The 56231-nt window shown below is 53.7% G+C and carries 58 protein-coding genes, 2 tRNA genes and 2 riboswitches; of the genes, 50 read left to right on the top strand and 10 right to left on the bottom strand.

What is annotated here, in order from left to right:
• The first annotated feature begins 123 nt into the window (after positions 1-123).
• The 11 genes from EJQ19_RS14715 (at position 124) to EJQ19_RS14670 (ending at position 8626) form a co-directional block, all read left to right on the top strand.
• Complete coding sequence (locus EJQ19_RS14715; protein WP_126141989.1) at positions 124-1341, top strand: putative glycoside hydrolase; 1218 nt, start codon at positions 124-126, stop codon at positions 1339-1341.
• A 149-nt stretch (positions 1342-1490) separates the two neighbouring features.
• Positions 1491-2948: an IMP dehydrogenase gene (guaB, locus tag EJQ19_RS14710; RefSeq protein ID WP_126141988.1), complete on the top strand. Its 1458-nt coding sequence runs from the start codon at positions 1491-1493 to the stop codon at positions 2946-2948.
• Between the two features lie 129 nt (positions 2949-3077).
• Positions 3078-4442 carry a D-alanyl-D-alanine carboxypeptidase family protein gene (locus tag EJQ19_RS14705; protein WP_241242911.1) on the top strand — a complete coding sequence of 455 codons (1365 nt, stop codon included), beginning with the start codon at positions 3078-3080 and terminating at the stop codon, positions 4440-4442.
• 119 nt (positions 4443-4561) lie between these two features.
• Entirely contained in the window at positions 4562-5443 is an 882-nt protein-coding gene (gene pdxS / locus EJQ19_RS14700; RefSeq protein ID WP_126141987.1) for a pyridoxal 5'-phosphate synthase lyase subunit PdxS, read from the top strand.
• Positions 5443-6021 (top strand): pyridoxal 5'-phosphate synthase glutaminase subunit PdxT, encoded by a 579-nt coding sequence (pdxT, locus tag EJQ19_RS14695; RefSeq protein ID WP_126141986.1) that lies wholly within the window; start codon positions 5443-5445, stop codon positions 6019-6021. Before pdxS ends, pdxT begins: the two co-directional genes overlap by 1 nt.
• A gap of 93 nt (positions 6022-6114) precedes the next feature.
• Positions 6115-7395 carry a serine--tRNA ligase gene (serS, locus tag EJQ19_RS14690; protein WP_126141985.1) on the top strand — a complete coding sequence of 427 codons (1281 nt, stop codon included), beginning with the start codon at positions 6115-6117 and terminating at the stop codon, positions 7393-7395.
• A gap of 82 nt (positions 7396-7477) precedes the next feature.
• Positions 7478-7564 (top strand) — tRNA-Ser (locus tag EJQ19_RS14685).
• A 66-nt stretch (positions 7565-7630) separates the two neighbouring features.
• A complete protein-coding gene (locus tag EJQ19_RS14680; RefSeq protein WP_126141984.1) occupies positions 7631-7909 on the top strand; it encodes a hypothetical protein in 279 nt (92 codons plus the stop codon).
• Positions 7910-7928: 19 nt separating this feature from the next.
• Positions 7929-8276: a hypothetical protein gene (locus EJQ19_RS14675; RefSeq protein ID WP_126141983.1), complete on the top strand. Its 348-nt coding sequence runs from the start codon at positions 7929-7931 to the stop codon at positions 8274-8276.
• Positions 8277-8294: 18 nt separating this feature from the next.
• Positions 8295-8441 (top strand): hypothetical protein, encoded by a 147-nt coding sequence (locus EJQ19_RS31835; protein WP_164716557.1) that lies wholly within the window; start codon positions 8295-8297, stop codon positions 8439-8441.
• Between the two features lie 17 nt (positions 8442-8458).
• Positions 8459-8626 (top strand): small acid-soluble spore protein P, encoded by a 168-nt coding sequence (locus EJQ19_RS14670; protein WP_126141982.1) that lies wholly within the window; start codon positions 8459-8461, stop codon positions 8624-8626.
• Positions 8627-8926: 300 nt separating this feature from the next.
• On the opposite strand, the gene EJQ19_RS14665 is transcribed toward EJQ19_RS14670, so the two are convergent.
• The 4 genes from EJQ19_RS14665 to EJQ19_RS14650 all read right to left on the bottom strand — a co-directional run bounded on the left by EJQ19_RS14665 (position 8927) and on the right by EJQ19_RS14650 (position 12473).
• Positions 8927-10093 (bottom strand): hypothetical protein, encoded by a 1167-nt coding sequence (locus EJQ19_RS14665; RefSeq protein WP_126141981.1) that lies wholly within the window; start codon positions 10091-10093, stop codon positions 8927-8929.
• Positions 10093-10584: an anti-sigma factor gene (locus tag EJQ19_RS14660; RefSeq protein WP_126141980.1), complete on the bottom strand. Its 492-nt coding sequence runs from the start codon at positions 10582-10584 to the stop codon at positions 10093-10095. Before EJQ19_RS14660 ends, EJQ19_RS14665 begins: the two co-directional genes overlap by 1 nt.
• Entirely contained in the window at positions 10581-11090 is a 510-nt protein-coding gene (locus EJQ19_RS14655) for an RNA polymerase sigma factor (protein ID WP_241242910.1), read from the bottom strand. The genes EJQ19_RS14660 and EJQ19_RS14655 overlap by 4 nt, the downstream gene beginning before the upstream one ends.
• Positions 11091-11267: 177 nt before the next feature.
• Positions 11268-12473 carry an MFS transporter gene (locus tag EJQ19_RS14650; RefSeq protein WP_126141978.1) on the bottom strand — a complete coding sequence of 402 codons (1206 nt, stop codon included), beginning with the start codon at positions 12471-12473 and terminating at the stop codon, positions 11268-11270.
• 251 nt (positions 12474-12724) lie between these two features.
• Between EJQ19_RS14650 and EJQ19_RS14645 the strand changes: the two genes are divergently transcribed.
• Positions 12725-14416: a methyl-accepting chemotaxis protein gene (locus EJQ19_RS14645; RefSeq protein ID WP_164716556.1), complete on the top strand. Its 1692-nt coding sequence runs from the start codon at positions 12725-12727 to the stop codon at positions 14414-14416.
• Positions 14417-14524: 108 nt separating this feature from the next.
• On the opposite strand, the gene EJQ19_RS14640 is transcribed toward EJQ19_RS14645, so the two are convergent.
• The 3 genes from EJQ19_RS14640 to tadA all read right to left on the bottom strand — a co-directional run bounded on the left by EJQ19_RS14640 (position 14525) and on the right by tadA (position 16020).
• Positions 14525-14601 (bottom strand) — tRNA-Arg (locus EJQ19_RS14640).
• A 90-nt stretch (positions 14602-14691) separates the two neighbouring features.
• Positions 14692-15522: a stalk domain-containing protein gene (locus EJQ19_RS14635; RefSeq protein ID WP_126141976.1), complete on the bottom strand. Its 831-nt coding sequence runs from the start codon at positions 15520-15522 to the stop codon at positions 14692-14694.
• 30 nt (positions 15523-15552) lie between these two features.
• The gene (tadA, locus tag EJQ19_RS14630; protein ID WP_277600946.1) at positions 15553-16020 is read right to left on the bottom strand and encodes a tRNA adenosine(34) deaminase TadA; all 468 of its coding nucleotides are present in this window, start codon (positions 16018-16020) and stop codon (positions 15553-15555) included.
• Between the two features lie 252 nt (positions 16021-16272).
• A riboswitch (cyclic di-GMP riboswitch) is annotated at positions 16273-16363 on the top strand.
• A gap of 131 nt (positions 16364-16494) precedes the next feature.
• On the opposite strand from tadA, the gene EJQ19_RS14625 reads away from it, so the two are divergent.
• The 11 genes from EJQ19_RS14625 (at position 16495) to EJQ19_RS14575 (ending at position 27010) form a co-directional block, all read left to right on the top strand.
• Complete coding sequence (locus EJQ19_RS14625; protein WP_126141975.1) at positions 16495-17223, top strand: PilZ domain-containing protein; 729 nt, start codon at positions 16495-16497, stop codon at positions 17221-17223.
• A gap of 162 nt (positions 17224-17385) precedes the next feature.
• Positions 17386-18486, top strand: coding sequence for a redox-regulated ATPase YchF (gene ychF, locus EJQ19_RS14620; RefSeq protein WP_126141974.1), 1101 nt, complete (start codon positions 17386-17388; stop codon positions 18484-18486).
• 30 nt (positions 18487-18516) lie between these two features.
• On the top strand, positions 18517-19593 hold the full coding sequence (prfA, locus tag EJQ19_RS14615; RefSeq protein WP_126141973.1) for a peptide chain release factor 1: 1077 nt from the start codon (positions 18517-18519) through the stop codon (positions 19591-19593).
• The gene (prmC, locus tag EJQ19_RS14610) at positions 19593-20471 is read left to right on the top strand and encodes a peptide chain release factor N(5)-glutamine methyltransferase (RefSeq protein WP_126141992.1); all 879 of its coding nucleotides are present in this window, start codon (positions 19593-19595) and stop codon (positions 20469-20471) included. Before prfA ends, prmC begins: the two co-directional genes overlap by 1 nt.
• 664 nt (positions 20472-21135) lie before the next feature.
• Positions 21136-21924, top strand: coding sequence for a stage II sporulation protein R (gene spoIIR, locus EJQ19_RS14605; RefSeq protein ID WP_126141972.1), 789 nt, complete (start codon positions 21136-21138; stop codon positions 21922-21924).
• A 15-nt stretch (positions 21925-21939) separates the two neighbouring features.
• On the top strand, positions 21940-23019 hold the full coding sequence (locus EJQ19_RS14600; RefSeq protein ID WP_126141971.1) for an L-threonylcarbamoyladenylate synthase: 1080 nt from the start codon (positions 21940-21942) through the stop codon (positions 23017-23019).
• A 167-nt stretch (positions 23020-23186) separates the two neighbouring features.
• Positions 23187-23747: a manganese efflux pump MntP gene (locus EJQ19_RS14595; protein ID WP_126141970.1), complete on the top strand. Its 561-nt coding sequence runs from the start codon at positions 23187-23189 to the stop codon at positions 23745-23747.
• Between the two features lie 53 nt (positions 23748-23800).
• Positions 23801-24379 carry a low molecular weight protein arginine phosphatase gene (locus tag EJQ19_RS14590; protein WP_126141969.1) on the top strand — a complete coding sequence of 193 codons (579 nt, stop codon included), beginning with the start codon at positions 23801-23803 and terminating at the stop codon, positions 24377-24379.
• 83 nt (positions 24380-24462) lie between these two features.
• Positions 24463-24543: riboswitch (ZMP/ZTP riboswitch) on the top strand.
• Between the two features lie 105 nt (positions 24544-24648).
• Positions 24649-25107, top strand: a complete 459-nt coding sequence (gene rpiB, locus EJQ19_RS14585) for a ribose 5-phosphate isomerase B (RefSeq protein ID WP_126141968.1) — start codon at positions 24649-24651, stop codon at positions 25105-25107.
• A gap of 15 nt (positions 25108-25122) precedes the next feature.
• On the top strand, positions 25123-25728 hold the full coding sequence (locus tag EJQ19_RS14580) for a TIGR01440 family protein (protein ID WP_126141967.1): 606 nt from the start codon (positions 25123-25125) through the stop codon (positions 25726-25728).
• Between the two features lie 31 nt (positions 25729-25759).
• Positions 25760-27010, top strand: coding sequence for a serine hydroxymethyltransferase (locus EJQ19_RS14575; protein WP_126141966.1), 1251 nt, complete (start codon positions 25760-25762; stop codon positions 27008-27010).
• Positions 27011-27497: 487 nt separating this feature from the next.
• Here the strand turns inward: EJQ19_RS14575 and EJQ19_RS14570 are convergent, their stop codons facing one another.
• Positions 27498-28802: an MFS transporter gene (locus EJQ19_RS14570; RefSeq protein WP_126141965.1), complete on the bottom strand. Its 1305-nt coding sequence runs from the start codon at positions 28800-28802 to the stop codon at positions 27498-27500.
• 183 nt (positions 28803-28985) lie between these two features.
• Between EJQ19_RS14570 and EJQ19_RS14565 the strand changes: the two genes are divergently transcribed.
• From EJQ19_RS14565 to EJQ19_RS14505, 13 genes are all read left to right on the top strand, one after another.
• Positions 28986-30830 carry an ABC transporter substrate-binding protein gene (locus EJQ19_RS14565; protein ID WP_126141964.1) on the top strand — a complete coding sequence of 615 codons (1845 nt, stop codon included), beginning with the start codon at positions 28986-28988 and terminating at the stop codon, positions 30828-30830.
• 140 nt (positions 30831-30970) lie between these two features.
• Entirely contained in the window at positions 30971-31600 is a 630-nt protein-coding gene (gene upp / locus EJQ19_RS14560; protein ID WP_126141963.1) for a uracil phosphoribosyltransferase, read from the top strand.
• 125 nt (positions 31601-31725) lie between these two features.
• Positions 31726-32868, top strand: a complete 1143-nt coding sequence (wecB, locus tag EJQ19_RS14555; RefSeq protein ID WP_126141962.1) for a non-hydrolyzing UDP-N-acetylglucosamine 2-epimerase — start codon at positions 31726-31728, stop codon at positions 32866-32868.
• A gap of 216 nt (positions 32869-33084) precedes the next feature.
• Positions 33085-33309 carry an AtpZ/AtpI family protein gene (locus tag EJQ19_RS14550; RefSeq protein WP_126141961.1) on the top strand — a complete coding sequence of 75 codons (225 nt, stop codon included), beginning with the start codon at positions 33085-33087 and terminating at the stop codon, positions 33307-33309.
• Entirely contained in the window at positions 33309-33686 is a 378-nt protein-coding gene (locus EJQ19_RS14545) for an ATP synthase subunit I (RefSeq protein WP_126141960.1), read from the top strand. The genes EJQ19_RS14550 and EJQ19_RS14545 overlap by 1 nt, the downstream gene beginning before the upstream one ends.
• 45 nt (positions 33687-33731) lie before the next feature.
• Positions 33732-34430 carry a F0F1 ATP synthase subunit A gene (gene atpB, locus EJQ19_RS14540; RefSeq protein ID WP_126141959.1) on the top strand — a complete coding sequence of 233 codons (699 nt, stop codon included), beginning with the start codon at positions 33732-33734 and terminating at the stop codon, positions 34428-34430.
• A gap of 83 nt (positions 34431-34513) precedes the next feature.
• Positions 34514-34738, top strand: coding sequence for a F0F1 ATP synthase subunit C (gene atpE / locus EJQ19_RS14535; protein WP_028556930.1), 225 nt, complete (start codon positions 34514-34516; stop codon positions 34736-34738).
• A gap of 78 nt (positions 34739-34816) precedes the next feature.
• Entirely contained in the window at positions 34817-35302 is a 486-nt protein-coding gene (gene atpF, locus EJQ19_RS14530) for a F0F1 ATP synthase subunit B (protein ID WP_126141958.1), read from the top strand.
• A complete protein-coding gene (locus EJQ19_RS14525; protein ID WP_126141957.1) occupies positions 35299-35832 on the top strand; it encodes a F0F1 ATP synthase subunit delta in 534 nt (177 codons plus the stop codon). Before atpF ends, EJQ19_RS14525 begins: the two co-directional genes overlap by 4 nt.
• Positions 35833-35865: 33 nt before the next feature.
• Entirely contained in the window at positions 35866-37380 is a 1515-nt protein-coding gene (atpA, locus tag EJQ19_RS14520; RefSeq protein WP_126141956.1) for a F0F1 ATP synthase subunit alpha, read from the top strand.
• 119 nt (positions 37381-37499) lie between these two features.
• Positions 37500-38357: an ATP synthase F1 subunit gamma gene (atpG, locus tag EJQ19_RS14515; protein WP_126141955.1), complete on the top strand. Its 858-nt coding sequence runs from the start codon at positions 37500-37502 to the stop codon at positions 38355-38357.
• Positions 38358-38406: 49 nt separating this feature from the next.
• On the top strand, positions 38407-39804 hold the full coding sequence (gene atpD, locus EJQ19_RS14510) for a F0F1 ATP synthase subunit beta (protein ID WP_126141954.1): 1398 nt from the start codon (positions 38407-38409) through the stop codon (positions 39802-39804).
• Between the two features lie 67 nt (positions 39805-39871).
• Complete coding sequence (locus EJQ19_RS14505; protein WP_126141953.1) at positions 39872-40276, top strand: F0F1 ATP synthase subunit epsilon; 405 nt, start codon at positions 39872-39874, stop codon at positions 40274-40276.
• Positions 40277-40348: 72 nt separating this feature from the next.
• On the opposite strand, the gene EJQ19_RS14500 is transcribed toward EJQ19_RS14505, so the two are convergent.
• Positions 40349-40648, bottom strand: a complete 300-nt coding sequence (locus EJQ19_RS14500) for a hypothetical protein (RefSeq protein WP_126141952.1) — start codon at positions 40646-40648, stop codon at positions 40349-40351.
• A 305-nt stretch (positions 40649-40953) separates the two neighbouring features.
• Between EJQ19_RS14500 and EJQ19_RS14495 the strand changes: the two genes are divergently transcribed.
• From EJQ19_RS14495 to murA, 14 genes are all read left to right on the top strand, one after another.
• A complete protein-coding gene (locus EJQ19_RS14495; RefSeq protein ID WP_206438423.1) occupies positions 40954-41322 on the top strand; it encodes an NADH-quinone oxidoreductase subunit A in 369 nt (122 codons plus the stop codon).
• A complete protein-coding gene (locus EJQ19_RS14490; RefSeq protein WP_126141951.1) occupies positions 41307-41825 on the top strand; it encodes a NuoB/complex I 20 kDa subunit family protein in 519 nt (172 codons plus the stop codon). The genes EJQ19_RS14495 and EJQ19_RS14490 overlap by 16 nt, the downstream gene beginning before the upstream one ends.
• Positions 41822-42820, top strand: a complete 999-nt coding sequence (locus tag EJQ19_RS14485) for an NADH-quinone oxidoreductase subunit C (protein ID WP_126141950.1) — start codon at positions 41822-41824, stop codon at positions 42818-42820. Before EJQ19_RS14490 ends, EJQ19_RS14485 begins: the two co-directional genes overlap by 4 nt.
• 3 nt (positions 42821-42823) lie before the next feature.
• Positions 42824-43924: an NADH-quinone oxidoreductase subunit D gene (locus EJQ19_RS14480; protein ID WP_126141949.1), complete on the top strand. Its 1101-nt coding sequence runs from the start codon at positions 42824-42826 to the stop codon at positions 43922-43924.
• Positions 43924-44928 (top strand): NADH-quinone oxidoreductase subunit NuoH, encoded by a 1005-nt coding sequence (gene nuoH / locus EJQ19_RS14475; protein ID WP_126141948.1) that lies wholly within the window; start codon positions 43924-43926, stop codon positions 44926-44928. Before EJQ19_RS14480 ends, nuoH begins: the two co-directional genes overlap by 1 nt.
• A 14-nt stretch (positions 44929-44942) precedes the next feature.
• Complete coding sequence (nuoI, locus tag EJQ19_RS14470; RefSeq protein ID WP_126141947.1) at positions 44943-45395, top strand: NADH-quinone oxidoreductase subunit NuoI; 453 nt, start codon at positions 44943-44945, stop codon at positions 45393-45395.
• On the top strand, positions 45388-45924 hold the full coding sequence (locus EJQ19_RS14465; protein ID WP_126141946.1) for an NADH-quinone oxidoreductase subunit J: 537 nt from the start codon (positions 45388-45390) through the stop codon (positions 45922-45924). The genes nuoI and EJQ19_RS14465 overlap by 8 nt, the downstream gene beginning before the upstream one ends.
• Before the next feature lie 2 nt (positions 45925-45926).
• Complete coding sequence (gene nuoK, locus EJQ19_RS14460; RefSeq protein WP_126141945.1) at positions 45927-46238, top strand: NADH-quinone oxidoreductase subunit NuoK; 312 nt, start codon at positions 45927-45929, stop codon at positions 46236-46238.
• Positions 46239-46253: 15 nt separating this feature from the next.
• On the top strand, positions 46254-48176 hold the full coding sequence (gene nuoL, locus EJQ19_RS14455) for an NADH-quinone oxidoreductase subunit L (RefSeq protein WP_126141944.1): 1923 nt from the start codon (positions 46254-46256) through the stop codon (positions 48174-48176).
• A complete protein-coding gene (locus EJQ19_RS14450) occupies positions 48166-49788 on the top strand; it encodes a complex I subunit 4 family protein (protein WP_126141943.1) in 1623 nt (540 codons plus the stop codon). The genes nuoL and EJQ19_RS14450 overlap by 11 nt, the downstream gene beginning before the upstream one ends.
• A 4-nt stretch (positions 49789-49792) precedes the next feature.
• Positions 49793-51307 carry an NADH-quinone oxidoreductase subunit N gene (locus EJQ19_RS14445; RefSeq protein WP_126141942.1) on the top strand — a complete coding sequence of 505 codons (1515 nt, stop codon included), beginning with the start codon at positions 49793-49795 and terminating at the stop codon, positions 51305-51307.
• 252 nt (positions 51308-51559) lie between these two features.
• Positions 51560-54088: a S8 family serine peptidase gene (locus tag EJQ19_RS14440; RefSeq protein WP_126141941.1), complete on the top strand. Its 2529-nt coding sequence runs from the start codon at positions 51560-51562 to the stop codon at positions 54086-54088.
• A gap of 24 nt (positions 54089-54112) precedes the next feature.
• Positions 54113-54373, top strand: a complete 261-nt coding sequence (locus EJQ19_RS14435; RefSeq protein WP_241242909.1) for a DUF1146 family protein — start codon at positions 54113-54115, stop codon at positions 54371-54373.
• Positions 54374-54570: 197 nt separating this feature from the next.
• A complete protein-coding gene (gene murA, locus EJQ19_RS14430; RefSeq protein ID WP_126141940.1) occupies positions 54571-55890 on the top strand; it encodes a UDP-N-acetylglucosamine 1-carboxyvinyltransferase in 1320 nt (439 codons plus the stop codon).
• Between the two features lie 77 nt (positions 55891-55967).
• Here the strand turns inward: murA and EJQ19_RS32200 are convergent.
• Positions 55968-56231 (bottom strand): hypothetical protein (locus EJQ19_RS32200; protein ID WP_206438422.1); only part of this gene is annotated, 264 nt, incomplete at its 5' end.

The following is a 56231-nucleotide window of genomic DNA, read 5'->3' as shown; positions in this document are numbered from 1 at the left end:
GAGTAGAACGTTGCCAAGCGATTAAAAAGAGTTTTTTTGGAAGAAATTCCAGAAAGACTCTTTTTTTGTTGTTTGTACAATGTTGTGATATTAACCATACTATCCCTTGAAGGAGGGATTTGCATGGTGAAAAGCAGCAGTTATATACGTAACGGCAAATGGATTTGTCTCTTGAGCGCGCTTCTAGCGGGTGGCTGCGCAACAAGAACGGATACAATGAAAGATGACCTTAATCCGCGCTTGGCGATGCCTCCAACTGAGCACATGGAGACGAAGCCCGGCACACATACGCAAGCAATTACACCAAGCAGCAAGGCTGCCCCGAATGACGTCAAGTTATCAGCTCAACAAACCATACATGAACCGGTTAAAGGGATCTATGTGTCGGCCTGGTCAGCGGTAGGCAGTAAATTTGAGCAGCTGATTGACCTGGTGGATCGAACCGATCTCAATGCTATGGTGATCGATGTGAAGAACGATTCCGGACAGATCACCTACCCCTCCAAAGTTGCAATGGTGAACGAGATTGGCGCGAACAGCCATGTGATTATACACGATTTGCAGGCCAAGCTGCAGCGATTAAAGCAAAAGCAAATTTATGCAATTGCACGCCTGGTTGTTTTTAAAGATCCGTATCTCAGTAAAAAGAAAAGCCAGTATGCCATGAAAACCCACGCGGGTGCAGTTTGGAAGGATAGAAAGGGCGTGGCTTGGGTAGACCCTTTTCAAAAGGAAGTATGGGAGTACAATTTGCAGATTGCGAATGAAGTCGCACAAATGGGCTTTGACGAAATTCAGTTTGATTATGTGCGTTTTCCGGAAAATGTGAAGAGTGTCGATAGTGAGGTCAAGTTCAGCAATCCTGCCGGGCTGTCGAAGGCACAGAATATAGAGGCTTTTCTTCAGCAGGCGAGAGCGGAGTTAGGCAGTAAGGCGAAGCTGTCGGCGGATGTGTTTGGTCTAACGACGTCGTCGGAGCGTGATGTGGGAATTGGTCAGGACTGGAACCTGATTGCCAAGCAGGTTCATGTCATTTCACCGATGCTGTATCCTTCCCATTATTCGAGCGGCATGTATGGCGTAAAATATCCGGATCTGCAGCCATATGCGATCGTGCATCAGGCGATTCACGATGCAAATGGGAAGAATCAGCTTTTGAAGCAGGCGAATGTGCCTGTTGCGGAGATACGGCCGTGGTATCAGGATTTTACTGCAACATGGGTAAAGCCGCACAAAACGTACGGAGTCATCGATGTGAAGGAGCAGATTAAAGCAGCGAGGGAGCAGGGCGTGGAGCAGTTTTTACTGTGGAATCCAAGCAGTAATTACTCCTATCGTTAACGGAATCGTCATATTCAGCAGGATGCCCAGGCGTGTCTCTCTCCTTCCCTTGACACGAAAAATAGGCTTTTGTTAAGATTGCAATCATAACCAAGTGCTGTAATCAAAGCTGTCCGCGGATGGAGAGCTTTTAAGGAGGAAGAAGTGTTGTGAGGGAAGACAAGTTTGGCAAGGAAGGCTTAACGTTTGACGATGTGCTGCTAGTGCCTAGAAAGTCCGAGGTTTTCGGAAAAGAGATCGATGTTTCCACGGTTTTAGCGCCTAATGTGAAATTAAATATTCCTTTCATTAGTTCGGCTATGGATACTGTTACGGAATCCTCGCTCGCCATTGCAATGGCAAGAGAAGGTGGAATCGGCATTATTCATAAAAATATGTCCATTGAGCTTCAAGCGGAGCATGTGGATCGTGTAAAAAGATCGGAAAGCGGCGTCATCACGAACCCATTCTCGCTTACACCGGAGCATCATGTGTATGATGCGGAAGCACTCATGGCGAAATATCGCATCTCCGGAGTACCGATCGTTAATAGCGAGAATCGTCTGGTGGGCATTCTCACGAACCGGGATTTACGTTTTGTTCATGACTACTCGATTAAAATCAAAGAAGTGATGACGAAAGAAAATCTGGTAACAGCCCCAGTAGGCACGACGTTACAGCAAGCGGAAGGCATTCTGCAGCAGCACAAAATCGAGAAGCTGCCGCTCGTGGATGAGAATTTTGGGCTTAAAGGTCTCATCACGATTAAAGATATTGAAAAAGCGATCCAGTTTCCGAACTCCGCGAAGGATGCGCAAGGTCGTCTGCTCGTCGGCGCGGCGGTGGGCGTGTCCAAAGATGTGATGGAAAGAGCCGCGGCATTGGTGAAAGCCGGTATCGACGTTATCGTCGTAGACTCTGCGCACGGGCACCACATCAACATCTCGGAAACGGTGAAAAAGATTCGCGCAACGTACCCAGAGCTGCCGATTATCGCCGGCAACGTCGCGACAGGCGACGGTACGCGGGATCTGATCAAGGCAGGCGCCTCGATGGTGAAGGTCGGGATCGGACCAGGGTCGATTTGTACGACACGCGTTATCGCGGGCATTGGTGTGCCGCAAATTACGGCGATCTATGATTGCGCACAAGCTGCGGCAGAATTCGGTGTACCGATTATTGCCGACGGCGGCATCAAGTACTCCGGCGACGTGGTCAAAGCGATCGCGGCGGGCGCTAGCGCGGTGATGATCGGCAGTCTTTTTGCTGGAACGGATGAGAGTCCGGGTGAGTCGGAGATTTTCCAAGGACGGAAGTTCAAGGTGTACCGCGGGATGGGTTCGCTTGGCGCTATGAAAGAAGGCAGCAAGGATCGCTATTTCCAGGAGAACGAGAGCAAGCTTGTTCCCGAGGGCATTGAAGGCCGCGTTGCCTACAAAGGGCCTTTGGCCGATACGGTTTATCAGCTTGTGGGCGGACTGCGTTCGGGCATGGGCTACTGCGGTGCTCGCAACATCCAGGAGCTGATTCACGATACCCAGTTTATCCGGATTACGGGCGCAGGTTTGAAAGAAAGCCATCCGCACGACATCCAGATTACGAAGGAAGCACCAAACTACTCGTTGTAGCTGTCAAGAAAACGACAAAAATTGGAGATGTGGGGATTGAACCCACGTCTTCTTTTTTTTGTCTAATGGGGTGTGTTACAATATAACGTGTCTTATAGGAATTCATACATTGATTAGGAGAGTGAAGTTGTGAGAGGGTTTCGTTTTACAAGGAAAAAGGTTGCATTGGCATTAGGCATTAGTTTGATCGCTCAATCCTTACTTTTACATATACAACCTACCTACGCAGCAGGGACGCCATCCCCTACGCCGAAAGCGGGGGCAACGGCTACGACGCCTCCAGCGACAGGCGCGACGACGGCTCCTGCGGCGAATGAGCCGCAGCTCAATGCGAAGTCGGGCATCGTGATGGAAGCGAGCACAGGGGCTGTGCTGTATCAGTTTAACGCCGATGAGGCTTATCCGCCTGCGAGTATGGCGAAGATGATGACGGAGTATCTGGCGCTGGAAAGCATTAAGGAAGGCAAATTTACGTGGGATTCCAAAATCACGGCCAGTAAAAATGCAGCCGATGTCATCGGTTCCGGCCAATTGATTGCTGAGAACGAGACGCTGACGTTCAAGCAGATGTTCAGCGCGATGTCGATTTATTCGGCGAATGATGCTTCGGTTGCTTTTGCTGAGACGCTTGGCGGGACGGAAGAGAATTTCGCGAAAATGATGAATGACAAGGCGAAGCAACTTGGCATGTCGGACAAGGCGCATTTTATTAGTGCGACGGGTTTGTCCAGAGCCGATTTGAAGAACCCACCGGCTTCCATCGAAGGCGAGACGAAAATGACGGCGCGCGATGCGGCGATCCTGGCTTATAACATTTTGAAGGATCATAAGGAAATTCTCGATTTCACGAAAATCCCTTCGCAGACGCTGAGACCGACGGATAAAACGCCGATGATCAACTGGAACTGGATGCTGGAGGGCAACGCTTCGAATGTGAACTTCAAGAAGTACTCTTATCCAGGGTTGGATGGCTTGAAAACCGGTTCAACGGATGATGCGGGCTACTGCTTCACGGGTACTGCAGAACGGAACGGCATGCGCTTAATTACGGTCGTCATGGGAACGAAGACGGAGCCGGAGCGTTTTAATGAGACGAGGAAGCTGTTGGACTATGGTTTTAATAATTTTGAGATGAAGCCATTCCTTTCGGCGAACCAAGAAATAGATTCCTTGAAAAAGGTGAACATTAAGAAGGGCGTACAAACGGAAGTCGGACTTGTGGTCAAAGAAGGGCTGACGTTCATCGCGAAAAAAGGTGCGAAAGACAGTGACTTCCAAATTACGGCGGCACCGCTGGATGAGACGAAGCTGGTTGCTCCGATCAAGCAGGGCGACGTGCTCGGCAAGGCGAAGGTGACGTACAATGGCCAGGAAAAAACGGTCGATCTGATCGCGAGCGGCGATGTGGAGAAAGGCAGCTGGATTCGCCTCTTGTTCCGCTCCTTGAAAAACTTCGTCAGCGATATGTTCAGCGGTATCAAAGGCGGCTCCTAGAGCCATAAATGGGTTGTATATTACCCCTCCTTCATGTAAAATTATTGTTTAGAAGTTTATATCGAATCGTGTAGGCAACTGTGCGAATTTTGGGATACAGGTATAGGAGGAAATCAAGAATGGAAACAGGAACATCCCGTGTTAAAACTGGTATGGCCGAAATGCAAAAAGGCGGCGTCATCATGGACGTCATGAATGCCGAACAAGCACAAATCGCAGAAGCTGCAGGGGCATCTGCCGTTATGGCGCTGGAGCGCGTACCTGCTGACATTCGTGCGGCTGGCGGCGTATCCCGTATGGCTGACCCAACAATCGTGGAAGCTGTTATGAAAGTCGTATCCATTCCGGTTATGGCGAAAGCAAGAATTGGTCATTTCGTTGAAGCTAAAGTGCTGGAGTCACTTGGCGTTGACTATATTGATGAGAGCGAAGTTTTGACGCCTGCGGACGAGGTGTTCCACATCAACAAACGTGAGTTCACAGTTCCTTTTGTGTGCGGCGCGCGTGATCTGGGCGAGGCGCTTCGCCGTATTGGTGAAGGGGCATCCATGCTGCGTACCAAAGGCGAGCCGGGAACAGGCAACATTGTGGAAGCAGTTCGCCACATGCGCATGATTCAAGGCCAGATCCGCAAAGTACAAGGTCTGTCTCTGGACGAGCTGATGTTTGAAGCCAAAACGCTTGGCGCTCCATACGAGCTGCTCTTGCACGTGCACAAAACAGGCAAGCTGCCTGTCGTTAACTTTGCAGCTGGCGGCGTAGCAACACCTGCTGACGCAGCATTGATGATGCATTTGGGCGCAGATGGCGTATTCGTTGGTTCCGGTATCTTCAAGTCGGATAACCCTGAGAAGTTCGCGAAAGCGATCGTAGAGGCGACAACGCACTACACGGATTATAAATTGATCGCGGAAATTTCCAAAGACCTCGGCACGCCGATGAAGGGGATCGAAATTTCCCAATTGCAAGCGTCCGAGCGTATGCAGGAGCGCGGCTGGTAATGACAAAGATCGGGGTTCTCGCACTGCAAGGCGCTGTAGCTGAGCATATTCGCGGGATTGAACAAGCCGGCGCGGAAGGCGTCGTGGTTAAACGCACGGAGCAGCTGGCCGAGCTGGATGGCATCATCCTGCCCGGCGGCGAGAGCACGACAATCGGAAAGTTGATGCGCACATACGGCTTTATCGACACGTTGCGCGCGTTCTCCGCGGCGGGCAAGCCGATTTTCGGCACGTGCGCCGGGCTGATTGTCATTGCGAAGGAGATCACCGGACAACCGGAAGCTCACCTGGAGCTGATGGACATTACGGTGGCTCGCAACGCATTCGGTCGCCAGCGCGAAAGCTTCGAGACGGATCTGCCGATCAAAGGCATCGACGAGAACGTTCGCGCTGTGTTTATCCGGGCACCGCTGATCGAGAAGGTCGGGCCGGGGGTTGACGTATTGGCGACATTTAACGGCCAAATCGTGGCGGCTCAGCAAGGGCATCTCCTTGCGGCGTCGTTCCATCCGGAGTTGACGGACGATTTCCGGATGCACAGCTACTTTTTAGATATGGTAAAAAAAAGTCAAGCATAACGAAGGGACAAGCACCTGGAGCTGCCGAATTGCGTTCGGAAGCGGGTGCTTGCTTCCATATCCAAACCATTTTGCGCTAACGGAGGAATCTCCTTGTTTGATGTAAAGTTACTTCGAAGTGATTTAGCAGCTGTGCAAGCTGCCATGCAAAACCGCGGCAAACAGATCGAGGAGCTGAACGGCTTCACGGCACTGGATGTGAAACGCAGAGAGCTTTTGCAAGAGACTGAGCAACTCAAGAATCGGCGCAATACCGTTTCCCAAGAGGTTGCGGTGCGCAAGCGTTCCGGCGAGAATGCGGACGAGCTGATTCAAGAGATGAAAGTCGTCGGCGATCGCATTAAAGAGCTGGACGATGAAATTCGCGTGCTGGACGAATCCCTACAGCAAGTGCTGTTAGCGATTCCAAATATGCCGCATGCGAGTGTGCCGGTAGGTTTATCCGAAGAAGAGAACGTGGAAATTCGCCGTGTTGGCGAGGTGCCGACCTTTGATTTTGAAGTGAAGCCGCACTGGGAAGTGGCACAGGAGCTGGGTATTCTGGATTTTGAAGCCGCAGGGAAGGTAACCGGCTCGCGCTTCGTATTCTACAAAGGACTAGGCGCAAGACTGGAGCGGGCGCTGATTAATTTCATGATGGACCTGCATAGCGACGAGCATGGCTATGAAGAAATGCTGCCGCCCTACATCGTGAACCGCGACAGCTTGACGGGAACAGGTCAGCTTCCGAAGTTTGAGGAAGATGTATTCAAGGTGGCAAACTCGGAATATTTCCTGATTCCGACGGCGGAAGTGCCGGTGACGAATTATCATCGGGACGATATTTTGACAAGCGAGCAGCTGCCTGTGAATTTCGTGGCATTCAGCGCGTGCTTCCGCTCGGAAGCGGGCTCGGCTGGCCGCGATACGCGCGGTCTCATTCGTCAGCATCAATTCAACAAAGTTGAGCTGGTGAAAATTGTGAAGCCGGAAGAATCGTACGATGAATTGGAAAAGCTTACAGCGAACGCGGAGCGCGTACTTCAGCTGCTGCAGCTGCCGTATCGTGTGCTTTCGCTGTGCACGGGGGATATTGGCTTCTCGTCGGCCAAAACGTACGATTTGGAAGTCTGGCTGCCTAATAGCGGTGCATACCGCGAAATTTCCAGCTGCTCGAACTTCGAGGATTTCCAAGCGCGTCGCGCGAACATCCGCTTCCGACGCGATGCGAAAGCGAAGCCGGAGTTCGTTCACACGCTCAATGGTTCTGGTCTTGCTTTGGGCCGTACCGTGGCTGCGATCCTCGAGAACTATCAGCAGGCTGACGGTTCGATTCGCGTGCCGGACGTACTGGTTCCGTACATGAACAACGTGAAAGTGATCACGAAAAAATAGCACTTGCTTCCGATATCGGAACTATGCTACAATGCATTTTGTCACTGCACTAGGCTGTCTCCTAATCGGAGGCGGCTATCGTGGAGAGGTGGTCGAGTGGTTTAAGGCAGCGGTCTTGAAAACCGCCGAGGTCGTGAGGTCTCCGTGGGTTCGAATCCCACCCTCTCCGTATAATAGCAGTAACAAAGACAAACGCACTGAACTGTTGGACAAACGGTTTGGTGCGTTTTTATATTTGGAACTGTTGACCCAACTGAAGGCGCCAAAGCGCCCTCCTTCCGCGATGTCGCGGCAGGCAGCTAACTATGCCCAGTCCGTTCAATGGGCGGCGGAGAACGGCATTACCAGCAGCGTGAGCGCTGATGAGTTCGCCCCTGCCGCGAAAATGCTCTGTGTGCTGATGCACACTTTCAGCCCAGATAAGCATGGCTTCAACACCCCTTCACGCCTTAGGGTGAAGGGGCTTTTGTTGTTTTTTGACATGGATAAAAGACGGGTGGCTTCCGCATTTTAAACTTGTGGAGGTGTTACTCATGAGCAATTGGGATAAACCAAGCGTTGACCAACCTGAATTAGTACAAAGCTGGAGCAGCGTGATGCCTACCGTGCTGCATCCTGCGGATGAAGCCCGTGTCTGGGCGGATGAGGGCGATGCGGACGCGTTACGGGTCCACATTCAAGCGGCTGGGCATACCGGGTATTCGTTTGATTTTAAGGTGACGTATCAGGATGCCAGAGAGGTGAATGTGGAGCTGGTCGACGTGCAGCAAGGAATTACGCATATCGATGAACGTACGGAAATCGTGCAAAATCTCGTGGACGATTATGTTCGTCACATTCATGAATGCGCGCAAACGCTCAAGTCGATCACCAACGCCTAAACGGAGGAGGAATCACGGATGACGAAGCAAAAAGGGCCTGATAAAAACCTGCAAAACGTTGCTAAGGATTTGGAAGCGGGTGCGGTGAACGCCCACAATGCGCAGCAAGTTCAGCAGCAGACGAATGATCACAGACACCAAGATGCACTGAATCATCAAGGCTGAGGGGGAGGAATCCATTCATGTCGAAACCAGATACGTATGCCGTTGACGGCCAATCGAACAACCGCAATTCGGGCAAAAGCAGAAGCAACCACGGCAATCAAGAGCCGTTATCCGGCTCCAAAAAGGTGAAAAACCGCAACCACAGCGGCCATACCCCCGCAGAAGGCCACGGTCACGGCGGCTAAGGCAGCACAAAAAATTTCTTAATTATTTTTTTGAAAACCATGTTTAAAACCCGCGCAGGCGGACATACTAATTCTTGTCGGTGAGCAGAGAGGTGTGGTTCCGTTGGAGCATCAAGCGAAAATAGAACAACCGTTGCTTAGAGGACTTTTCTACCTGTTATAATCAGGCTGGAGGGCGATGTGCTAAAGACACTTACCGTGTTTTATACGCAGATTTACCAAAGGTTTACGTGTAACATGGTTTAAGAAATTCATCAACGCCGACGAAAAAAGAACCCGAAAGGGTTCTTTTTTTCATGTCTATTCTATTTTGTCATGGTTGGAAAGAGCAGTCTTATTCCGAGCCATGAACAACCAGATGCCGCCACCAATCAACAGAATTGCCACGATTAGCGTCTGGCTGAAATTCGTGATGAAATACATATAAGTCTGCGTAGAAGGGACGAACCGGACTAAGAATTGCATGACAAAATCGCGAAATATATAGTAAACGCCGAGCAGCACCAGCACAAATCCGATCGGCCGCTGATAATTCGTCCAGTTGTTGACGAGCGGCTTGTCGACGAGTGTGCCGTTTTCGTATTTTCCAATGCTTTGCAAGGCATCAAAGAAACTGAAGAACCACAGAATCGGAATCAGAAACAGAAATAACGACAGGCGCAGCACATCCAGAATGTAGATCGTGAACAGAAACAAGGCCATGAGCTGAATACCGCGCTTGGTCATGGAGAGGTAAAGGTGCGCCGCGCCGGGGAAAATCGCGATAATGGTGGCGAGTGTGCGATTTTTATGGTTAGCATCGTCCCGGTAAAAATCCTCAAAGAGACTGCGGTCGATGAGTTCTAACCCGGCCCTTTTCCGATCAAGTTGTTTGAGCGCGTCAAATAAGGTGTAGAACCAAAGCACCGGCATAGCTAAAAGAAAGACGAGAAAGCTGTCGTTATGTGTCAACGCCATGAGGAAGAAGACCAGGATCGCGACGCCGAAAAAAGAGACCATCGCGGTCAGCCCGCGGTGCATCAGGCCTAGCCGATAATGCCCCGCGCCCGGGATCAAGGACAGCAGCAAAATGTTGGTGCGATCCTGCTGCTCAGCAAAGGCTGGCGCATAGGGGTTCTGCTGCTCCCAAGCCGGCATGTCGGGGACTGGGCCGTAAGGTGCGAAGCCGGTTGCTTCCGGAGGAGGGGGGTAAGGGTAACTGGCGTTTGTTGGCTGACGCAGGAGATAAGCGATCATCTCTATGAAGCTGATAAGCCATGTCAGCCCTGAAATAGCGAGAAGAAGAAGAAAAACCTCCTCTGGGCGCCCATGCGTAAGAACCAGCCCGGCAAAAAGCAGAAATAACGGGCCATAAAAGAAAAGGCAATAGATTGCGGCGCGCCCGAACCGATTCACATACAGTTGGCCGGCACCAGGGATAAAAGACAGCAAAAAGGCAACGAGATTGCTTTTGGTCGAAATAGGCATTACGGTTGTGAACCTCCTTGGCGGTTGTCGGTGTTATGCAAGGTATCCAGCCATTGGAACGTTCGGTCGACAAGTTGGCTGGAGAGAGGTGGTCCGCTATACTGGCCGGCAGGCCGCGGCTGAGAAGCGGGATGGGCCGCCCCGATGGAGCCAAGCTCCTGCGCCAGCCCATGGAAGAAGCCGGACGCTACCAGTACGAGCGTCGCGGCGGCAGCGATGCCGTAGTGGAGCAGGGTGGACCGGTACCAGCTCCGTTTCGTTCCCGTCGTGCGGGCGAGAATATCGGATAGGTATGCTTGCGGGTCAGCGGGCTCAAGCACCGGCAGCTCCTCAGTCTGCTCGATACAGGCCATATACAGCAGCAAGCATGCTTCACAGCGATACAGATGCTGCTCCATGGCGGCTCGCTGGCTAGCGGGAAGGGTATCGGTGACATACTGTCGCCAGGCCGTCTCCTCAAAATGATCATGTTCATGCCATGGGGCTGTCATTGAAAATCTTCCTCCTTCCAGTGCTGCCTCAGCCATTGTTTGGCTCTGTACAGCTTGGATTCTACCGTCTTGACTGCGATGCCCTGCATCTCTGCAATATCTTGATACGATTGATGATGAATATAAAAGGCAATGAGTACATCCTGATAATTGTCCGGAATTTGATGGAGCTTGCGACGGACAAGCTCGGCGGTCTCTTTTAGCATCACTTCATGTTCGATGTCTACTTCGGCCAGGGAAGCGCCCAGCGGGAGATGTGTTTGCGGTTCCTCCACGATGTCTTCCTGCCGCCGGCTTGCCGAACGCTTAAAATCAATGGCTCGGTTCACCGCGATGCGGGTGATCCAGGTTTTGAGTCCTCGGTTTTCATATTGCGGGAGTGAGAAGTAAATACGAGTCCACACGTCCTGCGAGAGATCTTCCGCATCCTTCTTATGACGAACGACCGCATAAATCGTCTGGTAAATATACGTGCCGTAAGCCGCCACCAGCTCGCGGAAGGCCAATTCGTCGCCATGCCGGATGCGTTCTATTAGTTGGTGCTCCTCAATACGCTTCTCCTCCTCTCCATATGAATAGACGAAGCGGGACTGCCCGGCCCCTGCACCTCAAAATAAAAAAAGCAGATCCGTCTGGATCCGCTCCGGTTTGCAGCTTGCAGTGCCTTCCCTGCGGGGGAAGGCTTATTTGGCGATCGTCGTGCCGCCGCTCGTCGATTGCGATCGGGTTCGGCTGCTGCGCACGAACCATTGGGTCAGACCGCCGCTGACCACCCCGAGGACGCCCAAGACGAGGAAGCCTTCGTTCAGCGAGAACCAATCCCCGATGATGCCCATGAGCACGGGCCCCGCGAACATGCCCAGGCCGTAGATGGCCTGGAAAAAGCCCATGGCGGTTGCGCGCTTATCCGTCGGCATATGCTTGATGCTCATGCCCATGAGCAGCGTGAAGGACAGGCCGCGGCCGAAGCCGGCGAGCGCTTGCGTAATCATCAGCAGCCAAAGCTGATGTATGAACGGCACCGTGAAGGTGAAGACGCCCATGAGCAGGAAGCCTGCGACGACCAAGCGCTTCTCGCCGTATTTGGTCGACCAGCGGCGGCCGCTGAATAAGGAAGCGATCGCCACTGGCACGTTCGCGAACAACGAAAGCAGCGAGAGGGCGAACTTGTCTGCGCCGAGCTCTGTCGCGTACACCGGCGTGAAGCCGAATACGGTTGCGAAGAGCAGCACCTGCGACAGGATCGCCAACAAGGAGACGAACAGCAGGGTGCGGTCCGTAGCGACCTCGCCGATGCCGCGCAGTGTGATGCGCGGGGCGTCGGCTTCCACTTTTTCAATGAGGAAAAAGGAACCGACCATCCCGAGCACCCCCATTATCGCGCCGAGAATGAATACAGCTTCCCAGCCGAGCCCATCGGCTGCCCAACCCGCCGCCAGAATCCCGAAGACTTGGCCTAGGGAGTTGAAGAAAGAGATCGTGCCGATCGCCTTCGTGGACTCCTCGTGCTTGTAGTAGCTGGTGAACAGCACCGTGAAGTCAACCCATGTGGCCGCTGCGGCGCCAGCCAGCGCACGGAGAATCAGGATCCACGTAAAATCCTTCGTGAACCATAGGCCCAGCCCCGTAATCGCGGTAAAGAGGAGCCCAAAGGTGATGAAGAGCCTTCTTTTATGAAACCGATCCGACATAATACCGACCGGTATGCGCAGCAGCATTTGGGAAATTCCGTACATGCCGACAACCCAGCCTGCCATCTGGTGGCTGCCGCCGAGATATTCGGTGTAGGGGGCCATGATCGGAACGCTCGTATACATCGACATCCAGAAGAGCATCGTGACCGCGCAAAACAAAGGGATGCGATAGGGAGATGATTGTAAGAAGGACATGCTGGTAGAGCTCCTTTCTGTTGCTGAGTGAGCGGCTTATCGGGTGACCTGTTACGGTCTCTTTTTTTAATTCTACCGTGAATCCGGTTTCCTCGCTAGGGAGAGAACAAATTCCCCTTAACGTCTTCTTGTCTGTTAAAGATAGCTTTTTAATGAATAAGCCTATATTCAGGGAGGAATTTTGGCTGAAATTGTCGAATTTTATCGTATTCATTGTTATTTTATTGTACAAACAAGAAAGGGTGTACAGCATGAAAATCCGTTCCAAGTTATTCGTAAGTTTCGCCTCTTTGATCATTCTTCTGCTCGGACTCTCGATGTTCACCTATGACCATATCAAGAAAACCGGAGATGCTTACCAAGAGATGATGGGGGATCTGGACCTCAGCGCCGACTTTGCCCAAATTCAATATCGGCTTACCGGCATGTCCAACGACGAAAGGGCTTATTTAATCACGAAAGACGGACAATATCCGACTGAAATCGCGCAAAAGCGGGCAATCGTCGCCGATCTGATTGCGGCTATTGAAGCGCATCCTTCCTTGAATGACACGGATAAGGGGCGCTTAGCTGAGTTCAAACAGCTTTATGATGCTTACGCGAAAGCGAGTGACCAAGTGCTGGCAGCTATGAAAAGAGGGAGCACCGCAGACGCGCAGGCTATTCATTTTGGTGACGAGCGAACCGTGCGCAAGCAAGTTGAGACGCTCGTCTCCGACATGATCGCAAGCTTCTCCTCCGAGCTGGACGGAGATAAAGCTGACCGGAAAGCAGAGCAGGACAACGAACTGCTGCTGATGATCCTCATTTGTACGGTGAGTATCATCGTTGCCATTGTTATTGGGCTGCTGCTCTCCCGCTCGATCACGCGGCCGCTCGCTGCGGCAGACCGTCAAATGAAAGAAATCGCCGACGGGCATGGCGATCTTAGCCGTGAACTGAAGGCGGATGCCAAGGATGAAATTGCCGACCTTGCGCGCACCTTTAACCGGATGATTGCTAATTTGCGCGGCATTCTATCTCAAGCACAAGATACGGTGTTCCAGGTCGCTTCGTCCGCGGAGCAGCTGACGGCGAGTGCGGAACAGACGACGCGCGTCACGGAGCAGATCGTCGAGTCGACGCAGACAATTCTGCTAAGTATAGAGGATCAACAGCGGCACGTTTCTAGTACGGTACAGTCCATGCATGACATGGCGGGCGGTATCCGGGACATGTCGGGTGCAAGTGAGGAGATCTCCACACTCGCCCATTCCGCCTCGGAGGCGACGCGCCAGGGTGCGGCAGCGGTGCGTGACATTGTCGAGGACATGCAGCATATCCAAACGTCCGTGGAATCGGCGGCAGCCGTCATTCAAACGTTGGGCGACCGTTCGCAGCAAATTGGCGGCATTACCGGCATGATCGCGGATTTGGCCAACCGCACGAATTTGCTTTCCCTGAACGCGGCTATCGAAGCTGCACGTGCGGGGGAGCATGGCAAAGGATTCGCTGTCGTCGCTCAAGAAATCCGCAAGCTGGCCGAGCAGTCGGAGCGCTCCTCTCAGCAAATCGCCGAACTCATCGCCGAGATCGTCGAAGGGATGGCGCATGCGGTTCATGCGATGGATGAGGGTAAGCACAAGACCGCGATCGGACTGCACAAAGCAGAGACGGCGGACAAGGCATTCTCCGATCTGGCTGCCCACGTCGACTCGGTGTCCGATCAGATCGAGCGGACATCGGCTACCACGATCGAGCTGGCCGCTTCGAGCCAGCACATCGTCGAACTGACGGAAGCGGCCGACGCCTCGACGAATCAAGTCGCTGCGGCCTGCCAGAACAACTCAGCCGCCACGGAAGAGCAACTGGCCGCAATGGAGCAAATTTCCTCATCCGCGCACGCGTTGTCCGCTCTCGCAGAAGATTTGCACGGGGTGCTATCGAAGTTTAAACTGCGTTGATTTATGTACAATCGCCTTCCTCTCTCGATGTGAGGAGGGCGTTTTTTTATAAATGGGCTTGAAAACAAAAAAGAACCGCATCTTGCTGCGGTTCTTGATCTTATACGTTGGCGCGCCCGATACGATTCGAACGTACGACCTACAGTTTAGGAAACTGTTGCTCTATCCTGCTGAGCTACGGGCGCATAGCACCATTTATGATAGCATGAAGCCTTGTGTGGTGCAATGTTTTTGGTTGCAGAAGGAGCGATCGCCCTAAGTAACGTTCAGTTCATTCAACAATGGTTTTCTTTCAAAGCAGCTTCCATGGACTGTTGCAATTTACTTAAGTATTCATCAAAGCCGCTGGAATGTGAAGTAACACTAGCATTATAAGTATTTACAGCCTCTAGCATCTGCGCATTGTAGTTAGCTGTAATTTGCTGACATGCCGGTCCGATACCTGTGCCAACGGTGGGTTGAGGAGGTGTCGGTTGGGGGCGGTTGGGCGCAGCCAGGTCAATGGCTGAATTATTGGGCTGGAAACGCCAACGTCGGATAAAGTCATACTCAGACAGTTTCTTCTGATGAAACTGTTCGGCATCCAATCGTTTCAAGGCGGTAATCCCAAATACTTGATGATTATGGACGGTTTCAACAATCAGTTCTTCTACTGGTGAATTCACGACAAATTGAGATAAAGCGATGATATGATCGTTATCGGTATTGGAATCGCCTGCTTGCTCAAGCTCGACTTTTACATAAGGGCCGTATGCATTGTAGATGAGTTGAATGTTTTTGGCTGCGTAGGCTTTAGCTTGTTCATTTAAAGCAGGAATTGTCGCAGCAAAATCCTCTACTTTATTCGGAAACGATACATCGACCGCGTATTTGTCAGGGTCCCAAGTAACGGATGCACCGGTTTGTTTCAACAAATAAAGCGGCACAAGCGTACGGCCGTCTTGGATAACGCCGGGCACGTCTTCGACCTGCAATTCCTTGCCTCCGAAGAGCACTTTCACGATGGGATTCCCCGCATAATCGCCATTCAGGCTGGCAGCCTTAACCGCACCTGCAAAACAAAGCAACAGAGCAGCTGTTCCGATGAGTAATTTCTTTTTATCCAAATAGCATCAGTCCTCCGCTCTCTTGGCTAGCTACACTTTCCCTCTCAACTTGCGAAAAAACTGCGTCAACATCGCCGCGCACTCTTCCTGCAGCACGCCGCTGATCACATCAACGCGGTGGTTGAACCGCGACTCCTGCAGCAGGTTCATCAGCGTGCCTGCGCATCCCGCCTTAGGGTCGATCGTGCCGTAGATCACCTGCGGCACCCGCGCCTGCACGATCGCGCCCGCGCACATCGGACAAGGCTCCAGCGTCACGTACAGCTGGCAATCCAGCAGGCGCCAAGCACCCAGGTGCTCGCTGGCCTGTTTAATCGCGATCAGCTCCGCATGCGCCAATGGGTCAAGCGTTGTCTCCCGCAGATTATGGCCGCGGCCGATAATCTGGCCTTGGTGTACGACGACGGCGCCGATCGGCACTTCGCGGATCGCTTCCGCTTTCAGAGCTTCGGCTATTGCCTCCCGCATCCAGGGAATATGTTCGTTATTGTCATCCACAAGGGGACACCTCGCAATTTCAAAAATCGTTTATCCACATGTGCATAAAAATCGAACAAGCATTCGTTGTTAACAAGCTGTGGATAATCATGTGGATAACCTATTATCACTGTGGATATTTGTGCCATTCCCATTTTTACACTAAATGGAGGGGCGTTGCAAGGATTTTCCTTGAAAGATCGCAGCTCGCTCTCGTATAATGAAAGTAACCGCGGGCCTTAGAAGGCCCCACATTCGACAATTACATAACAGGTTCGACAACGGCAAACTTGCTGAAAGGCAAGGACGCAAAGCTAAGGGTCTAAGGTTCTGGAACAAGAACTATGGCAGCCTGGTTACCGAAAATCACTCTTTTTGATGAGGTAATGGGCTGCTCCGTGCATGGGAGCGGTCTTTTTTTGCTTAACGTAGGCAATTCCGCGTCCCTAACGCGATGTCTGACAAGAACAGAAATAGGAAGAGGTGTGGCGAGAAGTGTTACATAATCAAAGTGCTCTGAAACTGTACGGCAGCAAAGAGGGATATGACGCAGATGTATTAATTGACAGCAAAACGATGGTCGGCAAAGACGATTTCGTCGCCACAGGCGTCCTCACCTATGCACTGGGCGATATTATGGAAGTGGAGCTTCCGGAATACGATGTATTCCAGCTCGGGGATAAAGTCAAAATGGTCGTTTATTCCAAGTCAGGCCTTTTCGTCCTGCATACAACGGTAATCGCGAAGGAAGCGGGTTCGTTAATGGTGCTGAATCCGCCGGAAAATCGCCGGAAATTCACGGAGAAGCGTGAGCATGCGCGGGTGCAAGTTGGTTACTCCGGCAGGCTGATTGGATTGCAGGGGCGGGGTGCCCAACATCAATTGGAGAATCCGATCACGATTGAGATTAAGAATATTTCCATGAGCGGCATTGGATTCACGATACAAGATGCGCCGATGATCGATAAAATTATTCAAAAGCAGTCGCTGCTCGACGTGGAGCTCATTTTGGATTTTAATATGGCCTCTTCCATTGAGATCGTCCGAAAGGAATGGCTGGAGGAAGGCTTTTATTACGGCGCAAGCTTCACGAGCGTAGAGACGGAGCAGGCCAAGGCGCTGAGAGGCTTTATTTTACGCAAACAAATCGAAACGTATTTCATTCAAAAGCGGGATCTGGAATACCAAAAGGCGATGGAAAAGAAGGCCGCCGCCAGTCAATAGAATCGGCAGACAACCAAATCTCAAACGAACCCATAAGAGGCCCCCAATTACCAGGGAAGCCTTCTTTTGGGTTTTTGTTTGCGGGAAAGCGGGCTTTTTTTTGCGCACCAAGTACTATATAATAAGAAGGATGATCTTCAAACATTAAGGAGTTGTAATCAAATGGCTTTGAAAGCAGGAATCGTCGGTCTACCGAACGTAGGAAAATCGACATTGTTTAACGCAATTACACAAGCGGGTGCGGAGTCCGCGAACTATCCGTTTTGTACGATTGATCCGAACGTTGGGGTTGTTGAAGTACCGGACGAAAGATTGCAGAAGCTGGTTGAGTTGGTCGTGCCGAAAAGCATTGTTCCGACCGCATTTGAATTCGTGGACATCGCGGGTTTGGTGAAGGGCGCGAGCAAGGGCGAGGGGCTTGGCAATAAATTTTTGGCCCATATCCGGGAAGTAGACGCGATTGTGCATGTTGTGCGCTGCTTTGAGGATGATAATATTACACACGTCTCCGGAAAAGTCGATCCGATTGGCGACATCGAGACGATTAATCTGGAGCTGATCCTCGCGGATATTGAATCCGTGGAGAAGAAAATCGAGCGCTCGCGCAAAAACCTTAAAAGCGGGGACAAGAAAGTCGCGGCCGAAGTGGAATGCCTGGAACGCATCAAGGAAGTGCTGTACCAGGATAAACCGGCGCGCAGCGTTGACCTCAGCGACGACGAGAAGCTGATCATTCGCGATCTGCATTTGTTGACGATGAAGCCGGTGCTGTATGCGGCGAACGTGGGCGAGGATGAAGTGGCGAAAGCTGACGAGAATCCGTATGTGCAAAAGGTAAAAGAATTCGCGGAAGCAGAAAACAACGAAGTTGTTTCCATCAGTGCGAAGGTGGAATCCGAGATTGCTGAGCTCGAAGATGAAGAAAAAGCCATGTTCCTCGAAGAACTGGGACTCCAGGAGTCCGGCTTGAATAGATTGATTAAAGCAGCGTACCGCAAGCTGGGCTTGTATACGTATTTTACGGCGGGCGTTCAGGAAGTCAGAGCCTGGACGATTCGCAAGGGCATGAAGGCGCCACAGGCGGCTGGCGTGATTCACTCGGATTTTGAGCGGGGCTTCATCCGCGCGGAGGTTGTCGCTTACGACGATCTGATGGCGGCAGGCTCCATGAACGCGGCGAAGGAAAAAGGCCAAGTGCGTCTGGAAGGCAAAGACTATGTCGTGAACGACGGCGACGTCATGCATTTCCGTTTCAACGTGTAAAACGATAAAACCAGAAAGGAGAGATCCCTTATGTTGGATCGACTTCAAGCAATTGCAGACCGCTACGAGAAGCTTAGCGAGCTGTTGTGCGACCCGGATGTAACAAGCGATACGAAGAAATTAAGAGAGTACTCGAAGGAACAGTCCGATTTGCAGGAAGCCTACGACGCTTACAATGAATATAAGAGCGTGTCCGAACAGTTGGCAGACGCGAAAGCGATGCAGAACGAGAAGCTGGACGACGAAATGCGCGAAATGGTCAAAATGGAAATCGAGGAGCTCAGCGAGCAATCCGCTAATTTGGAAGAGCGGCTGCGCATCCTGATGATGCCGAAGGATCCGAACGACGACAAGAACGTCATCGTGGAGATTCGCGGCGCGGCGGGCGGCGATGAGGCGGCGCTGTTTGCCGGCGACTTATACCGCATGTACACGCGATATGCGGACAGCCAGGGCTGGAAAACGGAAATTTTGGATGCTTCCGTCAATGATTTGGGAGGCTTTAAAGAAATTATTTTCATGGTTACGGGCAAAGGCGCGTACAGCAAGCTCAAATATGAGAGCGGCGCGCACCGTGTGCAGCGGATTCCCGTGACGGAGTCCGGCGGCCGGATTCACACGTCCACGTCGACGGTTGTCGTCATGCCGGAAGTGGAAGAGGTTGAAGTTATTATTAACGATGCGGACATTCGTGTCGATACGTTCTGTTCCTCCGGTGCCGGCGGTCAGTCCGTTAATACGACGAAATCGGCGGTCCGTGTGACGCACGTGCCGACAGGTATTGTGGCGACGTGCCAGGACGGCAAATCGCAAAACTCGAACAAAGAGCAGGCGCTGCGCGTGCTGCGTGCGCGGATTTCCGACAAAATTCGCGAGGAAGAAGAAGCGAAATATTCGGGCGAGCGGAAGTCCAAGGTAGGTACCGGGGACCGTTCCGAACGGATACGTACGTACAACTTCCCGCAAAGCCGTGTGACCGATCACCGGATCGGCCTGACGCTGCACCGTTTGGAAACGGTGCTGAGCGGCGACATGGGCGAGATCGTATCCGCCCTGACGATCGCAGCGCAGTCCGATGCGCTGGAAAAAGGAGAGCAGGCGATGTGATGCCGACTGCGAGAACGATTCGAGAAGCCTATGTTCAGGCTTCTTCTTTTTTAGCGGGGCAGGGCGTGGCGGAGGCTCCGGCCTGCTCCGAGCTGCTGCTGCAACACCTGCTGGGCTGCAGCCGGACGGAGCTCCTGTTCCGCTGGCAGGAGCCTTTTCCGGAGGAGCTGGCAGCTACGTGGAGCCAGCTCATTGACAGGAAGGCCGCGGGCGAGCCTGTACAGTATATCCTCGGCGAGCAGGATTTTTACGGCCTTCCGTTTGAAGTTGGACCGGCCGTGCTGATCCCGCGGCCGGAAACCGAACTGCTCGTGGAGGCGGTGCTCCGCGAGGGCTCGCGCTTGTTCCCGCAAGGGGCGCCGCTCCTTGCGGATGTCGGCACCGGGAGCGGGATCATCCCGGTGACCATCGCGCACGCGCGCCCCGACTGGCGCGTGGCGGCGAGCGACATCTCCGCGGCAGCGCTGGAGATGGCTCAGTTGAATGCGCAGCGCCACGGGGTTGCTGCGCGTGTGGAGTGGCTCGAGGGCGACCTCCTCGAGCCGTACATTGCTCGCGGGCTCGCGCCGGATATGGTGGTGTCCAACCCACCCTATATTCCGGACGGCGACTTGCCCGCGCTGATGCCCGAAGTGCGGCTGTACGAGCCGCACACGGCGTTATTCGGCGGTGTCGAGGGACTCGACCTGTACCGCCGTTTGGTGGCGCAGCTGCCGCAGCTTCCGCGAATCCCGACCCTGGTCGGGTTTGAGGTGGGCATCCGGCAGGCGGAGGCCGTGGCGGCGATGCTGCGCGGCGTCGCCGAGTGGGAGGAGATCCGCTTTGTGCCGGATCTCCAGGGGATCGATCGCCACGTGATCGCGATCGGGCCGCGTTAGGCGGTCTGCGACAGCGGTTTTGCTTCACGCCGCCTGCTTTCTTGCTCCTTCCGCGTCTGGGGCGCAGTCCCTCAGCCACTACTGTCTATCGACCGGCCAACATGCTCGGCAAGACCTGTTAGGGCAACAAGCAGCTTCCCTGCAGCAGTCTCACTTCCACGCAGGAAGCCGCTTGTCCGCCTGGACTTGCTTAACCGCTATCGCCCACCGAATGTCTGATGCGCTCAGCGCGACCTTAGCACAACCAATCGATACCCCTCGACGTACTCGATCCAGCGCAAAAAGTCACTTGTCCGCAAGTAGCTGAAAGCTGTTGAAGCTGGGTGAAGTGAGGGGAGCGGATGTTTACCTGTATTTCCTGCAGCAAATTCGGCGGAAAGCACGGGGGTGGAGTCCAGAACCTGCATTTTGTACAGGTAAAACGCTGTCTTTTTCGAAAAACGCATCGAATCTGTGGGATTCGTGATTTTTTGATGTAGGTTTTACAGCTCTTTTTAAATTTTTGCACCTTTTGGGCGATTTACCTGTACTTTTTACAGTTTGTGGCCTGGGTGCCGCGAGCCGACGGTCCGACTCTATTAAAATTTTCATAGATTGCTAGGTTTAGCCCCCTCTTTTCTTGCCCATACTGGCTAGTAGACGGTAAGAGAAAGGGGCTTTCCTCATGGTCAAGAGAACAGAGCGCCAATCATTTAAGCACTTATTATTCGTGGCTTTTGCACTTATTGTAATGATGATGTGTTGGGAATCGAACCGTACAAATGCGGCGGTGGTGTCCCCTTTAATTCCGGAAGAGTCGATTCGTTTGCGCATTCTGGCGAACTCGGACTCGGCGCAGGATCAAGCGCTGAAAAGAGAGATTCGCGACGCGATTATCGCCCGCATGGAAGAATGGGTCGTAGGCCCGCATTCGCTGGAGGAAGCGCGCGCGGTCGTGCGGCAGCATTTGCCTGAGTTCGACGAGCTGGTCGGCCAAATGATTCAGGAGCGCGGCTACACATATACCCATTCGGTGGAGCTGGGGGTTGTCCCGTTCCCGACCAAAATGTACGGCAATGACATTTACCCCGCCGGCGATTACGAAGCCCTGCGCGTGGTGATCGGCTCCGGTGAAGGCCAGAACTGGTGGTGCGTGCTGTTCCCGCCGCTCTGTTTTGTGGATTCGGTATCCGGCGAAGCGATTGCCGCCTCGGCGGTCGTTGCCAAAACCGAAGGCAAGGACAAGCCGGCTGAAACGGCGCAAGCGGAGACGAAGGCGGCGAAGAACGAGAAGAGCGCGAAGGATGGCAGCGCCAAAGTTTCCCCTTCGCCATCCGCGAAAGCGGCGACGAAAGCCGCAGCTGCGGAGAAGGTGACCGCGGCTGCCGACACTAGCACGGACGCGCCAGAAAAGCCGCAAGTGAAGTTTTTTGTCTGGGAAGTGATTCAAAAAATCGCCTCCTGGTTCAGTTAAAATTAACGCGTAAGGATGACGACAATCGTGACTGTCTATTGGAAGATAGAAGAGGCTTCAGCCGCTGACTACCGCCAGGCGCTAATCGAAGCGGCGCGGCTGCTCCGCCAGGGGGAAACCGTTGCGTTTCCGACGGAAACGGTATACGGGCTTGGCGCCGACGCGACGAGCTCTGCGGCGGTGGAACGCATTTTTAAGGCCAAGGGTCGGCCTTCCGATAACCCTTTGATCGTCCATATTGCGGACGAAGACCAGCTCTCCGGGCTCGTCCAGGCAGACGCCCTGCAGGACGCGCATCGCGCGCTGATGCGGGCGTTCTGGCCCGGCCCGCTCACAATCGTGCTGCCTGTTCAGTCAGGCAGCATTTCGCCGTTGGTGACGGCCGGCCTCACCACGGTCGGGGTCCGCGTGCCGGATCACCCGGTCGCGCTTGAGCTGCTGCGCGAAGCGGGCGTGCCTGTGGCCGCGCCGAGCGCGAACAGCTCCGGCCGGCCCAGCCCGACGCTCGCTTCGCACGTGCGTGACGACCTCGACGGCCGCATTGGCGGCATCGTCGACGGGGGTCCTGCCGGCGTGGGCGTGGAGTCCACGGTCGTCCAGCTCGCTGACGGCGCCCTGTACGTCCTGCGCCCCGGCGGCGTGACGATGGAGCAGCTGCAGCGCGTGCTGCCGCTCATGCGCATCCATGCGGCGGCGCACGAAGAGGTGCGGGCGTCGGAAACGCCGCGCGCGCCGGGCATGAAGTATACGCATTACGCGCCGCAAGGGTACATGCATATTGTCAGCGGCGACGATCCGGCTGCGATAGCAGCTTGGCTACAGCAAGACATTGACGCAGCGAAGTCCCGGGGGGAGACGACGGGGATTTTAACCTTTTCCGAGCATGTGCCGCGTTACAGCGCCGATCTGGTGCTTGCCTGCGGCTCGCTCGCTGAGCCTGAATCGATTGCGCAGGCGCTCTATGCGGCGCTTCGTACATTTGATGAGCACGGCATCCGCTACATTGCCGCAGAAGGCTGCCCGGAGACGGGGATCGGCCAAGCCGTCATGAATCGGCTGCGCAAAGCGGCAGGACATCGGTTGGTGCAGGTGTAATTTTTACGAATGCGCCGATCTGACGAAGAAACAGCCAGCCTATGAAGGCAGCTGGACGTTAGCTCTATTTTGCCATGTTCACTCTGGCTACCCGCATGTCAACTAGCATGATTCCCAGTTTGTCCGCATATCTTGAGAAAGAATCGTGGACAAAGGGGACCTGTGCAATGCTCGTATCGGACATACAGTTAGGCGAAATCATGACGATCTGCATCATGGCGGTTGCACTGGGTCTTGATGCGTTCTCGTTAGGCATCGGCATCGGGATGAAAGGCATTCGCTTGCTGGATATATTGAAAATCAGCGTGATTATCGGTGTTTTCCACATCTTGATGCCCTTGATGGGGATTTTTATGGGCCAGTATGTGTCGCTGCTATTAGGCAACGTGGCGACGGCAGCCGGCGGCTGTCTGCTCATTATCCTCGGCGCGCATATGGTGTACAGTTCGGTTCGGGGCGAAGAGGCGGTTTCGTTTGACCATCGGACGATCGTGGGACTGACGGTGTTTGCGCTGAGTGTCAGTATCGATTCGTTCTCTGTCGGCGTGTCACTGGGGATGTTCTCGACGGATATTGCGCTGACCGTTCTAGTGTTCGGCTTCTTCGGCGGCTTGCTTTCGATTCTGGGGCTGCTGCTGGGTCGGCATGTGAGCGGGTGGATCGGCGAGTACGGTGAAGCGTTTGGCGGTCTGATTCTTCTGGCATTTGGGATCAAGTTTTTACTGTGATAAAATGTAGAGGTAGTTCATATGTTCAAAGCCGCAGGAAGGGGGATTTCAAGTTGCGAATTCTGTTTGTTTGTACGGGAAATACGTGCCGGAGCCCAATGGCTGAAGGCTTGATGCGTATGAAGGTACGCCAAGAGGGACTTGTGGCGGAAGTCCGGTCCGCAGGCGTATCGGCGATGACGGGGGGACCGATTTCCCGGCATAGCGCAGCGCTTTTACAGGAGGCGGGCTTTGAGGAAACAATCTCCTCGTTTGCAATTCAGTCCTCGGATATCGCGTGGGCGGATCTTGTGTTGACGATGACGAATGGACATAAACGGACGGTGATTCAGCGATTCCCGCATGCCGTGGATAAAACATTTACCCTCAAAGAATATGTAGAAGATAACACCGAAAACCTAGAGGCGATTGCGGAGCGGGAGCGGCTCATTTCCGAGCTGCAGATGAAGCAGGCGCTGTCGCAGGCGATTACGGAGGAAGAACGGGATCGCTTATACACCCTTGAGGATGCGATTCCGGATTACGATATTTCCGATCCGTTTGGCGGCTCTTTGTCCGATTACCAGACGACGGCGGCGGAAATCGAGGCATGCTTGGCCAAATTGGTCCGCAAGCTGAAGGAATCCTCGTAAATCTGGCGTGAAACGGGCGGTTTTGCCAGGAGGAAGAGGCTTTACAGCCCGCGCGGAATGCGATAAAATACGAGATATGTAGCAAGACTCAATGTAACTGGCGACGAGTGGGTGTAACCACAGTGGAGCATTGAGGTATACGGCCGGTCGCCTGGGCACAAGAGCAGCGCGCTTTTCTTAAGCGTGTTCGCTCTTTTTTCGTTTTTCGTGGACTTTTGGGCTATAATAGGATGGACGAATTCGAACAAGCAAAGGAGCGTTACGAACACATGAAAATTGCAATTGGCGCGGATCATGCAGGCTACCGTTTGAAAGATGTTATCATTCCTTTTATTGAATCCTTAGGCCACCAAGTGACGGATTACGGTTGCAGCTGCGCGGACTCCGTGGATTATCCCGATTATGCGCTGCAAGTTTGTCAGCAAGTCGTGAGCGGCGATGCGGACAAAGGGATTCTGATTTGCGGGACGGGCATCGGGATGTCGATTGCAGCCAACAAAGTGCCGGGCATTCGCTGCGCGCTGGTGCATGATCTGTTCTCGGCGAAAGCGACGCGTGAGCATAACGATACGAACGTGCTGGCGCTGGGCGAACGCGTGATCGGACCCGGTGTTGCCGAGGAAATCGTGAAGATTTGGCTGGAAACGGAATTTTCCCAAGGCGTACGCCACCAGAACCGGATTAACAAAGTGCAAAGCATTGAAGACCGTTTCACGGTACATCCCTAAGAAAGGGGACTCGCGATGACAGATACAGCCGGAATCCCTATCGCTGAGGCGCTGGAAGCGAACCTTCGGGAGCTTGTCCAGGTCGGGCAATTAAAGTCTGGTCACTTCTTGGTCGTGGGAACAAGTACGAGTGAAATTCTCGGCCATCGCATTGGCACGTCCGGGACGCTCGATGTGGCGAAGCCGATTTACGAAACGACGCAGCGCATTGCGGCCGAGTTCGGCTTGCATGTGGGGTATCAGTGCTGTGAGCATCTGAACCGTGCGATTGTGGTCGAGGCGGCGACGTTGGCGCACTATCCGCGGCTGGAGCCGGTATCGGTTATTCCCGTGCCGAAGGCTGGCGGGTCGATGGCGTCGTATGCGTATCGGCATTTTACCGAGCCGGTTGTGGTCGAGACGATTGAGGCGCACGCCGGGATCGATATCGGCAGCACGTTGATCGGCATGCATTTGCGAAGAGTTGCTGTGCCGGCAAGACCGCCTGTGCGTCACATCGGCCAGGCGTATGTCACAATGGCGTATACACGGCCGAAACTGATCGGCGGTGTGAGGGCGGTTTATACGGAAGAAGCCGCTAAAGCGTTATATCAACAAGCAGCACCTGACGCGGATTGTTAAGCAGTTATTATTTTTATGGGAGGAAATGAAAATGACGAACTTTTTGAGCAAGCAAGATCCGAAGATTGTAGAAGCGATGAACCTGGAGCTGGGCCGCCAACGCGACAAAATCGAGCTGATCGCCTCCGAGAACATCGTAAGCCAAGCGGTGCTTGAAGCGATGGGTACCGTGCTGACGAACAAATACGCAGAAGGCTATCCGGGCAAAAGATACTACGGCGGCTGCGAATACGTCGATATCGTCGAAGATATCGCTCGTGACCGCGCAAAAGAACTGTTCGGTGCCGAGCACGCGAACGTTCAACCTCACTCCGGCGCGCAAGCGAACATGGCGGTTTACCTGGCTGCGCTGAACGCGGGCGACACGGTCCTGGGTATGAACCTGGCGCATGGCGGTCACTTGACGCACGGCTCCCCGGTAAATGCTTCCGGTATCATCTATAACTTCGTTGCTTACGGCGTCAGCGAAAAAGATTTCCGCATCGATTACGACGATGTCCGCAAAGCGGCATTCAAACATAAGCCTCGCATGATCGTAGCAGGCGCAAGCGCATACCCGCGTACGATTGACTTCGAAGCGCTCGCTTCCATCGCGAACGATGTTGGCGCGCTGTTCTTCGTCGACATGGCGCATATCGCAGGCTTGGTTGCTGCGGGTCTTCACCCGAACCCAGTGCCGCACGCGCACTTTGTGACAACAACAACACACAAAACGCTTCGCGGTCCTCGCGGCGGTATGATCCTGACGCGCAAATCGTGGGCGGCAGCGATCGACAAGGCTGTATTCCCAGGTACGCAAGGCGGACCGTTGATGCATACGATCGCAGCGAAAGCTGTATCCTTCGGCGAAGCTCTGCAGCCTGATTTCAAAGTCTACGGTCAAAACGTGATCAACAACGCGCAAGCGCTGGCGAACGCTTTGATGGCAGAAGGCATCAACCTCGTGTCCGGCGGTACGGACAACCATTTGATGCTGGTTGACCTGCGCAACCTGAACATCACCGGTAAAGATGCTGAGCACGTATTGGACGAAGTGGGCATCACAGCGAACAAAAATGCGATTCCGTTCGATCCTACGAGCCCGTTCATCACAAGCGGCATCCGTTTGGGTACGCCTGCGGTAACATCCCGCGGCATGGACACGCAAGCGATGGAAACCATTGCGAAAGTCATCGCGATGACGTTGAAAAATCCAAAAGACGAAGCTACGCTCGAAAAAGCGCGCGGCCTCGTGAAAGACCTGACAGCGCAATATCCGCTGTACCCAGGTCTGACATACTAAGCAAGGCTGGAGCAGGAGGGAGACCTCCTGTTCTTTTTTTGTGCTTGTTGTTGGTGGGAGTGAGGGCGAGAAGCTCCCCTAGTTGATCCGTGCTCGAAGCGCGAGAGGCGTTTGCCTAGCAGCTCCTTTGAATGAACTGGAATTTCTCCAGTTGATTTTCGTGTTTTCGGCCGAATAGGGAGATGAACTGGAATTTCTCCTGTACATTAGACTGATCTGGCGACTTGTCTCGAAATTGGCTGAAATGAGCTGGAGGTTTTCCAGTTGAGTTGGCCTAGAAGCTGTATTCAAGTGAAATGAACGGGAGGTTTTCCAGTTCAGCCTAGGAAGGATCGGTTCGGGCTCGAACTGAGGTGCGAGGAGGGCGGGCGTTAGGCATTGATTCAGGGGATATCCGTCGGTTCGGGCATTCCTCAGACGAGGAATGAGGAGGAGCTTTCGGAAGCTCCTAACCCTCGGAATGTGGCAAAGAAAGCGCAACTTCCTCTCACAACACCGCCGCCTGACGCATACGCTCTTCTTCCCTCAGGCTCGGCAGGATGGACGCGATCAAGCCGATGCCGGCCACACCGGTCACCAGAATGAAGATCGCCATGGCGCCGCTCGGAAGCAAGCCGCCGATGATCAGATTCAGACCGCTAAGCATTATGGCTACTCGATTCGTCATGGAGCTGAGCGCCATATAGGAGCTGCGGGCGTGATCGGGGACGAGCTGCACCAGCATCGCTTGCTTGAGCGGGACGTAGGTAATCTCTCCGATTGTCGCCACCAGCATAAGCAGCAGAAGCATGGCAGGCTGGCCGCCGATGACGAGATACGAGTAGCCGGCTACGTTCAGGAACATGGCCAGCAGCATGACTCTGGTGTCGGAGGTGTTTCGCAGCAGCCGACCGACGAAGAGGGAGAGGAGCACGACGGCAATCGTGTTCTCGGTCCGCAGGATCCCGACGAGCGGCAGCCCGTCAACGGTCGAAGCGAGCCCCGGGAGCCAGGGGGTGTGCTGAATATCTTGCGCAATCCGCACGCCGATATATCCGTTAAGATTCATCTCGACGGAAACGACGAGCACACTGGCAAGCAAATAGCGAACGAATCGCCGATCGCGCAGCACTTCTTTGTACCGTTCAAACATGGAGACCTGCTGTGGTTTGACCCCAGCCTCAGCCTCGGCCTCGGCAGGCAAGTCCGCTGCAGCACGTTCAGCCGCAGGCACCGTCGCAGGCATCGTCTCCGACATGAAGATGGCCGTGATCATGAACGCAACGAGCGACATCCCGCTAGCAGCCAGCAGAAGCTGGAACAGATATTGACTGAAGAAAAAACCGCCGATCAATCCCGCAAATGAAATGGCCAGGTTGTTCGACCAATAGTTGATGCGATAGATGGCCTTGCGCGTATCGGGAGTGGATACGTCAATCAGCATGGCTTCTACGGCCGGTTTGCTCAGCCCCCAGGAAGCGCTGGAGATGACGGTCATGAGCAGCGTCAGGGCCGCAGAATGCCATAGCGGCGAGTTGGCAAAGGTCATGATGACATAAGCGAGTAGGGCGACGCCTTCGCCGAGCAGCATCATTTTTTTACGGCCGATCCGGTCCGCGTAATGTCCGCCAATGGTGGCGGCAAGCAAGCCGACGGCGATGGAAATGGTAGTGGCCGTACCGGCTACCACCGTGCCGAGCGTTCGTGCGATATAAATCGACATGAACGGAAGGATCATGTTGCTGAGTACGTTGGTTAGGAAGCTTAGCGCAATGCGCAGCCGCACGTTGGGATGAAATTGAAAGAAAGTCATGCTGGTTCACCTTTTCTTATAGTCTTTCACGTCTTGGTCAACCTATCATAACAAATGACCGCGAGTTAAAAAGTGTATAGCGCACATGAAAACTTTCACCTTTTTCTCCATCTGCAGCATGTTGACCGTTGGTCAGATAGGATCTATACTCTTGGTTAACTCATCAAGGAGGAGGGGAATTTCATGCAGCTTGCCTTGCAATATGCTCAGTTGAAGACATCGATAGCGCGCGCTGTACCGAGCTCCCGCCCGCATATGGACGTGCCCGTCTCCGTTGAAGAAATTGCCGGATACCTCTATTGTTCGGAACGCAATGTGAAATTTTTGATCCGCAAAATGAGCGAAATGGGCTGGATCGTCTGGACGCCGGGTCGGGGCCGCGGACATCGATCCGCGATCCGGTTCCTGGCCTCGGCGGAGGATTTGCTGCTCGCGGAAGCGAAGCTTCTGGTAGAGCAGGGGAATTTGAACAGTGCCATGGGCTTATTTCAAATGGAAGGCTTGGACGGCGTCGTCATGGACCGCTTCCTGGCCTGGCTCGGCAGCTATTTCGGCTACCGGGGAACAGCCGAATGCGGCAATTCCGAGACGCTCCGGCTGCCCATGCAGATTCGCGTGCTGACGTTAGACCCGGTGAATGTGCTCTTCTCGCGCGATCTTCACTTCATTAAGCAAGCTTTCGATACGCTGCTTTATTTCAATCCGATGTGCGGGAGCGTCGAGCCGGGTCTTGCTCACGCGTGGGCGAGCAACGACGATGCGACGGAGTGGACCTTTTATTTGCGGAAAAGGGTAAAGTTCCACCATGGCCGCGAGCTGACGGCCGAAGATGTGGTCTTCACGCTGGGCCGACTTCGGACCATCGGCACAGAGAGCTCGCCGAATCGCTGGCTGATGCAGTCGGTGAAGGACATTCGGGCCGTTAATCGGCTGACGGTTCGGTTGAAGCTGCATGCGCCGAATTACTTGCTGCCGCACTATCTCAGTTCGTATCAGGCGGCGATCGTGCCGGCCGATGTGTACAGCGCTGTCAGCGCAGCGGACTCCAACATGCTGCCTGTGGGGACAGGGCCGTTCCGGATTACAAGGCATGATAAGGGCGGCGTGACGTTGGAAGCCTTCGAGGACTATTATCGGGAGTGTGCGCATCTCGACAGGATCGAACTGATGTATGTGCCGGATGATGTCAGCGAACGGAGGTGGCAGCAGCTCAACTTCCAAATGGGGAAGCTCAATCACTATACGAGACCTGCTCCTGCACACTGGCGCAGGAAAGAGATCATGATGCTGGGCTCCAGTACGTTGGTGTTTAATTTGCGTAAGCCAGGACCGCAGCAAGCGGCGCACTTCCGACAGGCGATTCAGCTCGTCCTGAACCGGTGCGGCCTCATCAAGGAACTGGGGCTTCACCATGCCAGACCGGCCGCGGATTTCCTGCCGCCGGCTACGCCGGGGCTGCCCCCGGACGATGACCAGCCGGAGCGGGCGAGGGCTCTTTTGCAGGCATGCGGGTATGTGGGAGAGCCGATTCTTATCATCTGTACGAAGAAGAATATCGGCCAGGTGGAATGGATTCAAGCCTCCTGCAAGGCGATTGGAATCCCTGTTGAGTTGAAGGTCTGCACTTACGAACAGATGACCAACGTGCAGCTTTTGATGGAGGCGGATGTGGTATTAGGAGGTGTTGTTGCGGATGACGATGAGGCCCGATGTCTGATTGAGATGTACAAAATCGGCAATATGCCCACGCGTTTATTCGCGACGGACGAGCAGCGCCAAGTGTTTGACGACACAATTGCGGCCATTGAAGCAGACCCCGACGCCGAAAGGCGTTTGCAGCGGATTCGCGCGATGCAGGCGCTGGTCTCGGACAGCTATGCCGTCTTGTTTTTGCTTCATACGACCCAACAATTGGTATACAGCCCGCATCTGCAGGGCATAACATTTAATACAATCGGATGGTTCGATTTCAAGAACATTTGGTACCGGACGGATTCCCTGGAAGATGACGGTGCGCTTCCGGTATAACGAGACCGCTTGAGAGATACTCTCAGGCGGTTTTTTAGGATAACATATGATATAATAAACGAGGTTTGCCGAATTTTAGTCTAAAATGTAGGGAAACACGTCGAATTACATAGCATAGCCGTTTATTTTAGGAGGAAACTATGGGACAGCTTTTTATTTGCGATCATCCGCTTATCCAACATAAACTGACCTACATTCGGGATGAGAATACGACCACGAAGGATTTTCGGGCGTTGGTCGATGAAGTGGCGACACTGATGGTGTATGAGATTACGAGAGACATTCCGCTGGAACAAGTGGACGTCAAGACGCCGGTTACAACGGCGAAGAGCAACGTTATCTCCGGTCGCATGCTGGGGTTGATCCCGATTTTGCGTGCGGGCCTCGGCATGGTCGATGGGGTGCTCAAGCTGATTCCCGCGGCCAAAGTCGGGCATGTCGGCTTGTACCGCGATGAGGAGACACTGCAGCCTGTTGAGTACTACGTGAAGCTGCCGAAGGATGTGCTGGAGCGCGACTTGCTCGTGATCGACCCGATGCTGGCGACCGGCGGTTCGGCCAATGCGGCCATTGAGGTGCTCAAGAAACGGGGCTGCTCGCGCATTAAGCTGATGTGCCTGATTGCCGCGCCAGAGGGTGTGAAAGCGGTACAGGAAGCGCATCCGGACGTCGATATTTACGTCGCAGCGCTGGACAGCCACTTGAACGAGCACGGTTACATCGTGCCAGGGCTCGGCGATGCCGGCGACCGTTTGTATGGTACGGATTAAGGGCACTTTTCAAAATTACCGCCCGTTTTTTCAGACAGAGCCTCCATGGACCTCGACAATTTGTCTGAAGCTTAGCGGTACTTTATTTCGGAAAGTCGCCTAGTTTACCTAAGGAGAGGAAACCGATGAAACGCTTGAAAGTGATTACGATCTTTGGAACAAGACCTGAAGCGATTAAAATGGCGCCGCTGATCCTGGAGCTGGAGAAACATCCGGAACAGATCGAGTCGCTCGTCTGCGTGACAGCGCAGCATCGTCAAATGCTGGATCAGGTGCTTGAAATTTTTAAAATCACCCCGGATTACGACCTGAACGTCATGAAAGACCGCCAGACGTTGAACGAAATTACGATGCGCGTGCTGCAAGGCCTTGAGCCTGTGTTCCAGGAAGCGCAGCCGGATCTTATTCTGGTGCACGGCGACACGTTGACGACGTTCCTCGCGAGCTATGCGGCTTTTATGCAGAAAATCGCGGTCGGTCACGTTGAAGCGGGTCTGCGCACGTGGAACAAAATGTCCCCGTATCCGGAGGAGATGAACCGTCAGCTTACCGGCGTGCTGGCTGATTTGCATTTTGCGCCTACCGATCTGTCGGCGAACAACCTGCGTAAGGAGAACAAATCCGAGTCGCAGATTTATGTGACCGGCAATACGGTAACGGATGTGTTCCAATATACGGTGGAAAAAGACTACCGGCACCCGATTCTGGACTGGGTGGGCGGACGCAAGCTGATTCTGATGACGGCCCACCGCCGGGAATCGCAAGGGGAGCCGCATCGCCAGATTTTCCGTGCGGTGCGCCGCATCGCCGACGAGTTTGAGGACATCGCGATCGTCTATCCGGTGCATCTGAGCCCGGCCGTTCAAGGGCCTGCTCATGAGATTTTGGGCAATCACCCTCGTATCAAACTGGTTGATCCACTGGATGTCGTGGAGACCCATAACTTTTACCCGCATACCCACATGATTTTGACAGACTCCGGTGGTATTCAAGAAGAAGCGCCTTCTTTCGGCGTGCCGGTGCTTGTCCTGCGCGATACGACGGAGCGTCCGGAAGGCATCGATGCAGGAACGCTGGAGCTTGTCGGCACGGACGAAGAAGCGGTCTACACGCGTGCGCGCGCCCTGCTGACAGACCCTGAACTGTACAACAAAATGAGTCAAGCGGCCAACCCTTACGGCGATGGCAAAGCGTCCGAGCGTATCGTGAAAGGCATTCTCCATCACTTCGGAAGAACGTCCGAACGACCACAGCCTTTCCAACCGTGACAAAATCATGACAAACGCTACAGCGTACAGTTGGACTGTTTGGTTTGAAAACTCGCAAACCCTTGGGGCCCAAGGCTCTAAGCGGTTTTGTGAGATGTCACAAATGAAGTTCCGTCAATTGACAAACCTTGCAGCGCTTAAGTACAATGAATGAGGATTCGTAGAACTATGTCTACGGAGCGGGTTTTCCATGTGGAAAACTCCCGGGAGGATGCGATGAAACGGAACAATTCGAACAACGATAATCCGTGGCGTGCAGTTGCGTTAACAAGTGCAATCGGCATCGATCTTGTCGTATGTTTGGCAGCCGGCTATTTCTTCGGAGATTGGCTTAGCCGCATGCTGGGCGGACAGTTCTGGTTGTTAGGCGGGTTCCTGTTGGGGCTTGTAACCGGCATCATCAGCATTTACTTCATGATTAAGCGGTACGGAGGGCTATGATGGACGAATTTTCAGCCACTCTGAAAACGGTTCAAAACATCTTTCTTTTCTTTTTATCCTTTTGTTTGGCTGCATGGGCGTTTTTTGTCGATTACCGGGTTTACATTGCCGGCATCATGCTCGGCTCTTTGGCGAGCATGATTAACGCAAGATTTCTAGCCTACAAAATCAACAAGATGGCGGCAGCTGCAATAGAGCAGAAAGGGCGCAAGGTAACCCTTGGCTTCCTGACGCGAGCGGCCATTGCCGGATTCGCAGGACTGGTTGCCGTCCGGTATCCGGAGCAAGTTGCGCTGACTACGACAATCGTTGGATACTTTTTTGCTCAATTGGCAACACTCGTACTGGGTATTGTTTCTAATCGAAGGTCAAAGTAATTCCACGATGTAACTTCAACGATTGAAAGGGGTGAAAATGGAAAAATGGAACATAAGGTACCAGAGTTTGAGTGGTTAGGGTTTCACTTCGACGCATCAGCACTGATGATGATCGGGATTACAACGGTAATCGTTCTTATTCTTGCTTTCGCAGGTACTCGCAAGCTCTCCGTATCGAATCCTTCCAAAATGCAAAACTTCATGGAATGGACGATTGAGTTTGTTGAGGGCATTATCGGAAGCACGATCGGTTCCAAGCACGGCAAAGGCTTTATCGCACTGGGCCTGACGCTGATCATGTACATCTTTATCGGCAACATGCTGGGTCTTCCCTTCTCAATTGTGACGGAAGATCACGTATCCTGGTGGAAATCGCCGACGGCGGACATCGCTGTAACAGGCGCGCTCACGGTGATCGTCATCGTGCTCAGTCACTATCTCGGGATTACGAGAAACACGAAACATTACTTTGCGCATTACTTTGAGTACAAAGGCGCGATGTTGATTCTTCACTTGATTGAAGTGGTCTCCAAGCCGCTGACGCTCGCTTTCCGTCTCTACGGGAACATTTATGCAGGTGAAATTATGATTTCTGTCATCATCGGAGCAGGCTGGTTCGGCGTTGCACCGTTATTTGTATGGCAGGGCTTCTCTGTGTTCGTAGGCGCAATTCAAGCCTTCGTTTTCACAATGTTGACGATGGTGTATATCTCGCAAACGTTGATTCACGAAGAAGAGCATTAAGAGCAAGACTTACCTCGGGTTAGTCTCGAGTCACTTATAAAAAACAAAACAAACTTTAATGAGTTTAAGGGAGGATTTTCACAATGGGAGCAATCGCATTAGTAGCAGCAGGTATCGTATTCGGTTTGGGAGCACTCGGTGCTGGTATCGGTAACGGTTTGATCGTAGGTCGCGCTTTGGAAGGTATTTCCCGTCAACCAGAACTTCGTGGTACGCTTCAAACAACAATGTTTATCGGTGTAGGTCTGGTAGAAGCAATGCCGGTCGTTGCGCTCGTTCTTGCGTTCATCTTTATGGGTAAAGCTTAAGAAACCGTTTGGCGTTGATGGCCACAGCTGCCACCACGCCTTCGTTTTGCCCACGTTATCAGAAGGGAGTGACGTTACTTGCATATTGAATGGTCCACATTTTTTATACAGATCGTTGCGTTTTTGATTTTGTATATCCTGCTTTCCAAATTTGCGTTCGGTCCTCTGTTCGGCATGATGGAAAAGCGCAGACAGCTGGTGAAAGAGCAAATTCAAACAGCTGAGGACAGCCGTAAGTTAGCTGATCAACTGTTAGAGGAACAAAAACAAGCGCTGCAACAAACGCGCAAAGAAGCTTACGAAATTATCGAGCAAGCGAAACAAACCGGTTCCAAGCAAGCGGATGATATTATTCATGCTGCTGGTGCGGAAGCCGTTCGTCTGAAAGAAGAAGCGCTGAAAGATATCGAGAATGAGAAGACGAAAGCTGTTGCTGCTCTGCGCAGCCAAGTGGGCGCAATGTCCGTGCTGATCGCTTCGAAAATTATCGAAAAACAAATCGACGAGAAGTCCCAAGAAGAACTTGTTGAGCATTACCTCAAAGAGGTAGGAGGCAAGGTATGAGTGACATCGTCGTAGCGAAGCGTTATGCCAGAGCTCTGTTCGAAGTAGCGAAGGAAAAAGGAATTATTTCCCAAGTCGAAGAAGAGCTGAAATCTGTAGCTAGTGCGATTAAGGAGAATGCAGACCTGCAGAAGATCCTTAACCATCCGAATGTCGGGACGTCCTCGAAAACGGACCTGCTGAAGCAGATTTTCGAAGGCAAAGTTTCCGAGCCGGTGTGGAATACGCTGCTGGTCTTGATCGATAAAGGAAGACAATCCATTTTGAACGCATTGGTTAACGAGTTTGCCAAAGTTGCCGACGAGGCACTTGGACAAGCGACTGCGGTTGTGTATTCGGCTGCAGGTCTTTCTGATGCGCAGCAAGCGGAAGTGGCTTCCCAATTCAGCAAAATTACAGGTAAAACGATTCGAGTGTCGAACGTTGTCGAGCCTAAACTGCTTGGCGGCATGCAAGTGCGAATCGGTGATCGTTTATATGACGGCAGTTTGTCCGGCAAACTGGATCGTTTGTCTAAAGCGTTGGTTTAACAACAAGCACTGTAAGAATAGGGGTGAAGTTCGTTGAGTATCAAACCGGAAGAAATCAGCTTATTGATTAAGCAACAGATTGAAAACTTTAATTCCGATATCCAAGTGGTTGATGTGGGTACTGTTATCCAAGTAGGTGACGGTATCGCTCGTGCTCACGGCTTGGAAAACGTTATGGCGGGCGAGCTGCTCGAGTTTCCAAACGGCGTACTCGGCTATGCATTTAACTTGGAAGAGAGCAACGTAGGTATCGTTATTCTCGGACCTTACAAAGACATCCGTGAAGGCGACCAAGTAAAACGTACTGGACGGATCATGGAGGTTCCTGTAGGGGAAGCTCTGCTCGGCCGTGTCGTGAACTCCTTGGGTCAGCCGGTGGACGGTCAAGGTCCAATCGCAACAACGGAATTCCGCCCTGTTGAGAACATGGCGCCGGGCGTTATGGCTCGTAAATCCGTTCATGAGCCAATGCAAACAGGTATCAAAGCGATCGATGCGATGGTTCCAGTTGGCCGTGGCCAACGTGAGCTTATCATCGGCGACCGTCAAACAGGTAAAACCTCGATCGCAATCGATGCGATCATCAACCAAAAAGGCAACGGCGTGAAATGTATCTACGTTGCAATTGGTCAAAAACAATCCACGGTTGTAGGCGTAGTTGAAAAACTTCGTGCTGCAGGCGCGTTGGATTACACAATCGTTGTAACGGCTTCCGCATCCGAGCCATCTCCGATGCTGTGGTTGGCACCATACTCCGGTTGCGCAATGGGCGAATACTTCATGTACAAAGGCGAGCACGTCCTGATCGTCTATGATGACTTGTCCAAACAAGCTGCGGCATACCGTGAGTTGTCCCTCTTGCTTCGCCGTCCACCAGGTCGTGAAGCTTATCCAGGTGACGTATTCTACCTGCACTCCCGTTTGCTGGAGCGCGCTGCGAAATTGAACGATGAGCTGGGCGGCGGTTCGATTACTGCACTTCCTTTCATCGAAACACAAGCAGGCGACATCTCCGCTTACATTCCGACGAACGTAATTTCCATTACGGACGGTCAAATCTTCCTTGAGTCCGACCTCTTCTACTCCGGTCAGCGTCCAGCGGTTAACGTTGGTAACTCCGTATCCCGTGTAGGTGGTTCCGCTCAAACGAAGGCAATGAAAAAAGTTGCCGGTACACTGCGTGTCGACTTGGCTCAATACCGTGAGCTTGCCGCGTTCGCAGCGTTCGGTTCCGACCTTGATAGAGCGACTAAGGCGCGCCTTGACCGTGGGGTTCGTACACTTGAAATCTTGAAGCAAGGGGTTAACCAACCGCTTTCCCTCGAGAAACAAGTTTGCTCCTTGTACACAGTAGTCAAAGGCCACTTGGACGACATCCCGGTTCAAGACGTTACACGTTTTGAAGCGCAATTCTTGGCTTACTTGGAATCCAACCGTTCGGAAATCTTGAACAGCATTCGCGATACGAAAGATATTCCTGCGGATACCGATAAAGCGTTGGTTGATGCAATCAACACATTCAAAAAGAGCTTCGCAGTTTCTGAATAATAGAGGGTAGCCTGCCCGGCGCAGGCTGTCCGCATGTTGCCTGAGATTGGGCGCTCCGGCGCCTGAGATCAGGCCTTCGAATGAAGGCTCTCCAAGGCCTCAAAAGAGAGGTGACAGGTATGGCAAAAGGAATGCGCGAGATTAAGCGCCAGATTAAATCGACTCAAAACACGAAGCAAATTACGCGTGCGATGGAGATGGTCGCGGCAGCGAACTTGCGTCGTGCGCAGCAAGCGGCGGAAGCGGCTCGTCCTTACTCGGATAAGCTGAAAGAAGTCGTAGCGAGCATCGCGGCAGGAACGAAAGGCGTGAAACACCCGATGCTGCAAACGCGCGACGTGAAGAAAACCGCCTATTTGGTGATTACTTCGGATCGCGGTTTGGCGGGCGGTTACAATGCGAACGTCTTGCGTAAAGCGATGAGCGAAATTCGTGAAAGACATCAATCGAAGTCGGAATACTCGGTTTTTGTAATCGGTCGTAAAGGAAGCAACTTCTTCTCGAAACGCGATGTGCCGATCGTGCAGGAAGTAACAGGCCTTCCGGATTCCCCGACTTTCGCGGACATTAAGTCCATCGCAGCTTCGGCCGTGAATAACTTTGTGAACGGTACGTATGACCAGTTGTTCCTGGTCTACAACAAGTTCCAAAACGCGATCAGCCAAGTGCCAACCATGGTTCGTTTACTTCCGATGGAGGAAGTGACCAGCCAGACGACAGCGAGCTACGAGTATGAGCCGTCTGCAGAAGGCGTGCTGGAAGTATTGCTTCCGAAATATGCGGAAACCATTATTTACAGCGCAGTACTGGAAGGCAAAGCGAGTGAGTTTGGCGCGAGAATGACAGCGATGAACTCAGCGACGAAGAATGCTACGAAGATGATCGGCGATTACACACTGGCGTACAACCGGGCGCGTCAAGCAGCGATTACGCAAGAAATTGCGGAAATCGTCAGCGGCGCGAACGCGAACGCTTAATTCATAAAAGTCCTCGGCTAGAGGCAAAGCTTTTCTTAGGAGGGAAACCATGAGCAAAGGGCGCGTTGTGAATATTACAGGGCCTGTCGTCGACATTGAGTTCGAGCGCGGACAGCTTCCTGAAATTCTGAATGCAATCAAAATTGAAAAAACAGAAAACGGACAAACGGTTTCTATTACCGTTGAAGCGGCTGTTCACCTCGGTGACAACCTCGTTCGTTGCGTTGCGATGTCTTCCACAGACGGACTTGTCCGTGGTGCTGAAGCCGTAGACCAAGGCGCTCCGATTACTGTACCGGTTGGTACAGCAACATTGGGCCGCGTGTTCAACGTTGTCGGTGAGCCTATCGACGGCAATGACACGGTTGACCGTACATTGACTAGCCCAATCCACAAAGAAGCTCCGAAATTCGACAACTTGTCGACCAAATCGGAAATTCTGGAAACGGGTATTAAAGTTATCGACTTGATGGCGCCTTACGCAAAAGGCGGTAAAATCGGTCTCTTCGGCGGTGCGGGTGTAGGTAAAACCGTAACGATGCAAGAGCTGATCCACAACATCGCACAAGAGCACGGCGGTATCTCCGTATTCGCGGGCGTTGGTGAACGTACTCGTGAAGGTAATGACCTTTACCACGAGATGAGCGACTCCGGCGTTATCGCGAAAACAGCGATGGTGTTCGGCCAAATGAACGAGCCTCCTGGCGCACGTCTTCGCGTAGCCTTGACTGGTTTGACAATGGCGGAATACTTCCGTGACGTTGAAGGCAGAGACGTTCTGCTGTTCATCGACAACATCTTCCGTTTCACACAAGCAGGTTCCGAGGTATCCGCATTGCTGGGCCGTATGCCTTCCGCGGTAGGTTACCAACCAACGCTTGCAACAGAGATGGGTCAATTGCAAGAGCGTATTACATCCACGAAAAAAGGTTCCGTAACATCGATTCAAGCGATCTACGTTCCTGCGGATGACTATACGGATCCAGCTCCGGCTACTGCGTTCGCACACTTGGATGCAACAACAAACTTGGAGCGTAGCATCGCGGCTGCAGGTATCTTCCCTGCCGTTGACCCGCTGGCTTCCTCTTCCCGTGTCTTGGCGCCTGAAATCGTAGGCGAAGAGCACTATAAAGTAGCACAAGGCGTTAAGCAAGTGCTGCAACGTTACAAAGAGCTTTTGGATATCATCGCGATTCTGGGTATGGATGAGTTGTCCGACGAGGACAAATTGGTCGTTACTCGTGCGCGTCGTCTCCGTCTGTTCTTGTCTCAGCCGCTTCACGTTGCTGAGCCGTTCAACGGCTTCCCAGGCTTGTACGTACCTTTGAAAGAAACTGTGCGCAGCTTTAAAGAAGTTCTTGAAGGCAAGCACGATGATCTTCCTGAAGTTGCGTTCCACAACGTAGGAACGATCGAAGACGCGATTGCAAAAGCGAAAACGCTGTAAGGCGTACGCTAGCTAAGCTTTCGAAGCCGGTTTTGCTTAGGCGAAACTTACAGGAAGGAGAATCCAAGTGAGTACATTCCTACTTGAAATTGTTACTCCGGAGCGCAAAGTGTACGCGGAAGACGTGAACATGGTCAGCGTGAAGGGTGTTGCAGGAGAGCTTGGTATTCTGCCGAATCACATTCCACTTGTAACTCCACTCAAAATTGCTCCGATCACGGTTAAGAAACAAGGTCAAAAAGACCAAGTCTTAGCCGTGAACGGCGGTTTCATGGAAGTCCGCAAGGACAAGGTGGTTATTTTGGCGGAAAGCGCCGAGCTGCCGGAACAAATTGATGTCGATCGTGCGAAAGCGGCGAAAGAGCGTGCGGAGAAGCGTCTTGCGGAAACGAAGCAAGAGAACGTGGACTTCAAGCGTGCGGAAGCATCGCTGCAAAGGGCACTGAATCGGATTGGTGTATCCGGTAAATAAGCATACGAAAGAGGGCTACCCCATGATTCACGAAAGTGAATGCGGGGGTAGCCCTTTTTGCTTGCAGTAAATTTAGCTTACATGATGCCAAGAGGTCGATTGACCCGTTTTCGGGCAGGCAGGGAAGGTGCTGCCGGCTTCAAGCGTAATCTTTTGACCGTCTGCGTCTTGGTACTCGCCGGACTCCGTCACGTTCTCGCCGGTCTGGTGCGTATGATTGACATGGCGCCAGGTTGTCGCAGTGCCGCTAACCGGACAATTGGGGAACTTCTCACCCTGCGTAAGCTCTTGAACTTTGCCGGCTTCACAAATATAAGCGCCGGTTTCCTCTACCGTTTCATTTGTACGGTGCTGTTTGGTTGCAGTTGCCATGGTTTCTTCATCCTTTCGGGTATGGGGGTTGAGGGTTGTCGGTTGTCGGGAACTCAGACAAGGTCTTAGGTCGAATTCCCTTGCATAGTATTACCCTATGCGTTGGATTTGTACGCAGGAGGTATACGAAAGGGGCGGCAGGGAAAAATTAGAAAAAGTCGCAAGCTTAACCCTCGTCTGGGCAAGGCTTGTCAATTAGGCATCGACGCCCTAAGGCCTTTTTGTTATACTATAAAAGGCGATTATTACCAGAACTGCTGAGCTGTAAAAGACAAGGACTATGAATTGGAGGCGGTTACATTTACATGTTGTACACAAATAATTATGTAATCGTAGCGATCTTCTTGGGACTCGGGATTTTCCTGCCCATAGCTGCGCTGACGATTGGTAAATGGTTAAGACCGACGAAGCCGATCGAGGAGAAGTACACGACGTATGAGAGTGGAAATGAACCCGTAGGGGAAGGTCAGATTCGATTTAACATTCGTTATTATTTGTTTGCGTTGATGTTTGTCATTTTCGATGTGGAAACCGTGTTCCTGTATCCGTGGGCTGTTGCTTTTAATCAGCTTGGTTTGTTTGCCCTCGTTGAGATGTGTATTTTTGTAGCCTTGCTAGCCATAGGTTTAATATACGCTTGGAAGAAGAAGGTGCTGCAATGGACTTCAGTCTAGAAACGATTTCCCCGCAAGAACGCGAAGAGCTTGACCGCAATGTGTTCATGACGACTTTGGAGCAAATTAAGGCATGGGCCCGCAGTAATTCCCTGTGGCCGCTAACGTTTGGTCTCGCTTGCTGTGCCATTGAAATGATGGGAACAGGCGGTTCTCACTATGATTTAGACCGATTTGGAGTCATCTTCCGTACGTCGCCCCGTCAATCCGATGTGATGATTGTCGCAGGGACGGTTACGAAGAAAATGGCTCCTTTGTTGCGCCGTCTTTACGAACAGATGCCGGAGCCGAAATGGGTTATTGCGATGGGTTCCTGCGCAACCGCAGGCGGACCTTATGTACGTTCCTATTCTGTTGTAAAAGGAGTCGACCAGATCGTGCCCGTGGATGTCTATATCCCAGGCTGCCCGCCGAATCCGGCTGCGTTGATCTACGGCATCAACAAGCTTCAGGAGAAGATTCGCTATGAAGCGAAGACCGGGAAGCAGGTGACGAACCGATGAGCGAGGAGAAAAAGCCGGAGGAAACGGTAAAGCCGAGCGAGGAAACGACGGCTTCCGAAGCGAGCACGCCGGCTGAGGCAGCAAGCACGACCGAGCCTGCGAAGCGAGAGGCAGGTGCGGCGCCAGCGGAGCAAGCGGCGCAGGAAGGTCAGGCACCGGCGGAAGCTGAGGTGCCAGGCGAGAAGGCCGATGGCCCAGCGGCATCGGCGAATGAAACGCCGGCGCCTGCGACGCCGCCGGCGAGCGAAGGGCTTGCCGCTGACGCGGGCAAGCCAGGCGCCGACGACGCGGCTGCGCAGCGCGCCGCGGCACGGGCCGCGCGCCTAGCTGCGCGCGCGGCGGCGGACGGAGCTGCCGAGCCAGCGTCGGCAGCAACCCCAGCGCCGGCGTCCGCAGACGGCGGCGACGACGAGAAGGCGGCCAAAGCAGCGGCCGCCGCAGAAGCCCGCGCCGCGCGTGCGGCAGCACGCGGCGCCAAAACCGATGCGGCGGAGCCCGCCGCGCCGAAAGAGCCTTCGCCAAACCAGCCGCTGCTAGACCGGCTGGTGGCGATCGTCAAGGCCGAGGCCGGCGAAGACGCGATCGTGGATGCCTTTATCAACGAGAAGGACGGACACCGGCCATACATCGTCGTGCACAGCACCCGGTGGGTGCAGGCGGCTACGACGCTGCGCGACCACGAGGAGCTGCGCTGCAACTATTTGCGCAACCTCTCGGGCGTGGACCAGGAGACGCATCTGGAGGTAGCATATCACCTGCTGTCGCTCTCGCATCGCCACGAGTTCTGCGTAAAGGTCAAGACCGACCGTGAGAACCCGAACATCCCGTCCGTCACGGACATTTGGCCGACGGCGAACTGGAACGAGCGCGAAGTGTACGACCTGCTCGGGATCGACTTCCCCGGCCATCCGAATTTAGTGCGAATCATGATGCCCGACGATTGGGTGGGTCATCCTCTGCGCAAAGACTACGAACCGCTCGATCCGGAGGTGTAGCACGTGTTACGGACAGAAGAACTCCTGCTTAACGTCGGCCCCCAGCATCCCAGCACGCACGGCGTATTTCGCGTCATTGTCAAGCTGGACGGGGAAATTATTAAAGAAGCTATCCCCGTCATGGGCTACTTACATAGAGGTACCGAAAAGCTCGCTGAGAACCTCAACTATACGCAAATCATCCCGTACACGGACCGCATGGATTACGTGTCGGCGATGACCAATAACTACGTGCTCGTCAATGCTGTGGAGAAAATGATGGGGCTGGAAATCCCCGAGCGGGCTGACTTCCTGCGCCTGATCGTGATGGAGCTGCAGCGCATCGCCTCCCACATGGTATGGTGGGGCACGTACCTGCTCGACATCGGGGCGATGAGCCCGTTCCTGTTCGCCTTCCGCGACCGGGAAATGATCATCGATATGTTTAACGAATTGTGCGGCGCCCGTCTCACGTACAACTACATGCGCGTAGGCGGTGTCAAATGGGACGCGCCTCCGGGCTGGCTGGATAAAGTCCGGGCGTTCATTCCGTACATGTACAAGAAATTGGAAGAATACCATACACTCGTGACCGGCAACGAAATTTTCTTGTCCCGGATCAAGGGCGTCGGCAAATACGATGCGGAGACAGCCATCGCCTACGGCCTCAGCGGGGCCAACCTGCGCTGCACGGGCATCGACTGGGACATCCGCAAAACACAGCCGTACAGCCTCTACAGCCGCTTTGAATTCGATGTGCCGGTGCGCACCGGCGGCGACTGCTACGACCGCTATCTCGTGCGGATGGAAGAAGTGAAGCAATCTCTGCGCATTCTGGAGCAGGCCCTCGCGCAAATTCCGGAGCAAGGCGACACCATGGGCAAAGTGCCGAGGGTCATTCGTCCGCCGGAAGGCGAAGTATATGCGGCTATTGAATCGCCACGCGGCGAGATCGGCTGCTACATTATTTCCCGGGGAAAACAAGAACCGTTCCGGCTTAAATTCCGGCGACCTTCCTTCGTGAACCTGCAAATTTTGCCAAAGCTGCTTGTAGGAGAAACGATGACGAATCTGATTACGATTCTTGGCGGTATCGATATTGTCGTAGGGGAGGTTGACGCCTAATGACAGGATTATTGGAACAGAGCCTCACGTGGACGAATTTCCTCGTCTTCCTGTTCTGGGGCATCGTCATGCTGCTGCTCGTCCTTGGCTTCGTCACCTATGCCATTTACTTCGAGCGCAAAGTCATCGGCTGGATGCAGCTGCGGATCGGACCGAACCGCACAGGGCCGCTGGGGCTCTTGCAGAGCGTCGCGGACGTTATGAAGCTGCTGATCAAGGAAGATACGATTCCGAAGAAAGCCGAGCGCGAGCTGTTCATCCTTGCGCCGATCATTACCTTCATTCCTGCGTTCACGATTATCGCTACGATTCCGTTCTCGGATCGGATGTTCAACGCCAATCTGAACGTCGGCTTGCTGTTTTATGTCGCACTCACCGGGCTCTCGACGATCGGGATTATTCTCGGCGGTTGGGCCTCCAACAATAAATATGCACTGCTCGGCGGAATGCGTTCGGCTGCGCAGATGATCTCCTACGAAGTACCACTCGTCATTTCCGTGATCGGGGTCATCATGATGACCGGCACGCTGAACTTGCATGCGATGGTCGACCATCAAGCCGGAGGCTTCTGGCACTGGAATTTCATCCCGCAAATTCTCGGGTTTATCATTTTCGTGATTGCCGGGGTTTCCGAGTTGAATCGGACGCCGTTCGACCTGCCGGAGGCAGAGTCCGAGCTGGTAGCCGGTTACCACGTCGAGTACAGCGGATTCCGTTTTGCTTTTTACATGTTGGCCGAGTATGTGTACGTCTTCGTGATCGCGTCCTTGACCAGCTTGCTTTTCCTGGGCGGGTGGCATGCGCCTTTCGAATTCCTGGACTTCATTCCGGGCATTATCTGGTTCCTGCTGAAATTCTCGCTCGTGGTGTTCTTCCTGTTCTGGCTGCGCGCGACGCTGCCGCGGGTACGCATTGATCAATTGATGGGCTTCGGCTGGAAAGTGCTGCTGCCGCTCGCGCTCGTGAATATGCTGGTGACGGCGATCATCATGACCATTTTCTAAGGAGTTGAACCGTTATGAAAGGGATCATGAAAGGTCTCGGCTTTACGTTTAAAAGCATGACCCAAAAGAAAATTACGTACGCCTATCCGGATGTTCCGATTCAAATGCCCGACCGCTTTCGCGGAATCCAGCATTTTGATCCCGAGAAATGCATCGTCTGCAACCAGTGCGCGCGCATCTGTCCAACGGAATGTATCACGCTGACGGGGAAAGCGAACCCAGACCCTGAGAAGAAGGGGAAGGTTATCGATACGTACGACATTAACTTTGAAATTTGCATTTTGTGCGACCTGTGCACCGAAGTGTGTCCGACGGAAGCGATCGTCATGACCAATAACTTCGAACTGAGCACGTACAGCCGGGACGATCTGTTCAAAAATCTGGAGTGGCTGAACGAGAACAACCAGAACATTCGCCAAGAGAACAATTCGGCCATGCCGAAAGGGGGCGCGAAGAAAGATGTTTAGCTTTAGCGGACTTGGAGATTTCCTGTCCAGTGGCACGAGCTGGATGTTCTTTGTTTTCGCCTTGCTGGCGATCGGCGGCGCGATCTTCATGATTTCGTTCACGAAGGTCGTCCACATGGTCGTCGCGGTTGCTCTGACGTTTATCAGTTTGGCAGGCCTCTACATTATTCTGGAAGCGGAGTTTGTCGCTTTTGTGCAGGTGCTGATCTATGCGGGTGCGATTTCAATTCTGATGATCTTCGGCATTATGATGACGAGACATAGAGGTGAAGCGGAGGAAGCACCGCGCCGTCCTTGGCACGAAGGGCTGGCGATTGTCGGCTCGCTGGCGCTGTTCGGGGTTATTTTCTACGCGATTCAAAAGTCCACGTTCGTTGCGAACGGCACGCTGGATGCGGGGAAAGACAACACGCTGGAAATCGGGAAGCTGCTGTATAACGTGCATGTCATTCCTTTTGAAATCATGTCGGTGCTGCTGACGGTGGCCTTTATCGGGGCGATCGTCGTGGCGAAGCGAGAGGAGGATTAGCGGTGGGGACGATTATTACGCATTATCTAACATTGGCAGCCATCCTGTTCTGCATCGGGCTGTACGGCGCGCTGACCAAGCGGAGCGGCATTATCGTGCTGCTGTCGATCGAGCTGATGCTGAACGCGGTCAACCTGAACCTGGTGGCGTTCTCGAAGCTTGGTGACCATCCTGCGCTGACCGGCCAGATTTTCTCTCTCTTTAACATTACAATTGCGGCGGCCGAAGCGGCTGTCGGCGTTGCGATTCTGATTGCGATTTACCGGAATAAAGGAACTTCAGATGTGACGGATCTGGATTCCATGAAGCGCTAGGGGGCGAACACGGATATGGTATCGGACTACTCACAGTACGCATGGCTCATTCCATTGTTTCCGCTGCTTGCATTTCTTGCGCTCACGGCGATGGGACGTCAATTAAAAGATGTAGGCATCTACATCAGCATTGTTGCGATGCTCGCCTCGTTTATCGTGGCGCTGCTTATTTTCATCGAGCGGGTTGGCGGCAATGTCGAAGACTACACGTGGGATAAAATGAACTGGCTGCAGGTCGGCGACTTCTCGCTCCGCATGGGGTTTGAGGTCAACAACCTGAACGCGCTGATGCTTGTCATCGTGACGCTGGTTTCCCTCTTGGTCAACATCTACTCCAAGGGCTACATGAAAGGCGACGAGCGCATTCACGTCTTCTTTGCGTATATCGCGCTGTTCTCGTTCTCCATGCTGGGCCTGGTTATTTCTGAAAATATGCTCGAGCTGTACATCTTCTGGGAGCTGGTGGGCGTCTGCTCGTTCCTGCTCGTCGGTTTCTGGTACTTCAAGCCGGAGGCGAGAGCCGCAGCGAAAAAAGCGTTCATCGTCACCCGCATCGGGGACGTCGGTTTATTCATTGCGATCCTCCTGCTGTACTGGTATATGCCTGGGCATGCGCTGGATTTCACCTCGATCCACAATGCGTTCACGACGGGCAAAATTGACCCAACGATTGTGACCTGGATCGCTGTACTGATCTTTGTCGGCGCGATCGGCAAATCCGGCCAATTCCCGCTGCACACATGGCTGCCCGATGCGATGGAAGGACCGACGCCGATTTCGGCGCTCATCCATGCCGCAACGATGGTTGCCGCCGGTGTGTACCTCGTGGCGCGCACATTTGATATTTTCCATGCTTCGCCGGATGCGTTGACCGTGGTTGCTTACGTGGGGGGCTTTACGGCCATCTTCGCTGCCACTATCGGCATCGCGCAGAACGACATCAAGCGCATTCTCGCGTACTCGACCGTCAGCCAGCTCGGTTACATGATGATGGCGCTGGGTATCGGCGTGTCGTACACGTCGGGGATGTTCCACCTGTTCACGCATGCTTTCTTCAAAGCACTGCTCTTCTTGGGCGCTGGCAGCGTGATCCATGCCGTACATACGCAGGACATTAACGAAATGGGCGGGCTGTCCCGCAAAATGAAAATAACGACGTGGACGTTTGCGATCGGTACGCTGGCTTTGTCCGGTATTTTCCCGTTTGCAGGCTTCTGGTCGAAGGATATGATTCTCAGCGAAGCGTACGATCACAACAAGCTGCTGTTCTGGGTCGGCGTCATCGCCGCCTTCTTCACGGCGTTCTATATGTCGCGTCTGTTCTTCCTAGTCTTTATGGGCGAGGCGCGAGGCAAAGCCGTCCATGAGGACGCTGCGCACGACGAGGATCATCATGCTGCGCATGAGCCGCATGAATCTCCGGCTTCGATGACGACGCCGCTCATTATTTTGGCCGTGCTGGCGGTCATTGCCGGTTTCGTGAACACGCCGTTCAACGAATGGCTGGGCCACTGGCTCACTGGGCAGGAGCATGACGAGACAGCCAATTGGGCGGTCATCATCCTGTCGACGCTGGCGGGTCTGCTTGGCATCGGGCTTGGCTACCTGATCTATCTTAAACGGACAATTCCTCGGGATGTCGTGTCGAGCAAAGCGCCGTGGCTGTATACGCTGCTCAACCGCAAATACTTCATGGATGAATTGTACGACACGATCATTGTCAGACCGCTGCGTGGACTGGGCTGGGTACTGGACATCATCGACGTCTACATCATTGACGGCATCGTGCGGCTCGTGGCCTTCGGCGTCGTCAGTCTGGGACGCCTCGGTTCCCGGCTTCAAAACGGCCAGCTGCAATCCTACGGCGTCATCATGCTGCTCGGCATGCTGATTCTGGCGCTGGCGATTGCAGGAAGGAGGTTCATCCATGCCGGCTAGCTTACCTATTCTAAGTCTGATTGCCCTTTCTCCCTTGCTTGGTGTGCTTGTGTTGCTGTTCATCCCGGGTGACCGGGGCCGCCTTGTCAAAACAATCGGCATCGCGACAACGTTCATTCCGCTGCTGCTGGCGGCCTGGCTGTACGCCGATTACAACTTTCAAGGCGATCCGCTGCAATACAAGGAATCGCTGAGTTGGATCAAAGTGCCGCTCAACCATGAGGGCATTCAGCAGATTTCAAGCTTTTTCTTCGAGTTCAAATACTCGCTTGCCGTCGATGGCATCTCGCTGCCGCTTGTGTTCCTAACGGCTTTGGTTTCCTCGATGGCGGCGCTGGCTTCCGTTTACATCAAAAAACGCTGGAAAACGTACTACATTCTGTTTCTTCTGCTCGAAGTGGGAATGTTCGGCGTTTTCATGGCGCAGGATCTGTTCTTGTTCTTCGTGTTCTTTGAAATTACGCTTGTCCCGACGTTCTTCCTGATCGGTATATGGGGCTATATGAACCGGGAGCAGGCGGCGAACAAGTTCTTGCTGTACAACGGTCTCGGCTCTGCGATTATGCTGATTGCATTCATTCTGCTCGTAACGACGGCTGGTTTTACGCAGGATCCTTCTACCACGGAGAACATCATCTCTTATAGCGGGGATATTCAAACGATCGCGCACAACCTGCTTCAAGACGCGAATGCGTACGTGAATCAAGAGGGCACACCGTTTTTCCTGAGCTCGGCGATGAAATGGACGATGTTCATTCTGCTGCTCGTCGCATTCGGCATTAAACTGCCGATCTTCCCGTTCCACACGTGGATGCTCAAAGTGCATGCGGAGGCGCCTCCGGCTGTGGTTATGATTCACTCGGGCATTTTGCTGAAAATGGGGGCGTACGGCCTCATCCGTTTCGGCATTCTGTTCTTCCCGGGGGAAGCTCAGAAGTGGGCGTGGGTGCTGGCGCTACTCGGCGTCATCAACATCGTGTACGGCGCGATTCTCGCGATCGTGCAAAAAGATTTCAAACTCGTACTCGCTTATTCGAGTATCTCGCATATGGGCATCGTGCTGCTCGGCCTCGCCGCCTTTAACATCTCAGGGCTGCAGGGCGCCGTGTTCCAGTTGATCTCACACGGTCTGATTTCCGCCCTGATGTTCCTGCTCGTCGGCAGCCTGTACGAGCGCACGCAAACGACGCAGCTGAGCGCCCTGGGCGGGCTCGCGTCATCGATCCCTTTTATCAGCGGTATTCTGCTGATTGCAGGCATGGCCTCGCTCGGATTGCCGGGCCTATCCGGCTTTATCAGTGAGTTCCTCGCCTTCCTCGGACTCTTCGAGACCCACCGCGTGTACGCGATTATCGGTACACTGGGCATCATCCTCGCAGCGGTGTACGTGCTGCGCGGGGTGCTCAGCATCACGTTCGGTCCGAAGCGGCCGGAGCTGCTGCAGTCCGGCATGCGCGATGCGAGGCTGATCGAGGCGGTGCCGATGATCGTGCTCGTCGCCTTTATTCTCCTGCTCGGCGTGTACCCGAGCGTGCTGGGGCAGCCGCTTCAACAAACCATCGGCAGCTTGGATCAGTTGATCCACAGCGTAGCCGGGAAGATAGGAGGTTAGTCCAGTGGAACAGATTTTACGACTCCAAGCTTCCGATTTGCAGTATCTGCTCCCTGAGCTGGCGCTGGTTGTGACCGCGGTCATCCTGTCTCTCTTGGATCTCGCTTTGCCAAATCGCGTTAATCGGACGTTTATCGGGTGGCTGACGCTTGTGGGCATTGTGGTGTCCGGCGTTTTCGTCACGCTGCAGCTGAATCCCGCCGAGCCTGTGCAGTTGCTGAATTTCAGCTACCGGGTCGATGACTTCTCGAATATCATGAAGCTGCTCGTTCTCACCGGCACCGCATTGGTCGTGCTGATGAGCATCGGCTTTGTCAAAGAAGACAGCATCCCGCACGTTGGCGAGTATTATTATTTTTATTTGCCGGCAGCGCTGGGCGCAATGATCATGTCTTCCTCCGGCGATCTAATTACGCTGTACGTCGGATTGGAGCTGCTCAGCATTACGTCCTACCTGTTGGTGGCTATGAAAAAGAAAGACGGCCTTTCCAACGAAGGCGCGTTTAAATATTTGGTGATGGGCGGGATTTCGTCCGCCATTATTTTGTACGGCATGTCGTTCCTGTACGGCATGTCGGGCTCGACCAACCTGATGGAAATCGGGCAGGCGCTGCCGACGCTGGCGGCTTCCTACGAGCCGCTGCTCTATCTGGCGTTCTTCCTGCTGCTGGCCGGCTTCGGCTTCAAAATCGCCGCCGCCCCGTTCCACAGCTGGGCGCCGGATGTGTACCAAGGTGCGCCGACGCCGGTCACGGCGTTCCTGGCCGTGGTCTCCAAGGCGGCGGGCTTCGCGATTTTGTTCCGCGTCTTCTACGTGCTGTTCGCGTTCAACAGCTTTGAAGGTACGAAGCTTCAATCGGATGTGTTTCTGGCAATCTCCGTCATGGCCGCGATTGCGATGGTCGTGGGCAATTTCACTGCGCTCAAGCAGACGAATATGAAAAGGCTCCTGGCCTATTCCGGGATCGCGAACGCCGGGTATATTCTAGTGCCGATTGCGACGTATTTCTCGGTCACGCACTATGCGAACTTCTCGGAATTCATCTTCTACCTGATCGCGTATCTGGTGATGAATATCGGGGCATTCGCCGTCCTGATGATTGTCGAGGCTGCCGAAGGCCACACCGAGGCCAAAGGCTTCGCCGGCTTGTACTACCGCGCGCCGCTGACGGCCGTGGCGATGGTGCTGCTCGTGCTCTCGTTGGCGGGCATCCCGCTTTCCGGCGGATTCTTCGGGAAATTCTACATCATCCTCGGCACGATGCAGACCCAGCAGTACTGGCTCGGCGCACTCATGATCGCGACCAGCGTCGTGTCGCTGTACTACTACTTCGGTATCGTCCGGCAGATGTTCATGCGCAGCGATTACGAACCGGCCCCGGTTCGTGTGTCCGTGCCGCTGGGCATCGTCGTATGGCTGTGTGCGCTGGTCAGCGTCGCGCTCGGCGTTGTGCCGCAAGCGGTGCTGAAAGGCATCGACACGATTTTTACGTTAACGAGCGATTTTATTATTCGATAGGTGCGACTCCAAGCCTCTCTCTGCGTATAAGCAGGGAGAGGTTTTTTTTGCATATCCAGTAGTTTCACTACCGCCGAAAATGGGTAAGCACGAGTAAATAGGCATATCCAGAAAATACATCTAAAAAAAGTGCTCCTAAGTCTGAACTTTTTGCGAAGAAAAACCGTTATAGCTATCGAGGAGCGGCGGAATGTGGTATAGATAGAGAAGTGCATTTTTTACGCTCAATTCGAACTAAAAGGACCTGATGGAATGAACTGGTTTCGATACGTAGGACCCTTCGTTGTGCTGCTCGTTCTCGGCTTGGTCGGCCATGTCACGACCGCCTCGGCAGCTTATCCTATTTCTTCGGATCCGATGCGGGTGAAGCAAACCTATTTAGATATGATTAACATAAATGGCGCCTGGGCCGCCGCGGAGGACACGCGTACGCCGCTGATCGTCGCGGTCGTCGATACGGGCGTCGATCTGACGCATCCCGATCTCGCGGGACGGCTGGTGGACGGCGTCAATCTGCTCCTGCCCGGCGCGAAGCCTTACGACGATAATGGCCACGGCACGAACGTTGCCGGGATTATCGCCGCGGCGATGAACAATGACAAGGGCATTGCCGGTATCGCGCCGAATGCCCGGATCATGCCGATCAAAGCGCTGGAATCAGACGGCACAGGCGACGAAGCCAAGCTGGGCGAAGGCATCAAATATGCCGTCGACCACGGCGCCAAGATCGTCGTGCTTTCGCTCGGCCTGAACAAATACTCGGCGTATTTGCAAGGGATTGTGCAGTACGCGGAAGATCGCAATGTGCTGCTCGTGGCCGCGGTGGGCAACGAGAGCACCAGCGTCAAATACCCCGCGGCGTATCCGCCGGTGCTCGCCGTCGGCGGCGTAAGCCCCGACCGCACCGCTGATCCCCGGTCCAACTACGGACCGGAGCTGGACATTATGGCGCCGTGGGACGTGTACACGACCGCCCTCGGCGGCGGTTACCAGTACCAGGACGGCAGCTCGATGGCGGCCCCGCAGGTGGCCGGCGCCGCTGCGCTCGTCTGGGGCAAGTACCCCGCCATGAGCGCCTTCCAGGTGCGCTCACAGCTGGAGCAGACCGCGGAGGACCTCATGTCCCCGGGGTGGGACACGAAGACCGGCTACGGGCTGCTGAACGTGCAAAAGGCGCTGACAGAGCCGTATAAGCAGGACCGCTTCGAGCCGAACGACACGCAGGCGCAGGCGGCGCTGCTGCCGGCGCATACGGCCATCCAGGCCTCGCTCAGCTCCGCGCAGGACCAGGACTGGTACGCCATTGATACGGCGTACGACGGCCAGCTCCAGTTTTGGCTGGAGCCGGAGGAGAGCTCGGCGACGGGCGGCATCCGGCTGCGCGTGGATTCCGGCGAGACGTTCGTCGCCGGCGGGGATAGCAGCCAGCCCTTCACAGTGAATGTGCGCAAAGGCCGCACATTTATCCATCTGCAGGGCGTCGACCGCGCCCGCAAGACAGCGCTGAACTATGCGCTGCGGACTGATTTTGTCATTTATACGGATCCTTTCGAGGATAACGATAAGCAGTATAAAGCTTTTGCCCTGCCGGAGCGCAGCCAGACGATTCAAGGCACGTTCCATCAGAAAGGGGACGTCGACTGGTTCTCCATGTACCTGGAGCATTCCGGTACGATGCGCATCAAGGTTACGACGGATACGGGTCGTATCGATCCGATGCTGTTCATTCAGAAGGAGGGCGAGAAATCGCTGACCTACGATCAGACGGGCGACGGCGGGATGGAAATTACGTCGCAGATGGATGTATTGCCTGGGCAATACTATATCCGGGTCAGTAATGTGAAGGATTATATAGAGCCGATCACGGGCGAGTACACGCTCGACATCGACTACACCCCGAAGCTCATTGATCCCAATGAGCCGAACGACAAGTCGTATCAAGCGACTTTTGCCGCGTTGAATAGCGGGTATGAGGGTGTTTTTAACCGGAATGAGGATGTCGATTGGTTTGAATTCCGTTTGCCGAAGGAAAGCCTCGCTCAGGTGTCGCTTACGAATTTGCCGACGACTCGTTTGCTGTACGCGACGCTCTATGACAGTTCGATGAAGGATTTAGGCACGTATCAGAACGCGCTCGGAAATACGAGTCTTGCGTTCGAGAAGCCGCTGCCTGGCGGTACGTATTATATTAAGCTGCGGGCGAACCAGTGGTTTATGAGCCAGATGTACCGGCTGCAGATCAGCAGCTTTGTGCTGATTAGCGGTTACCGGGATATCGAGAATCATTGGGCGCAAAGCACGATCAGCGAGATGACGAGCGAAGGCATTATTAGCGGTTACGGCAACTACCGTTTTGCGCCGGATCAGCCTGTGTCCAGAGCGGAAGCGGCGACGGTGTTGGCCCGGGCCTTGCATTTGACGAAGCAGCGGGAGCTGCGTTTTAGCGATGTGGCGACGAGCTTCTGGGGCTATGCGGATATTGCCAAGGTCGTGCAGGCGGGCATTGTCGACGGCTACCCGGACGGCACGTTCGGTCCGAATCGCGGGCTGACGCGAATGGAAATGACACAAATGGTCGCCAAGGCGCTCGGGATGAGCGGCAAGCTGCGCGGGAACTCACCGTACCCGGATGTCGGCGAGACGTACTGGGGTGTCGGGATAGTGAAGCAGATGGCGGCGGACGGCTGGATCAGCGGCTACCCGGACGGCTCGTTCCATCCGGAGGACGGCGCGACGCGGGCTGAATTTCTCACGATTGTAGCCAAACTGTTGAATCGATAATATGCGAAGGAAGAGGCGAGGCGAATGGGTGAAACGGATAAGTGGAGCGAAGCAGCTAAATACGCATCTCTGATGAACACGGTGGATATTGTGGTCTATATTGCCTGCATCGGTCTTGCGTGGTGGGCGCTGCAGGCGTTTCGCTTTGACGTTCTGCTCAAACAGCCGAAAGGTGCGAAGGCGATCATGCTGCAGATCCTGCTGGCGATCGGGCTTGGGCATCTTGTCGCCTCTTTTTTCATTCAATATTTAGGTCTCTCCCTGGACTTCAGCCGAATGTTTTAATGGCGAATTCCGAATAAGGCGCAACTTTGTTGTCAACAATGGATAGTAGAACGGTATCAAAATAGAGAGCTGCTACGAACTCTATGTGGGGCTATCCGAATGCCAAAAGAACACAGTTGTGCCCACCTGGCAACCAATGATAAGATTAAGAAATGTGCGAAATGTGTCAAATAAAATAAGTTCGCGGAGGGACCATGATGAGCAAAATTATCGTCCGCGGTGGCCGAAAGTTAGCTGGCAGTGTGAGAATCAATGGAGCGAAAAATGCGGTTCTGCCGATTATTGCAGCTTCCATCCTGGGATCGGAAGGTGAAAGCATCATCCACGATGCGCCTCCCCTTGACGATGTACTGGTCATTAATAAAGTGTTGCAAAGTTTAGGGATTGAAGTCGAATATAACCGGCAGACCATTCGGGTTCGCGCAGGGCGGATTGAGACCTGTGAAGCCTCTTATGAGCTGGTTCGTAAAATGAGAGCCTCTTTCCTCGTGATGGGGCCTTTGCTTGCCCGTCTCGGTCAAGCAAGAATTTCGCTGCCGGGGGGCTGTGCGATCGGTACAAGACCGATTGATCAGCATCTCAAAGGGTTTGAAGCGATGGGGGCTGACATTGAGCTGGGCCAGGGCTACATTGAAGCAAGGGTCAAAGGTCGCCTCAAGGGTGCCAAAATTTATCTCGATGTCGCGTCGGTTGGCGCCACAGAGAATATTATGATGGCCGCGACGCTGGCGGAAGGCACGACGATTATTGAAAATGCCGCCAAAGAGCCGGAAATTGTGGACTTGGCGAACTATTTGAATGCGATGGGCGCTGTCATTCGCGGCGCTGGCACGGGTGTTATTCGTATTGAAGGTGTACATAAGCTTTGCGGAGCGGTACATACGGTTATTCCGGATCGCGTTGAAGCAGGAACGTACATGATTGCAGCGGCCATTACGGGCAGTGAACTGTATATGGAGGGGGCGATCGGCGATCACCTGCGTCCTGTCATTTCGAAAATGCAGGAAATGGGTGTCGAGATCGAGGAAGACGAGAACGGCATTCGCGTACGCGGCGGTGGGCCGCTTCGCGCGGTCGACGTGAAGACGCTGCCGTATCCGGGTTTTCCGACCGACATGCAGTCGCAGATGATGGCGCTGCTGATGGTCGCGGACGGCACGAGCCTCGTGACGGAAACCGTGTTCGAGAACCGTTTCATGCACGTCGAAGAGTTCGCGAACATGAACGCCGCCATCAAGGTAGATGGACGCACGGCGATTATTAGCGGCAACACGAAGCTGCGCGGCGCGAAAGTATGCGCAACCGACCTGCGGGCGGGCGCGGCGCTGATTTTAGCCGCGTTAGCGGCAGACGGTGAGACGGAGATTACCGGCGTTCACCATATTGACCGCGGCTACGTCGACATTACCGACGTGCTGCGGGATCTAGGCGCCGACATTCAACGGTCGGTGCCGCAGGAAGTGGAAGAGGAAGCGGCGGAGCTGGGCTTTTTCAGCATTCAGCCAACGCTGGCTTAATCGGGAGGACCATCCGGCATTTGTGCCGGGTGGTTTTTTATTTCTAACTGTAAACGGCCAAGCGCAATGTTGTCAGGTTAAGGCAGCAAGTTATGAGCTGTATAACGACGGGAGCCAGACGGCATCAAGCAAGTTGAGCAGCTTGGTGTGTCCATGGACTGGAACATCTCCAGTTCATTTCGCTTGGAAACGGCCACCGTGCCAACTGAACTGGAAAACCTCCAGTTCGTTTCAGCCGCTTCTGGAGAATGGCTGCCAAATAGGAAAATAGACTGGAAGAATTCCAGTTCAGCACGCCGATTTGGGCGGAAATGCGTAAATGTACGGGAGAAATTCCAGTT

The organism is Paenibacillus whitsoniae (genome assembly GCF_003955665.1).
Lineage (GTDB): Bacteria > Bacillota > Bacilli > Paenibacillales > NBRC-103111 > Paenibacillus_E > Paenibacillus_E whitsoniae.
Note: the sequence above shows the minus strand (reverse complement) of the source record. Positions and strands in the feature narration are given on the sequence as shown.

Excerpts from the sequence above, each read along its gene's own strand:
- EJQ19_RS14715 (WP_126141989.1), top strand. The coding sequence starts at position 124 with ATGGTGAAAAGCAGCAGTTATATACGTAACGGCAAATGGATTTGTCTC.
- pdxS (WP_126141987.1), top strand. The coding sequence starts at position 4,562 with ATGGAAACAGGAACATCCCGTGTTAAAACTGGTATGGCCGAAATGCAA.
- pdxT (WP_126141986.1), top strand. The coding sequence starts at position 5,443 with ATGACAAAGATCGGGGTTCTCGCACTGCAAGGCGCTGTAGCTGAGCAT.
- EJQ19_RS14675 (WP_126141983.1), top strand. The coding sequence starts at position 7,929 with ATGAGCAATTGGGATAAACCAAGCGTTGACCAACCTGAATTAGTACAA.
- EJQ19_RS31835 (WP_164716557.1), top strand. The coding sequence starts at position 8,295 with ATGACGAAGCAAAAAGGGCCTGATAAAAACCTGCAAAACGTTGCTAAG.
- EJQ19_RS14670 (WP_126141982.1), top strand. The coding sequence starts at position 8,459 with ATGTCGAAACCAGATACGTATGCCGTTGACGGCCAATCGAACAACCGC.
- EJQ19_RS14665 (WP_126141981.1), bottom strand. The coding sequence starts at position 10,093 with ATGCCTATTTCGACCAAAAGCAATCTCGTTGCCTTTTTGCTGTCTTTT.
- EJQ19_RS14660 (WP_126141980.1), bottom strand. The coding sequence starts at position 10,584 with ATGACAGCCCCATGGCATGAACATGATCATTTTGAGGAGACGGCCTGG.
- EJQ19_RS14650 (WP_126141978.1), bottom strand. The coding sequence starts at position 12,473 with ATGTCCTTCTTACAATCATCTCCCTATCGCATCCCTTTGTTTTGCGCG.
- EJQ19_RS14645 (WP_164716556.1), top strand. The coding sequence starts at position 12,725 with ATGAAAATCCGTTCCAAGTTATTCGTAAGTTTCGCCTCTTTGATCATT.
- ychF (WP_126141974.1), top strand. The coding sequence starts at position 17,386 with ATGGCTTTGAAAGCAGGAATCGTCGGTCTACCGAACGTAGGAAAATCG.
- prfA (WP_126141973.1), top strand. The coding sequence starts at position 18,517 with ATGTTGGATCGACTTCAAGCAATTGCAGACCGCTACGAGAAGCTTAGC.
- prmC (WP_126141992.1), top strand. The coding sequence starts at position 19,593 with ATGCCGACTGCGAGAACGATTCGAGAAGCCTATGTTCAGGCTTCTTCT.
- spoIIR (WP_126141972.1), top strand. The coding sequence starts at position 21,136 with ATGGTCAAGAGAACAGAGCGCCAATCATTTAAGCACTTATTATTCGTG.
- EJQ19_RS14600 (WP_126141971.1), top strand. The coding sequence starts at position 21,940 with ATGACGACAATCGTGACTGTCTATTGGAAGATAGAAGAGGCTTCAGCC.
- EJQ19_RS14595 (WP_126141970.1), top strand. The coding sequence starts at position 23,187 with ATGCTCGTATCGGACATACAGTTAGGCGAAATCATGACGATCTGCATC.
- rpiB (WP_126141968.1), top strand. The coding sequence starts at position 24,649 with ATGAAAATTGCAATTGGCGCGGATCATGCAGGCTACCGTTTGAAAGAT.
- EJQ19_RS14580 (WP_126141967.1), top strand. The coding sequence starts at position 25,123 with ATGACAGATACAGCCGGAATCCCTATCGCTGAGGCGCTGGAAGCGAAC.
- EJQ19_RS14575 (WP_126141966.1), top strand. The coding sequence starts at position 25,760 with ATGACGAACTTTTTGAGCAAGCAAGATCCGAAGATTGTAGAAGCGATG.
- EJQ19_RS14570 (WP_126141965.1), bottom strand. The coding sequence starts at position 28,802 with ATGACTTTCTTTCAATTTCATCCCAACGTGCGGCTGCGCATTGCGCTA.
- EJQ19_RS14565 (WP_126141964.1), top strand. The coding sequence starts at position 28,986 with ATGCAGCTTGCCTTGCAATATGCTCAGTTGAAGACATCGATAGCGCGC.
- upp (WP_126141963.1), top strand. The coding sequence starts at position 30,971 with ATGGGACAGCTTTTTATTTGCGATCATCCGCTTATCCAACATAAACTG.
- wecB (WP_126141962.1), top strand. The coding sequence starts at position 31,726 with ATGAAACGCTTGAAAGTGATTACGATCTTTGGAACAAGACCTGAAGCG.
- EJQ19_RS14550 (WP_126141961.1), top strand. The coding sequence starts at position 33,085 with ATGAAACGGAACAATTCGAACAACGATAATCCGTGGCGTGCAGTTGCG.
- EJQ19_RS14545 (WP_126141960.1), top strand. The coding sequence starts at position 33,309 with ATGGACGAATTTTCAGCCACTCTGAAAACGGTTCAAAACATCTTTCTT.
- atpB (WP_126141959.1), top strand. The coding sequence starts at position 33,732 with ATGGAACATAAGGTACCAGAGTTTGAGTGGTTAGGGTTTCACTTCGAC.
- atpE (WP_028556930.1), top strand. The coding sequence starts at position 34,514 with ATGGGAGCAATCGCATTAGTAGCAGCAGGTATCGTATTCGGTTTGGGA.
- EJQ19_RS14525 (WP_126141957.1), top strand. The coding sequence starts at position 35,299 with ATGAGTGACATCGTCGTAGCGAAGCGTTATGCCAGAGCTCTGTTCGAA.
- atpG (WP_126141955.1), top strand. The coding sequence starts at position 37,500 with ATGGCAAAAGGAATGCGCGAGATTAAGCGCCAGATTAAATCGACTCAA.
- atpD (WP_126141954.1), top strand. The coding sequence starts at position 38,407 with ATGAGCAAAGGGCGCGTTGTGAATATTACAGGGCCTGTCGTCGACATT.
- EJQ19_RS14500 (WP_126141952.1), bottom strand. The coding sequence starts at position 40,648 with ATGGCAACTGCAACCAAACAGCACCGTACAAATGAAACGGTAGAGGAA.
- EJQ19_RS14495 (WP_206438423.1), top strand. The coding sequence starts at position 40,954 with ATGTTGTACACAAATAATTATGTAATCGTAGCGATCTTCTTGGGACTC.
- EJQ19_RS14490 (WP_126141951.1), top strand. The coding sequence starts at position 41,307 with ATGGACTTCAGTCTAGAAACGATTTCCCCGCAAGAACGCGAAGAGCTT.
- EJQ19_RS14485 (WP_126141950.1), top strand. The coding sequence starts at position 41,822 with ATGAGCGAGGAGAAAAAGCCGGAGGAAACGGTAAAGCCGAGCGAGGAA.
- nuoH (WP_126141948.1), top strand. The coding sequence starts at position 43,924 with ATGACAGGATTATTGGAACAGAGCCTCACGTGGACGAATTTCCTCGTC.
- nuoI (WP_126141947.1), top strand. The coding sequence starts at position 44,943 with ATGAAAGGGATCATGAAAGGTCTCGGCTTTACGTTTAAAAGCATGACC.
- EJQ19_RS14465 (WP_126141946.1), top strand. The coding sequence starts at position 45,388 with ATGTTTAGCTTTAGCGGACTTGGAGATTTCCTGTCCAGTGGCACGAGC.
- nuoL (WP_126141944.1), top strand. The coding sequence starts at position 46,254 with ATGGTATCGGACTACTCACAGTACGCATGGCTCATTCCATTGTTTCCG.
- EJQ19_RS14450 (WP_126141943.1), top strand. The coding sequence starts at position 48,166 with ATGCCGGCTAGCTTACCTATTCTAAGTCTGATTGCCCTTTCTCCCTTG.
- EJQ19_RS14440 (WP_126141941.1), top strand. The coding sequence starts at position 51,560 with ATGAACTGGTTTCGATACGTAGGACCCTTCGTTGTGCTGCTCGTTCTC.
- EJQ19_RS14435 (WP_241242909.1), top strand. The coding sequence starts at position 54,113 with ATGGGTGAAACGGATAAGTGGAGCGAAGCAGCTAAATACGCATCTCTG.
- murA (WP_126141940.1), top strand. The coding sequence starts at position 54,571 with ATGAGCAAAATTATCGTCCGCGGTGGCCGAAAGTTAGCTGGCAGTGTG.